The organism is Mesorhizobium sp. B2-8-1 (assembly GCF_006440955.1).
GTDB lineage: Bacteria > Pseudomonadota > Alphaproteobacteria > Rhizobiales > Rhizobiaceae > Mesorhizobium.
In genome coordinates this window covers 1-56000 of record NZ_VFTX01000017.1, presented here as the reverse complement: position 1 = coordinate 56000, position 56000 = coordinate 1, and the positions used below count along the sequence as shown (strand labels likewise).

Genomic DNA, 56000 nt, shown 5'->3' with positions numbered 1-56000 from the left:
CTATGGCGGGGTCCAGACGGCGCTATCCTACGGTGTGCCCCTCGCGGCCGACGCCGGCTGGTTCGGCAGGATGGAGACGATGAGACGGGGGCATCAGGCTCTGCTCGAAGCCGTACCGCAACACCATATCGACTTCCTGCGCTCGCTACCCTTCTCAATCAGCTTCGGCGACTTCTTCTTCTGCCATGCCGGCATCAGGCCAGGCGTTGCCCTGGAGAACCAGAATCCGCAGGATCTGATCTGGATCCGCGACGTTTTCCACGATCACGCCGGCCTTTTCCCGAAGATCGTGGTGCACGGCCACACGCCCGTTCCCGAGGCGGAAGTCATGGCCAACCGCGTCAATGTCGATACGCTCGCCTGGCAATCAGGCATGCTGAGCGCGCTCGTTGTCGAGGACGCCGACAAACGCATTCTGACAATGACAATAAGGGAAGCTTGAGTGGCGCGCGCCGCGGAAACGACGCGAACGGTCCGGCTATTCAGCGCAGCGAAGCGGTGACGCCGTAGCCGTCGACGGCGTTGTGGTTGTTGGCGGCATCGGCCGCATAGATGCCGAGACCGCAAATCACGATGGCGGACATCATGGCAAAGGACAGAAGCGCTGCTTTCACGGACGTCATCTCTTGTTGAGCTTCCTGCATCTGTGCACGAGGCGGTTACCAATGCGTTGAAACCGAAAATACGTCTCAAAGTTTCGACGATTTCGCGCTTCTAGGCACGTTCTGTATCGGCGGTGTGTCGCACGGGCCACACAAAGGTCCGTCGCGGTTGCACCGGTGATGCAGAGCGCGCGCCTTCTAGGATGGCGGGCGTACACAAGCCAAGGACGAAACCGGTTTTCCCCAGGCGGATTCACCGCCGCGTGCCAATTATGCCACGCCCTGGTCCGCAGAGATGATGCTCAGATCGTCGCCACCCATGCGCGGGCGATGGCAAGGCCGGCAGCATCGGCATCCGGTCCGTTACGGGCCATTTCGCCCTCGAGCTTGCCGGCCCAGTCGGGGTGGCGCGCTGCAATGATCGGCGCGAAAGAGGTGCTCCAGTCCTTCACCAGCGGCCGATCGGCCTCGAAATGGAACTGGAAGCCGTAGACGGCGCGGCCGACGCGGAACGCCTGGTTCTCGGCGACATCATTGCCGGCGAGCCGCACGGCGTCTTCAGGCAGCACGAAGGTGTCGTCGTGCCACTGGAAGATCGGGAACTTTTCTGGAAGCTCGGCCAGCACCGGATCGGCCTTGGCGTCCGGCGTCAGCGACACGCCGCGCCAGCCGAATTCGTTGGCGCCGCCGATGCGGTTCTCGCCGCCGAAGGCGCGGGCAACCAGCTGGCTGCCGAGGCAGATGCCGAGCACCGCGCGGTCCTGGCCGGCGAAATCGCTGATAAGTTCGAGCAGCGCCGGAAAATAGGGATATTCATCGTCGGCCAGCGCGTTCTGGCCGCCGCCGAGCACCACCATGGCGTCGTGGCCGTTCGCATCATCCGGCAGCGGATCGCCCTTGTAAGGAAGGCGGATGTCGAGATCGGCACCGGCTTCCGCAAGTGCCGCGCCGACCTGGCCGAGGCCGGTGTTGTCGTAGTTCTGGACCACCAGCACCCGCATCGCAAAACCCTGCTGACGTGAAAACGATGCGACGAGCGATATCATGGCGCCGGCATTTCAGCCAAGATGCGGGCGCGCGGAGAAAACTATGCCACTGCAAAACCGGGTCGATCCGTTCGGCGCTATCCACGCCGTGCCCGAGCGCGGCCTGTTCATGGGCAATCGCGGCATCATCCACGATCCCGAGACCAGGACGCTGTTGAAAAAACGCTGGGCGCTTCACGCCTGGATCATCTGCGTCTGCGACTTCGGCGACGTGCGGCGCGAGCCGATGGGCCGCAACCGGCGACGTGATGATCTATCGGGACCCAAGGCGGGCTGGACGGAACTGTTCTTCCTCGACGAGGTGACGGCGCTGGCGGCGGGCCATCGGCCCTGCTTCTTCTGCCGGCGCGAACGGGCCAGGGATTTTGTGGGTCGCTTCGGCGAAGCCTTCGGCATAACGGAGCCGCGCGCGCCGCAGGTCGACAAGCGGCTGCACAAGGAGCGGCTGGCCGCGGGCGGCAAGCCGCCGGTGGTGGCGGCTGACGAGCTTGCAGGCCTGCCCGACGGCACGATGGTCGAGGGTGGAGGCAATGCCTACGCCTTGCGTCGCGGCAAGGCGCTGCGCTGGTCGTTCGCAGGATATTGCGGAGCGCAGGATTTCAACGACCTCGCTCATCGGCCGCTACGGCTGCTGACGCCGCCGACCACGATCGGGGTGCTGAGGCGAGGCTACGAACCCGTCTGGCATCCTTCCGCCAAGGCTTGACGCCAACCGCCGGCTCGCCCATTCCTCGGCCATGCGCGCCAATTACAAGATGCAACGCCTGTTCGTGCCCGACGATCTCGGGCCGGAGATCGAGTTCGACGCCGGCCACCAGCAGAGCCATTATCTTCTGCATGTGCTGCGGCTTGGCGAGGGCGCCGAGGTCCTGTTGTTCAACGGCCGCGACGGCGAATGGTCGGCGGCCATCGCGGCCAGGTCCAAGAAGGCGGTGAAGCTGAGGGTGCTGGCGCGGCAACGGCCGCAGCCGCCGCTGCCCGATCTCGTCTACTGCTTCGCACCGCTGAAGCAAGGCCGGCTCGACTATCTGGTGCAAAAGGCGGTCGAAATGGGTGCCGGCGTGCTGCAGCCGGTCATCACCCAGCACACGCAAGTGGCCAAACCCTCCATCGACCGGTTGCGCGCCAATGTCGTCGAGGCGGCCGAGCAGTGCGGCATACTTGCGGTGCCGCAGGTGCGGGAAGCGGAAAAGTTCGAACGCCTGCTGACCGGCTGGGACAAGGAGCGGCGGCTGATCTTCTGCGACGAGGACGCTTCGACCAACAATCCCCTGCCCACGCTGCAAGCGTTGAGCGAAAGGAAGCTCGGCCTGCTGGTCGGGCCGGAAGGCGGATTTTCCGACGAAGAGCGCAAGCTGTTGCGCGCTCTGCCTTTCGTTACCGCCATTCCGCTCGGCCCGCGCATCCTGCGCGCCGACACGGCCGCCGTGGCCGCACTGGCGGTGATGCAGGCCACAATCGGCGATTGGTGAGGGTTTCTTCCTCCCCTCTTGTGGAGATGGGAAGAGCCGCATCGTTCAATTCCTGTTGACCTCTGGCTCAGGATTTTTCGCTTGATCGGCTACTGACATTTCGTCCATCTAGCGCCGGCGGTCTTCCGGCCGCCCTGCAGTGCCGCGCGTCGACGCGCAAAGGCCGCTGTAGTACTTTGATTTTGGCGCATATCCCGAAAATCGAGGTCGATTTCGGGATCATAGCGCCGCAGGGGCTTGATGATGGCGCGCGACACAACCGATTTCCGGCCGATCGAAGGCATGGACGAACTCGTCGCGCATCTGGCCGAGGGCAACAAGCCGCGGGAGAAGTGGCGCATCGGCACCGAGCACGAGAAATTCCCGTTCTACGTCGACGGCAACGGGCCCGTGCCCTATGGCGGCGAGCGCGGCATACGCGCCATCCTCGAAGGCATGCAGTCAAAGCTCGGCTGGGACCCCATCATCGATGACGGCCGCATCATCGGCCTGGTCGAGCCGACCGGCCAGGGCGCGATTTCGCTGGAGCCCGGCGGCCAATTCGAACTCTCCGGCGCGCCGCTGGAGACGATCCACCAGACCTGCCGCGAGGGCAATGCCCACCTGGCGCAGGTGCGCGAGATCGCCGAGCCGATGGGCATCCGCTTCCTTGGCCTTGGCGGCAGCCCGAAATGGTCGCTGGCCGAGACGCCGAAAATGCCGAAGTCGCGCTACGAGATCATGACGCGCTACATGCCCAAGGTCGGCACCAAGGGCCTCGACATGATGTACCGCACCTGCACGATCCAGGTTAATCTCGACTTCGAGAGCGAGGTGGACATGCGGCGCAAGATGCAGGTGTCGCTGAAGCTGCAGCCGCTGTCGACGGCGCTGTTCGCCAATTCGCCCTTCACGGAAAGCCGGCCGAACGGCTTGCAGAGCTGGCGCGGCGACATCTGGCGCGACACCGACAACCAACGCTCGGGCCTGCTCGAATTCTGCTTCTCGCCCGATTTCGGTTTTGCCGACTATGTCGAATGGGCACTCGACGTGCCGATGTATTTCGTCATCCGCGACGGCCAGTACCACGACATGACGCACGTCACCTTCCGTCAGTTCATGGCCGGGGCCGTCCGCAATGAAATCCCGGACGGATTGCCGACGATGGGCGACTGGGCTAACCATCTGTCGACGCTCTTCCCCGACGTGCGGCTGAAGCGCTTTCTCGAGATGCGCGGCGCCGATGGCGGGCCGTGGCGGCGCATCTGCGCCCTTCCGGCCTTCTGGGTCGGGCTGCTTTATGACGAGGCAGCGCTCGATGCGGCGGAGGCGCTGACCTCGAGCTGGACCTACGGGGAAGTGCTGGCGATGCGCAACGCCGTGCCCGAACAAGGCATTTCGGCGCCGTTCCGCAACGCCACGTTGCGCGACATCGCTCGCGACGTGCTCACCATCTCGCGCATGGGGCTGAAGAACCGCGGCAAGAAGAACCGCGACGGCTATGACGAGACCTCGTTCCTCAACACGCTCGACGAGGTCGTGGCGCGCGGCACCACCAGCGCCGAGGAGATGCTGTCGGCCTACCACACGCGCTGGGGCGGCTCGATCGAGCCGGTGTTCATGGAATACGCCTATTAACCCTCGGCTTCGAGGCGGCCAGGCTCCTGCAAAAGCCGCTTCAATCGGCGGTGGAAACGAATTAGGCTTCTCCGGCGAGGATTTCCGGAGGAGAGACCAATGCCTTCCTTGTTCGACATGCTGGCACAAGCCCAGAACGGCAGCGGCATGCAGGCGCTTGCCCAACAATACGGGCTCTCGATGCAGCAGACGCAATCTGCGGTGGAGGCGTTGCTGCCTGCCTTTTCGCAAGGACTGAGGCGCAACACCGCCGATCCCTATGGGCTCGGCGCCTTCATGACGGCGATGGCGAGCGGCCAGCACGCCAAGTATTTCGAGGACGCGACCCGGGCCTTCTCGCCGCAAGGCATCAATGAGGGCAACGGCATTCTGGGGCATCTGTTCGGCTCGAAGGATCTGTCGCGCGCGGTTGCCGGCCAGGCGGCGCAAGCGACCGGTATCAGCCAGCAGGTGCTGCAACAGATGCTGCCGGCCCTGGCCTCGATGATGATGGGCGGGCTGTTCAAGCAGACCACCAATCAGTTGGCCGGGGGGCAGATGCAGGCGGCCAGCGGCTTCGGCGCCGCCGGCAGCAATCCGCTGGGCGAGATCATCGAGCAGATGATGCGCCAGGGAGGCGGCCTGGGCGGCGCCCAGGCGCCGGCGCCGCAGCCGAGCCCGCCATCGCAAGACCCGATGGACAACCCGCTTGGCAAGGTGCTGCAGGACATGTTCGGCGGCGGCGCGCCACAGCCGCAAAGCCGATCCCAGCCACAACCGCAGCAGACACAGAACCCCTTTGGCGACAATCCGCTCGGCAAGGTGCTGCAGGACATGTTCGGCGGTGGCGCGCAGCCGCCGCAGGACCAGCCTCAGCCGCAGCAGACCCAGAGCCCCTATGGCGACAGTCCGCTAGGCAAGATCTTCGAGGAGATGCTGCGGCAGGGTGGCGGTGCATCAGGCGGCGAGCAGCCGGCGCCGCAGCCCCAAGCTCGGCGGCAGCCCCAGGCGCCGCAGCCGCAGGCCAATCCGAGCGGCAGGCCGACGAACCCGTTCGACGATCTGTTTGGCAAGATGTTCGAGACCGGAGCGCAGCAGCGCGACGACTACCAGAAAGGCATGGAGTCGATTTTCGACCAGTTCAAGCGCGGCATGGATCGGCGGTAGCCGTCGCCCAGGTTTTGGCTTTTGCCTCGCGCAAAAAGAAAGCCCGGTCCTTGGGAGGACCGGGCAGCGTGCAGGCAGGCCGGCGGGGGACCGGCAGGGAGTGGGAAGCCTGCATGAACCTTGGTCGCGCTGACTGATGAAAAGGTTCAGCGGGACCGAAATTCAACCGATCAGGCCACCCTGCGGGCGATGTCCTCGATGGTTTCGACGCGATCGCTGGCGATTTCGCGCAGCATCGCCGTCGGATCGCGGCCAAACGGCACGTCGATGGCGACGTGCAGGTCGGCGCGCGTCAGGCCGATATCGGCAAGCTCGGCGTCCGACATCTCGCCGAGGCGATAGAAGGCACGGCGGTTTTTCCAGGCCTGGTAGACATTGGAGACCGCATTGATCGCGCGCGTCGCAACGGCCGGACGCGTGGTGATGCGCGAGGTCTCGGTGGCGAAATCAAACGTAACCATGTCGGTCTCCTTCAGACTCGAACGGGCAAAACCAGGCGATCGGCGCTGGCGACAGCGGCCGTTCCGGCTTCGATTCACATGCCTTCATGTGGACATCAGTAATTTGCCATTGCTCGATTGATTAATCCAACGAATGTTTCTAATCTTAAGCATCAACACTAGTGATGGATCATGCCGATGAAAGCGCCGCTCGATCTAGATCAGTTGCAGACCTTCATCTCGATCGCCGACACTGGCAGTTTCACCCGGGCGGCCGAAGAGGTGCACCGCACCCAGTCGGCGGTGTCGATGCAGATGCGCCGGCTAGAGGAGCGGATCGGCAAGCCGCTGTTCGAAAAGGAAGGGCGCAGCAACAGACTGACGGAGGAAGGCGACAAGCTGCTTTCCTACGCAAGACGGCTGCTCTATCTCAACCGCGAAACGCTGGCCGCCTTCGACGACCGGCGGCTCGAAGGCACGATCCGGATCGGTACGCCGGACGACTACGCCGACCGTTTCCTGCCCGAGATCATGGCGCGCTTCACGCGTTCCAATCCACGCGTCGAACTGACCGTCGTCTGCGAACCGACGCCGGGGCTGGTCGAACACATCAAGCGCGGCAATCTCGACCTGGCGTTGGTGACGCATAACGACGTGCGGGGCCAGTCCGAGGTGGTGCGGCGCGAACCGCTGCTGTGGGTCACCTCGGCCAACCACGCCACGCACGAGCAGGAGACGCTGCCTATGGCCTTTGGCCGGCCAAACTGTATCTGGCGACGCGCCGCCGTCGACGTGCTTGACCAGCAGAACCGCGACTATCGTATCCTGTTCACCAGCTTTTCCGCAACGGTCATCACCGCCGCGGTGTTGTCGGGCCTGGCGATCTCGGTGCTGCCGGAATGCGCGCTCAGGCCCGGCATGCGGGTGCTGGGCGAGGCCGACGGCTTCGGCGCCCTGCCCGACTGCCGTATCGGCATCATGCGCGGCCAAACCTCGCGGCCGGAGATCGTCGATGCACTGGCCCGGCACATTTCCGAAAGCCTGGACAACATCTCGGTGCCGCTTGGCGAAGAGGCGGGAACGTTCGATTTCGCGGCACTCGCCTTCAGCAAGATGCGGCGAACCAAGCCGAACCAGATCCTGCCGGGCTGGTAAGCGATCAGACGCACCTGAACGCCGACCTGAAAACAGCCAGCTTGACGCCGGCGCGCAACCACCCCCCAATCGGCCGATGAGCGAAGCAGCATCCGAATCACGCAGCAACGCCACCGAATATACGGTGAGCGAAATATCAGGCGCCCTGAAGCGCACGGTCGAGGATGCCTTCGGCAATGTGCGGGTGCGCGGTGAAATCTCGGGTTATCGCGGGCCGCACTCCTCCGGCCATGCCTATTTCACGCTGAAGGACGACCGCGCGCGGCTCGACGCCGTGGTGTGGAAGGGCACGATGGGCCGGCTGAAATTCCGCCCCGAAGAAGGAATGGAGGTGATCGCCACCGGCAGGCTCACCACCTATCCCGGCAAATCCAACTACCAGATCGTCATCGACAATCTGGAACCGGCGGGCGCCGGAGCCTTGATGGCGCTGCTGGAGGAGCGCAAGCGCCGGCTGCAGGCCGAAGGACTGTTCGAGGGGGGCCGCAAGCGGTTGCTGCCCTTCATGCCGCGCGTCATCGGCGTCGTCACCTCGCCGACGGGTGCCGTCATCCGCGACATCATCCACCGGATCAAGGATCGTTTTCCGCTGCATGTGCTCGTCTGGCCGGTGCGGGTGCAAGGCGAAACCGCGGGCGCCGAGGTGACCGCCGCCGTCGCCGGTTTCAACGCGCTGGCAAGGGATGGCACCATCGAGCGCCCGGACCTGCTGATCGTGGCGCGCGGCGGCGGCAGCCTCGAGGACTTGTGGGGCTTCAACGACGAGGCGCTGGCCCGCGCCGTCGCCGCCTCCGCCATTCCGGTGATTTCGGCCGTCGGCCACGAAACCGACTGGACGCTGATCGACCTCGTCGCGGATGTGAGAGCGCCGACGCCAACAGGGGCGGCCGAAATCGCCGTCCCGGTGAAGGCCGACCTCGAAGCGACGCTCGCCAGTCTCGGCGCACGGCTCAAGGCTGCGGTTTCGCGCAATTTCGAGCGCAAGCGCCAGTCCGTGCGCGCGGCGGCGCGTGCGCTGCCCTCGCCCGATCAGTTGCTGGCGCTGCCACGTCGTCGCCTCGACGAGGCGGCGAGCCGGCTCGGGCGCGGCCTCATGGTTTCGACCGAACGAAAGCGCGGACGCTTCCTCGCCCTGAAACTGACGCCGGCAATGCTGTCGCAGCGAATTGCCGAGGCGCGGCGGACCAACGAGCGCAATCTCCTGCGGGCACAGGGCGCGTTGCGCACGCTGACGAGGGCCCGGCGCGCGGAGCTCAATCGCGCCGCCGATCAGTTGCCGAAATGCGCCCGGGCGTCGCTGCAGCGGCACCGGCAGCAACTGGCGGCGCTGCAGGGCCGCATCACCATAGAGCCCACGGCGCGGCGGCAGCGGATCCAAAGGGATTTCCTGACCGCGCTGACGCGGCGCAGCACGCATGCGGCATCGCTGAGGCTGGAGCGGCTGCGCAGTCGCGTCGCCCAGGCCGACCGCTTGCTGGCGACGCTGTCGCACAAGGCCGTGCTGGCACGCGGCTTCGCCCTGGTGAAGGATGCCGACGGCGCCGTCGTCAAGCGTGCGGCGGAATTGTCGGCGGGGATGGCGCTGTCCCTGGAGTTCGCCGACGGGACGGCAGATGCGGTCGCGACCAGCGGCTCGGCGCGGCCACGACCGGCCGCCAAAACCGCGATCAAGGCCAAGGAGCCCGGCAGCCAGGGCTCCCTATTCTGAACCGTGACATGACAGACAATCCGCATCATCACAAAACGCCCTCCGGCAAGCCGCGCGCGCGAAGCTTCGGCATCGGCTTCGACGGCACGCCCGGCCCGTTCAACGCGATCACCGACGTGGCTGGAGTGTCGGTCGGCTATTCCACGCTGATTTCAGGCGACGGCCCGCTCGTCGTAGGCCAGGGACCGGTGCGCACCGGCGTGACCGCGATCCTGCCCAGGCCGCGGGCCGACCTTGCCACACCGGTCTTCGCCGGCATCTTCAGCCAGAACGGCAATGGCGAACTGACCGGCTCGCATATCGTCGAGGAGACCGGCGCCTTCAACTTCCCCATCACCGTCACCAACACGCATTCCTGCGGCGTTTCGCGCGACGGTACGCTGCGCTGGATGAGCAAGGTGCTGCCAGCCGCACTCGACAGCGGCTGGGGACTGCCGGTGGCAGCGGAAACCTATGACGGCTTCCTCAACGACATCAACGGCCACCACGTGACATCAGGGCATGTTGCCGAGGCGCTCGACGGTGCCGCCAGCGGACCGATCGAGGAAGGCAGCGTCGGCGGCGGCACCGGCATGATCGCCTTCGGCTTCAAGGCCGGTTCGGGCACCGCGTCGCGCATCACCGAATGGCAAGGGCGTGCCTATACTGTCGGCGCCTTCGTGCAGGCGAATTTCGGCAAGCGGCGCAATTTCACGCTTCGAGGCCTGCGCGCCGGGCCGGAGCTCGTCGAACCCGCGATCCGCGAAGGCACGCCACGTGCCGAAAAAGGCTCGATCATCGCCGTTATTGCCACCGACGCACCGTTCCTGCCGCATCAGATGAAGCGGCTGGCCCGCCGTGTGCCGCTCGGCGTCGCCATGACCGGCGGCTTCGGCTATCACAGTTCCGGCGACATCTTCCTCGCCTTCTCTACCGCCAATCCCGACGCGGCCCTGGCGCCGCCGGGCCGGATCGCTCGCGCCGGAGTTCATTCCTGACAGCGACATCGATCCGTTCTTCGATGCCGTGGTCCAGGGCGTCGAGGAAGCCGTCCTCAATGCGATGGTCGCCAACGAGGACATGACCGGCCGCGACGGCAATTTCGTGCCGGCGCTGCCGAAGGCGTGGCTGAAGGAGAAATTCGGCTGAGACAAATACGCGGACCGAATGGTCCGCGTATTCATACAGGATTGCTCCTGAATTATTCCGCGGCCTTGCTCGCGGCCTGCTGGTGCTCGTCGGCCTCGGCCGCTTCCTCGAGCCGGGAGGCGATGAGTTCCTGGATATCGCCGACTTCTTCCTGGATATCCTCCAGCGGTATGCCGACCTCGGCCGCCTTGGCAGCGCATTCCCTGGCCAGCGTCTCGGCCTGCTTCTCGATCCTGGCGTGGGACTGGCAATGGACTTTTTCGCCAATCCATCCCTGCAAGAATTCGATGGCGTGCTCACTCATATTGCTTTTCCCTGGCGGCGAAGCCGGTTGGTAATCATAAACGTCGGCATCCGGTGAAGGATGCATGTCCCCATTCCAGCCGAGTCGCCACCGGACGGCAAGCCGATGTCGTCCAAGGTCCACAGAGCCAAAGGAAATAGAGGATTGAAGAACATTTTCTGTTTCTGGGGGGGCGGGTATCGTTTGGCGGGAATCCTGTCCCGCCTCGAGAGGCTGCTTCTACTTGCTTCTTACGGTTTTCAGGTCCGTTTGCATCTCAATGGCTGTCACAACAGCTGCCCGATGACGTTGCCGTTTCCAGGCACAAGCCATCGAAGCCGCCGCTATATAGTGACATCCCCATGCAATGTCGACTCTCTCCGCCGCCTTGCATGGAAGCCCCGCGAAAGCTGCATAGGTCACCGTGCCGATCAGAAGGTCTCGACCCAGGGCCTGAGCTCGAGTTCCCAGGTCCAGGCGCTGCGGTTCTGGCGATGGATGCCGAGATAGGCCTCGGCGATCGCGTCCGGCGATAGCCGTCGATCTTGCGGGTCGGGAGCCTCTCCCGGCACGGTCGAGGCAATGGCACCATCGATGACGAAATGCGCGACATGGATGTTCTTGGGGGCCAGTTCGCGAGCCATGGATTGCGCCAGTCCACGCAAGCCGAATTTGGGCATCGCGAAACCGGCCGAGCCGGCGAACCCCTTGACGCTTGCCGTCGCGCCGGTGAAGAAGATCGAGCCCGAGCCTTGCGAAAGCAGCCGGTTGGCCGCTTGCTGGCCAACCAGGAAGCCGCCATAGGCCCCCACCAGCAAGGCCTGCCTGACAGCCTCTGGATCGAGTTCGGCGATCGGGCCACGGGCGCGTCCGCTGGCATTGAAGACCACGAGCGACAGCGGGCCGGCCTTGTCAGCGACCTCGAACAGGCGCTGCACCGACGCGGCATCGGAGACATCGGTTGCCACGGCTTGGGCGCCGGTCTGCGCCAGCAATGGGTCGAGCTTCTCGATGTTGCGAGCGGCCAGCACGACACGAAAACCTTCCGTTGCGAGAAGGCGCGCAAGCGAGGCGCTCAATCCGGATCCCGCTCCGGCAATGACGGCGACATTGGATGTCATGAGCATCTCTCTTTCGCGGTGGTGACTGGATTGGACAAGGTTGCGCCTTCCCAAGTAGAACGCAAAAGAAAGCATTTCCAACAAAATCGCGTATCGTCGCGGCGCGGTTCCGTTGGCATCGCGCTTCCCGGGCTGCAAAAAGACTGCTTTCGGCAAAGAAAAATGGCCGGGCGCGAAGACGGCCCGGCCAGAAAGAAGGTCATAACCTTCAGAGGGGAACACCGTTCGGAGGAATGGGAGGAAACCTCGAACGATATTTTTATGTTGAGCCCATTTTCGTGCGCTGGCGACGAATAGTATTCTAAAATCGTGCTGTCCTACAAAAATTTCTACCTGCCGAATGGCTCAGCCTGCCCGGGTCTCGGGCTCAAGCAGATCGGCATAGTGACGCCGCGCAACGTCGGGATGGGAGCGCAGCCTGCTCTTCAGCACATTGGCCCGACATCGCGAAACAGCGGATTGTCGGGATCGCTGGCCGGCCCGCGCGCCTGCTCCGCCAGTTCCTCGGGAAGCTCGAGCAGCGGTATCGTGGCATCGAGCTTGGCGCTGAAGAAGAACGGCACCGAGATGCGTTCGACGCCGGCGGGCGGCGTCACGACGCGATGCACGGTGGCTCTCAAATAGCCGTTCGAGGCGAGCTCCAGCAGCTCGCCGATGTTGACGACGAGCGTTCCGGGAATCGGATCCACGTCCACCCAGCTTCCGTCATAGTCGACCTGGAGGCCCTTGTTGTCGTCCTGAAGCAGCAGCGTCAGGAAACCGCCGTCCTTATGCGCGCCGACGCCCTGGTCGCCGCCGGTCGCTTCGCGGCCGGGATAGCGCACGATCTTCATGCGATGATTGGGTTCGCCGCCATAGATCGGATCGAAAGCGTCCTCGGCCTGGTCGAGCGACAGCGCGAAGGCCTTGAGCAGACGAATGGCCACGGCCGTCGCCTTGGCCTGCCAGGCCAGCAGCGCCGGCTTCAGCGCCGGCAACGCCGACGGCCACTGGTTCGGCCCCTGCAGCCGCGTCCAGACAGGAATTCCCGGGCCTTGCGCGATGGGCGGGCGCTCGACGCCGATGTCGAGCTGCTCGCGCCAGTCGGCCTTGCCCTTGGTCAGTTCGCCGCCAGCGCGGGTATAACCGCGGAACTGCGAGGAATTGACCATCTCTATCGACAGCTTGTCGGCTTCCGGCAAGGCAAAGAAACCCCGCGAAGCGGCGAGCGTCTCGCTGATGTCGGCCCATGGGATGCCGTGGCCAGCCAAATAGAAAAAACCGATGTCGCGCGAGGCGGAGCGCAGATCCGCCAGAAACGTCCGGCGCTCCGACGCGCCTTGTTCGAGACGGCTCAGATCGAGCACGGGCACTATTCTGGGCATGTCAGCTCCTTTCCGGGTTCTTTCCGGGTGCTGCTTGAAAACTTCGCCCGGAAACCCGGGCCCGTGGATGTGCTGCTCCTTTTCCAGCGGCCGAAGCCGCCATCGATGCCCCAAATCTCACGGAGTTCGGTGCGCCGGGAAAGGAACGATCGGCTTTTCGGGGCCGCCGGGACGAACAATTTTTCTATTTGGGCGGGCAGCCTGACGATGAGCGCGATCATTGCGCGAAATACGGGCGTGTCATTTCAGGCACAGCGCGAAGCTGTCATTGGCCCTTGAACGGCCGCGCGGGAGGCGCGTAACATCACGGCACTTGAATTTGAATCTGTTTCATTCGTCCGGGCTAAAGTCCGGATCGGTTTGGATAGGTCCTTGAACACGCAAGCAATCGGCAGCGCGGCGGGGCGCGGCAAATCGTTTGCCGATGTGGCGCAAGCCTCCTGGGGCAAGGGCCCTGGCACCTTGCTGCGTATCATGCGCATGACGCTGCGCCACCCTTGGCAGGTCGCCATCACCATCGTCTCGACCTTCATCGCCGCGACGCTGCAGCTTTTCATTCCGCGCCTGCTGGGACACGCCATCGACCAGGCGCAGGGCGTGGTGGCTGCCGGTGCAAATACCGGGCCGAGCAGGCGCTGTGGAATACGGCGCTGACGCTGCTCGTCGTCAGCATCCTGCGCGGCCAAGGCTGAGCGCTCCTACGGTCAGTTCCGTTCGATGGGGCGGGAAGGGTTCCGGCTGTTCCGGATCACCCTGGCATGAAACAGTCGGTTCCTGACGCATCAGCATCCCGATCCGCAAGGCAGTGAAACTGGGCGAGGACAAACCCACGCTTGTTGCGGCGGAGCAATCCTCTTTGTCTCGGTCCTCAAACGATCAGATCGTCAATTCTGATCGGCAAGTCGCGGATCCGCTTGCCGGTCGCGTGGTAGACAGCGCTGGCGACGGCAGCGGCGGTGCCGACATTGCCGAGTTCGCCCAGGCCCTTCACACCAGCCGGATTGACCTCATGGTCGATCTCCGGAACCAGTATGACGTCAAGGTCCCTGACATCGGCATTCACCGGGACCAGATAATCCTGCAGGTCGCGGTTCACATAGCGGGCATAGCGGGTATCGATCTCGGTCGCCTCATGCAGGGCCTGGCCAATGCCCCAGATCATGCCTCCCATCAGCTGGCTGCGCGCGGTGCGCGTGTTCATGATGCGGCCGGCCGCGAACGCCCCGACGATGCGCGGCACACGGATTTCGCGCGTGTAGCTGTTGATGTGCACCTCCACGAATTCGGCCCCGAACGCATATTTCACCGAATCCGCGTCGGACTCGCCGCCGTGGAATTCCGACTGGCCGGCATAGAGCTTCTTGAGCGCTTCGGGGGTCGAGCCCTTCGGCGCGAATTCGGCATATTCCTCGATGGCGCCTACCTGCATGGCCTTGAATATATCGGCGGTGCTTGCCGACGCCCCGCCCTTGGTGAGGATCCGTCCCCCGTGGAGGTCCAGTTCCTCATTGTGCGAGCCTGCAAGAGGGCCACCCTCCGCGACCGCTGCGGCGAACAATTTCGTGCGCACAGCATCACACGCCTTGAGCACGGCCGAACAGACGCTGGCAGTGGAAATCGAACCTCCCGATACCGGCGCCGGCGGCAAGGCACTGTCGCCCATCTCGACGGCGACCTTGCCGATGTCGACACCGAGACGTTCCGCCGCCATCTGGCCGGCAACGGTTCGCACACCTGTGCCGATTTCATGCGAGCCGCACTGCACGCGCACGTCTCCTTCGGCGGTCAGGCGCACGCGGGCCGCGCATGGCGCGGCAGCGGTCGGGTAGACTGCCGTCGCACAGCCCATGCCGACGAGCCAGTCGCCGTCGCGCATCGAGCCGACTTTCGCATCCCGTCTCGTCCAGCCGAAGGCATCAGCGGCCTGATCGTAGCATTTCATTAGCGACCGGCTGGAGAACGGCTTGCCGCCGATCGGCTCCTTCTGGGGCTCGTTGATCCGGCGAAATTCGATCGGGTCCATGCCGAGTGCGACGGCCATTTCGTCCATGGCGCTCTCGAGGGCATAGACGTAGGGCGTCTCGGGCGGCGAGCGCATATAACCGGGCGTGTTGCGATCCGCCTGCACCAGCGAGACATGCGTCAGCACGGAGCCATAAGCATACATGCGACCGGTGGCCGAAGTCCCGCCGACGACATAGGAATCGGGTCTCGAGGTCACCTCCCAGCCTTCATGGCCGAAAGCAGTGATGCGGCCGTCCTTGCCGGCGCCGATGCGGATGCGGTGCCGGGTTTCGGCCCGATAGGTCTGGGTGCCGAACGCCTGCATGCGGCTGACCACACAGCGCACCGGCCGGCCAAGCCGCCTGGCGGCCACAGCCACGATGGCCGTTCGCGCCGTCATCGGCCCCTTCGAGCCGAATGCGCCGCCTACGTTAGGGCAGACGATGCGCACATTCGCTGGGTCGAGCCTCAATTGCCGCGCCAACTCGACCTTCCAGCCGGTCACGTTCTGGGAGGGCTCGTAAACGGTGAGTTGGTCGCCATGCCAAACAGCGGTGGTCGAGAACAGCTCTATCGGGTTGTGATGCTGGGTCGGCGTCGAATACCGCGCATCGATCTTCATCGGGGCCGATTCATACGCGGCATCGAAATCGCCGGCCTTGACGTCCTCCTTGAACAACGGGCTTTTGCCGGCGGCGTCGATGGTCTTTGTCCCCGGCATGTCGAAACTGGCGGTCGGCTTTTCCTCGGCATAGTCCGCGCGGATCCTTTGCGCCGCCTCCTCGGCTGCTTCGAAGGTCTCGGCGACCACCAGCGCAATGATCTGACCGTCATGGAAGATCGCCTTGTCATGCAGCGGCCCGATAGAACTCGCGCCGGTATTTCCGAATTTCGGCGTCTCGACCTTGTCGAGGTCGCCATAGGTGACGATGTCGAGGACGCCGGGCACCGAGCGCGCGTCATCCAGGTAAAGCCTGGCGACCTTGCCCTTGGCGATGCTGCTCGTCGCGAGCACGGCGTGCGCAATGTTGGCGGCCGGGAGATCCGCCGCGTATTCGGCCTGGCCGGTCACTTTCAGCCGCGCATCGATACGCGGCAGCGGCTGTCCCATGTTTTCCTTCGGCTGTGGAGCGGCGACGTTCATGATCACACCTTCATGTCACGGGTTTCGAGCAGCCCCCTGATCAAGGTTCGCTTGCCGAGTTCTATCTTGAATGCGTTGTGCCGACGCGGCTGGGCCTCGGCGAACGCGGCTTCGGCGGCCTCGGCCGCCGCTGCCTCGTCGAGCACCTTGCCGCGCAGGATCTCCTCCGCCGCTCTTGCCCGCCAGGGTACGGTCGCCACGCCGCCAAGCGCGATGCGCGCCTCGTTCACGGTCTCGCCGTCGAGGTCGAGGGCGACCGCGGCCGATGCAAGGGCAAACGCATAGGATTGCCGATCGCGGATCTTGAGATAGCGCGAACGCCTGGTCCATGCGCCGGCGGGCACCTCTATGGCGGTGACGATCTCGTCGGGTGCCAGGTCGGTCTCGATGTGAGGGCTGTCCTCGGGCAGGCGATGCAGGCTGGCAAACGGAATCTTTCGCCGCCCGTTGTGGCCTTGGACATGAACCGTGGCGTCAAGCGCGATCAGGGCCTGGGCAAAGTCACCGTGATAGGTCGCGATGCAGTTCTCACTGGTCCCCAGCACGGCATGCTGGCGGTTGAACCCGTCCATCGCGGCGCAGCCCGAGCCTGGCTCGCGCTTGTTGCATGGCCATGAGGTTTCGCGGAAATATTCGCAGCGGGTGCGCTGCAGGATGTTGCCGGCAAGACTTGCCATGTTGCGCAGCTGGCCGCTTGCCGCCAGTTGCAGGCTCTCCGCGATCACCGGATACCGACGCTTGATCTCGGCATTCTCGGCCGCGTCGCCCATCCGCACAAGAGCGCCAAGGCGCAGACCCTCACCATCGGTCTCGATCCGCCGCAATGCCGGTTCGGAGAGACCGTTCAGATCGAGCAAGCGTTCCGGCCGGGCGACGCCGAGTTTCATATAGTCGGCGAGATTGGTGCCACCGGCAATGAACTGCGCGGGGGCTTGCGTCGGCGGATGCCTGGTGGCCGAGCGCGAGGCGACGGCGACCGCCGCGGAGAGGCTGGCGGGCCTCTCATAGACGAAAGGATGCATCTCAGGCCCTCCTGATCTGGTCGCGGGCCTGGACGATTGCCGCGACGATGTTCGGGTATGCCGCGCATCGGCAAAGGTTGCCGCTCATATATTCGCGAATGTCGTCCTCTGAACCGGCATGTCCTTCGTGGACGCAGCCGATCGCGGACATGATCTGGCCGGGCGTGCAATAGCCGCACTGGAACGCATCGTGATCGATGAAGGCCTGCTGCATCGGATGCAGGCCGCCATCCGTCGACGCCAACCCTTCGACGGTGGTTACCGCCTTGCCCTCGTTCATCACCGCGAAGCTGAGGCAGGAGAGCACGCGATGGCCATCGACCAGCACCGTACAGGCACCGCATTGGCCATGATCGCAACCTTTCTTCGTGCCCGTCAGGCCGACATGGTCGCGCAAGGCGTCGAGCAGGCTGGTTCGGCTGTCGAGCGCCAGATTGTATGGCTGCTTGTTGATGGTCAGTGTTGTCATGACAGGCTCGTTTGGCTTGGCGGCAGCAGCCGGAGGCTCCTCGGACCTGGCTGTCGAGGCCAGAAGCGGAGTCACCGCAGCCGCGGAGACGGTCGCGGTCATAAAGCTTCGTCTGCTGAGACTGGAGGAGTTTGAGGGAACATGCTCGGACATCGCTGGCTCCGTCGCTCGCTATGTCGCGACCAAACCCCTCATCGGGGCCATTGTTCCGGGCCATCCGCGATAAAACGCACAAGGAAGACGGCTCGCAAGGCAAGCCGCCCGATTTGGATGCAAGGATATGACGGTCCGTTCGAGACCGTGCCCGTCCTCCCCTGGCGAATTTGCAGGCGCGCGGCCGATCCCCTAACAAGGCGCGCGGGCCCTCATTGCTGGCGGGCAATTCCGAGAATATCAAGCGCCTGCGCGGCAGAAGCAATCGGGCGCCCCGTGCGGCCAGCGGCTTCGACGATTGCCGCGACCCGTTCGGCATTGTCGCGGGCGAGGCTGCCATCGGCGTGCCAGAGAGAGTTCTCGAAGCCGACCCGCACGTGCCCTCCCGCCGCGATCGCCGCCGTCAGCGCCAAGGTCTCGCCCCGTCCGAAGGCGCAGACCGACCATACGGCGCCTTCAAGATCATGCGCATCGAGCCCTTCAAGGAAGACATCGAGGTCTTCGGGCCGGCTTTCCTGATCGGCGGCATAGCGTCCAAGGACGAACAGCAGCCGGGGGCTTGTGGGCTCCGCCAGAATGCCTCGCCGCCGCAGATCGATGAAACGGTCGAGATCGGCCCGATCATAGAGAATGTGCTGGACCGCGATGCCTTCCCGACCGGCCCACGCGAAGAAGCGGGCCGGCTCCGCCTCGCCATCGCTGATTATCTCACGCAAGCCGATCGAGACGGAAACCGGATGAAGCGCCCGAACAAGGTCCATCTGTTCGCGTGGCGAATAGAGCCCGATCGCTTCAGTCGTGATCTGGATCGCCATGACGCCCTGCGTCCGCTCCCGGATCGCCGCGATGGCATCCCGGTAAAGCGCGGCGTCAAGCGTGTGCCGGCCTGAAGCATCGCGGACATGCACATGGATGGCGGCGGCGCCGGCAGCGAGACACTGCCTCGCCGTTTCGGCAAGTTCGTCGGCGGTCATCGGCAGAGCCGGATGATCGGCCTTCGTTCTGCGCGCCCCGTTCGGCGCAACCATGATCAGCAACGGCTTCAATTTCATCTCCGGGCCCAATTGGCTCTCCCGCAACGTGGTTTTCCATGCTTCATTTCACCGACTCGCACAGGTAGGACAGCATGAACGCCACCGCCCAAGGGATTTCCGCCTTCGCCACCGCCGCCGAACTCAGCCGCGCGCTCGCCGATGGCAACACATCCTCGACCGAGATCGTCCGGCGCGCGCTGGATCGTGTCGACGTTCATGACAATTCGCTGCATGCGTTCGTCCGGCTGTTTCCTGGGGCTGCGCTCCAGGCCGCCGGCGAAGCCGACGAGCGTCGCAGTCGCGGCGTCTCGAAAGGGCCGCTGGACGGTATCCCTTTCGCGGCCAAGGACCTGCTTGACGTCGAAGGCTATCCGACCCTGGCAGGCTCGAAAGCGCTTGCGGGCGAACTCGCAACCGCCACGGCAACGGCAATCGAACGCCTTGTCGCGGCCGGGATGATCCTGCTGGGCAAGGTGCACACCGTGGAATTTGCTTTTGGCAGTTGGGGGACCAACCCGGTCGCCGGCACGCCCCTGAACCCGCGTGACAGCGCCATCCCGCGCGCGCCGGGCGGATCGTCGAGCGGTTCGGGCGTGGCCGTCGCCGCCGGACTGGTGCCGGTCGCGCTCGGCACCGACACTACGGGCTCCATCCGCAATCCGTCCGCCATGTGCGGAATCGTGGGCCTGAAGACGTCCTTCGGCCTTATCGGGCGCGGCGGCTTGCTGCCGCTTGCCATGTCCTTCGACAGCATCGGTCCCATGACCCGGTCGGTGGAGGATGCAGCCCTTCTGCTGGCCGCGCTCGAGGGTCCCGATCCCGGCGATCCGGCCACCTTTGGCGTGGCGCCGACCTCGCCGCTCGACGGGCTCGAGCGGAGCATATCGGGCCTTCGCCTGCGCATCCCCTCGGCCGTGGACCTTGCCGGCGTAGACCCCGGCATCCTGGACCGCTTCGACTCCACCGTCGCTGAACTGGAGGCGCTCGGTGCCAATGTCGATCGGATGCCGATGCCGCAATCTTACGACACCTACAAGGCCCTGGCCGGCGACATCATGGCCGTCGAAGCCTGGCATCATCTCGGCCGTTACGTGGAACCCGCGGACAGCGGCGTCGGCACGGCGATCCGCATGCGGGTTCTCAAGGGCAGGGAAATCGGCCTCGCCGCTTATCACGAGTTGATTGCAAGGCGCCGAGCCGCGCAGATCGAGTTTCATCGCGATCTCGAAGGCGCCGATGCGTTCCTGACGCCAACGGCGCCGATTACCGCGCCGCCATTGGCCGACATCGATGAGACAACGACGCCGCTTGGGACGTTTACCCGCATGGTGAACCTCCTCGACATGGCAGCGCTCAGCGTCCCCATCGGTCTCGTCAATGGTCTGCCCGCAGGATTGCAGATCGCGGTTCGCCGCTTCCAGGATCCGCTGGCGCTGAGGATCGGGCGGGCGCTAGAGATTCGGCGCGACGGCCTGTTCGAACAGCCGCCGGGCTACGCCACGCCGTAAGCTGCCCGTTCATTCACCGCTCGCATACAGCCAACGTGCGACAAGAGCGTCGGTGTCGGCACCGAAATCCGCGCGCGCGCCTTCGGAAAAAACCGTGCCGTTCTTGACCACATAGACGTAGTCGGTGATGGCAAGCGCGGCGCGAATATCCTGGTCGACCAGCAGCACGGCCTTGCCGAGTTCGCGGGCAAGATCGCGGACGATGTCGTAGATCGTCTCGCTGGTCTGCGGATCGACGCCGGCGGTCGGTTCGTCGATCAGGTAGACCGACGGATCGGCCATCAGGCTGCGTGCGATCTCGACCTGCCGCTGCTGGCCTCCCGAGAGCTGGCCGGCAGGCTGCGCGCGTTTCTCGCGAACGACGGGAAACCGCTCATAGACATGTTCCAGTTTCTCGGTCAGCACCGTCTTCTTCGGCCTGGCATGCCAGAGACCGAGTTTCAGGTTCGATTCGACCGAGAGATGAGGAAAGAGGCTCGGCCGCTGCGGCAGGTAGGCCAGGCCAAGGCCCAGCATCCGGAAGGGCGGGTTTCCGGTGATGTCCACGTCTCGCAGAAGCACCCGGCCGGCACTCGGTTTCAGAAAGCCGAACAACGCCTTGAGAAGCGTCGACTTGCCGGTGCCGTTCGGCCCGACCACACAGGAAATGCTGCCAGGCCAGGCCCTGACCGAAACGTCGCGCAATATGTCGATGTCGCGCGTATAGCCGGCGACAAGGTTCTCGCAGGCGATCAGCGGCGGGGTCGATGGCAGGGAAGCGGTTTCCATTATCGTGCTTCCCGATGCGTTGCGCGGGATCCCGTATAGGCGTGCACGACCTCGGGATTGCGCAGCACCTCGGCGACCGCGCCGTCGGCGATCTTGCGCCCTCGCGCCATCACCATGACGCGCGTTACGACCGACTGGATAGCCTCGAGGTTGTGATCGACAACGACGATGGTGTGACCGTCGCGATTGAGGCTCCTTATGTGCTCGATGATCTCCTCCAGCAGGCGCGGGTGGACGCCGGCGAAGGGCTCGTCCAGAAGCAGCAATCTCGGTTTGAGCATCAGCGCCCGGCCGAGTTCCAGCAGCTTCTGCTGGCCGCCGGAAAGCGCTCTTGCATAACTGTCGGCGAGATGGTCGAGCCTCAGGAAAGCAAGGACCCCACGGGCGCGCTCCTCTGCCGCGGCGCGCCGCTCAGCCGGGTCGGAAAGTGCCGGCACGATCAGGTTTTCCAGCACGGTCATGCGGCGGAACAGGCGGGGAACCTGAAAAGTACGGGCAACACCGCGGCGCGCGAAAAGATTAGCCGGCGAGCGCGCCATGTCGGTGCCCTCGACGAGGATGGCACCGCCGTCGGGTTTGAGCGCGCCCGTCACCATGTTGATGGTGGTCGTCTTTCCCGAGCCGTTGGGACCGATCAACCCGACAATTTCGCCGCGGGCCAGGGCAAAGGATAAGCCTTCGACGGCATGGATGCCGCCGAAATGCTTGGCAAGACCACTGACCGAGAAAAAAGCGGTGTCCTTCTCAACCGGCATGGGGTTCCTCGGTGGTAGCAGTTGGAACAGGCGCTTGTTCCCGTGGCCGCGCGCGGAAGCGCGCCCAGTTTTCGACCATCGGATACAGGCCGTTCTGCGCGAAGCGTTGCACCAGGATAAGCGCCAGACCCATCAGCACGAAACGCCATTCGCCGTAGGACCGCAGCGTCTCGGAAAGCAGGAAGACGACGACTGCACCGACCACGGCGCCGGGCAGGCTTTCGATGCCGCCGATCACCGCCATCGCGATAACCAGACCCATCTCCGGCAGGATAGCCATGTTGGGCGTCAGGATGCCGATGAAATGGCCGTAATAAATGCCGGCTATCGCCGCGATCACGCTGGTTACCACGAAGACGAGAATCTTGTAGCGCGTGGTATCCACCCCGCTGGCGCGCGCGGCGCCCTCGTCTTCCCGGATGGCACGTAGAAAAAGACCGACGCGGGTCGCCAACAAGGCATTCATTCCCAATACCGCCAGGACGACGAGCGCAAGGCCGAAATAGTAATAAGGCAGGTCCGATCGACCGGAAAAGAGGCCGGGCACCGGCAAGCCCAGCATGCCGCGTGTGATGTCCTCCTCCGCGACCAGCACGAGGCGGAAGATTTCCGAAATGGCAAGCGTGAAGAGGGCCAGATAAGGCCCGGAAAGCCTCAGGACGAGCGCGCCGATCAGGGCGCCGGCCACGACGGCAAGAGCGATGGCGGCAAGAATGGCAAGCGGCAGCGGCATGCCGATCTGGCCAACGAACAAGGCCGAGGCATATCCGCCCAGCGCGGCAAAAGCCACATGGGCGAAGGAGAACTGACCGGCGAAACCGGCAAGCAGCGCCCAGCTCGCGGCAAGCAGCGCATAGTACCAGGCGATGGCGCCGACGTGGGTCCAGTATGGTCCGACGCCGAGCGGCACCAGCAACGCCACCACGAGCAGAATCGCCTGAGCCGATTGCGAGAATGTTGGACGGATCATTGCCGTGCCCCTATTCCAGCCGCAGATGCGAGCGGCCGAACAGGCCGGTCGGCCGGAAGAGCAACGCAATGACGAGCAGCAGCGCTCCGAACGCCTGCGTATAGGCAAGCGCGCGATTGGGATCCGGCAGATAGCCGACACCCAGCCCTTGCACCAGGCCGAGCAGGATGCCGCCGGTAATGCTTCCGCCGACGGAACCCATGCCGCCGAGCACGATGATGATGAAGGCCTGCACGGCCGGCAACTCACCCATCGACGGCGACAGGGCGAAGATCGGCGCGATCAACGCCCCTGCCCCGCCGGCAAGCGCCGAGCCGATGCCGAAAGCGATGGTGTACATGCGGCGTGGATCGATACCGATGACCGCGGCGGACTCGCGGCTCTGGCTCACCGCATCGAGTGCCTGGCCAAGCGAGGTGCGCTTCAGGAAAAGCGTCAGACCGACAAGCAGGACGACGGCAGCGACCGCAGCGATCAGCCGGTCGTAAGGCAGGATCAACGGACCGAGGATCAGCGCTCCTGTCATGAAGGACGGCGGCGCCTTGGCGAAGGGACCGAAGACGACAAGGCCGAGATTGGTGATCAGAATGGTGAGGCCGAAGGTGACGATAATGGCGTATTCGTCCTTGCGCTCGACCTTGTCGGTATACATCGGCGCTATGACGAGCCTCTCGAAGAGCACGCCGAAGATGAACAGGGCCACCATCGCGCCGGCGACACCGACAAGCGGCGGCGCATGGAACCAGGCGATGATGTAGTAGGACGCATAGCCGCCCAGCATATAGAGCGATCCATGGCCGAAATTGACGACCTTCAACACCGAGAAGACCAAAGTGAGCCCCGCCGCCGTCAGCGCGAAAATGAGGCCGATGACCAGGCCGTTGACGGCCAGGAGGAGGAAATAGCTCATGGGTTCACATCACCTCGTTGTCGGCCGCCTGTCCAGTGAAGCGGCCGCCGGCGGCCATGGAGCCGCCGGCGTGCCGTTCATTTGCCGGGCATGACCTTGTCGGTGGTGGCCCACTTCTTCGGGTAGACGATCGCAGCATCCTCCGGCGCCTGGCTCACGGCCGTGTATTGGATGATCGTGAACGGCACGTCGACGAACTGATGGAAAGCCCAGTCGGGAGATTTGGTGGTCGGGAAGGTGTAGGTGGCGTTCACCCCTTCATATTTGATCTCTTCCAGTGCCTTCACGATCGCCGCGCGGTCAGCCGAGCCTGCCTTCTTGATCGCTTCGACGACGACACCGAACGTGTCATAGGCCTCCATGGCCACGCCGGTAGGTGCCCTATTGTAGCGTTCGGTGAACGCCTTCACGAATGCTTTGGCCTTGTCGTTCCATTGCGACTTGGGCTGCGCGACGTTGACGATGAGAAGATTGTTGGCGCATTCGCCGTCGACTTCCCACACTTCCTTCTGCAGCAGACCCGAGGAGCCGATGAGGGCCGTTTCGGCAGTCGGTGCGAGGCCGAGCTGGCAGGCCTGCTTGACCAGCTGATACTGTGCCTGTCCGGCGATCACCATCTGGATCGCATCAGGCTTCGGGCTCTGGTTCATCAGGCGCAGCAGCGCGGGCGTGAAATCCTGCTGGTTCAGGTCGATCGTTGCCAGCGTATAGGGGACGTTCTTGGCCTTCAGCTCATCGGCGATGACCTTGGCCCCGCCCTGGCCGAAGTCCGTGTTTTCGGCGATGATGGCGATGTTCTTGAAACCTTGCTCGACCGTCCAGTCGGCTGCCTTAACGTAAACGAGCGAGTTGGCCGGAGCGAGACGATAGACTTCCGGATACTGCTTGGCCGTGATGGCATCCGCCCATACGTCTGTACCGACCCAGGCGACGCCGTATTTGTGCGCCTCCTCGATTTCGGCGAGGGCGACCGAGGAATGGAATTCGCCGAAGATTGCGGCGACGTTGTCCTTGGTGATGAGCCGAACCGCCGCCGCGCTGCCGTCGGCGGGCTGTCCTTTGGTGTCCTCGTAGCTCACCTTCAGCTGACGGCCGAGCACGCCGCCGGCCTTGTTGACCTCGTCAACTCCGAGCTGCACCGCCCATTGCATCTCCTGGCCGCCGGAATAGTTGCCGGGCGGCGACAGCGGCCCCACCCAGCCTAGCGCGATTGGATCCTCGGCCAGAGCCGGTGCGGCTGCGAACGGCAAGGAAGCCAGCGCGAGTGCCGCCAGCGCTGCCAAATGACTGGATATGGTCTGTTTCATGCGAATTTCCCCTGTTCTTGTTTTCTGATTGAATGAAACACTACGCTCATTTCTGGCAGATTGAAATATTCATTGCAGCTCGTCAACGGCCGGCGTAAATTCGCGCCATGTTGGAACCCGCCTTCCGCTCGCGCCTGCTCGAGAGTTTCGAGACGATGCCGCGCCAGCTTCGCGCGGCGGCGCAATGGGTGCTCGACAATCCGCGTGACGTTGCCCTCCTGTCGATGCGCGTCCAGGCGCAGCGCGCCGGGGTGACCCCGGCATCGATGACGCGGCTTGCCCAGCGCATGGGCTTCGACGGCTACGATAGCCTGCGCGACCTCTACGCCGAGCAACTTCGCCGCGGCGAGAAGGAGTTCTTGGGCAAGGCCGAAGCATTGATGGCGCGGCGCAAGCGCGGAGGAGACGGCGCGCTGGCCTTCGAGCTGGCCGAAACGCTCGAGCGCCATATGGCGAAGCTTTGCGATCCGGCGACGCTGGAGGCGGTGACCCGGGCAGCCTCGGTGCTGGCAGGCGCCAAGCGCATCTATGCGCTGGGCTATCGGTCGAGCTACCCCGTCGCCTGCCATTTCGCCTACGTCTATGGCCTCGCCGGCGGCGCGGTGCGTCTGCTTGACGGCGTCGGCGGAACCGGACCTGATCCTTTGTGGGAATCGGGAGCGGGCGACGTGCTTTTGGCGATCAGCGTCAAGCCCTATACGCGCGCCGCCGTCGAACTCGTCGATTATGCACGCAGCCGCGCGCTCGAAATCGTGGCGATTACCGACAGTGTGGTCTCTCCGCTCGTCAACCGGGCGGGCGCCGTCATCATCGTGCCGACCGAGAGCCCGTCCTTTTTCCACACCATGGCACCGGCCTTTGCCATCGCCGAAACGCTGGCCGCGATCCTGGCGGCCGCCGCCGGCGATCGCGCGCTGGCCGCCATGCGCGACGTGGAACGTCAGTTCGACACCCTTTCCACCCATATCTACGAAACCAGGCAACGGTCATGACGCATATCCTCCATCGCCAGATCCACCACGACTATCCCGTTGCCGTCGGCGGCGATGGCGTCACCGTCATCGACAGCAAGGGACGCCGCTATATCGACGCCTCCGGCGGTGCGGCCGTCTCATGCCTTGGCCATCAGCATCCGGCTGTTCTTGCCGCGATGCATGCCGAACTCGACCGGCTCGCCTATGCGCATAGCAGCTTCTTCACCACCCGGCCGGCGGAGGAACTGGCGGACGAACTTGCCGCTCACGCGCCGGGCGATCTTCATCACGTCTATTTCGTCTCCGGCGGATCGGAAGGCATCGAGACCGCCCTGAAGATGGCGCGGCAATATTTCGTCGAGCGCGGCGAGCCGCAGCGCCGCCGCTTCGTGGCCCGTCAGCAGAGCTATCATGGCAATACGCTGGGCGCGCTTTCGGTGGGAGGCAACGCCTGGCGCAAGGCGCCGTTCGAGCCCATGCTGATCGAAAACCATCATATCGAACCATGCTATGCCTATCGGCATCAGCGGCCGGATGAAGGCAGCGAGGCCTACGGGCTGCGCGCCGCCGATGCGCTTGAGACGAAGCTGCAGGAACTCGGGCCGGAAACGGTCATTGCTTTTGTCGCCGAGACAGTGGTTGGAGCGACTCTCGGCGCCGTGCCACCCGCACCCGGTTATTTCAGGCGCATCCGCGAGATTTGCGATCGCCACGGCGTGCTGCTCATCCTCGACGAAGTCATGTGCGGCATGGGTCGTACCGGAACACTGCATGCCTGCGAGCAGGAAGGCGTCGCACCCGACATCATGGTGATCGCCAAAGGGCTCGGCGGCGGCTATGCCCCGCTTGGGGCGGTGCTGGCATCCGACCGGATATTCGATGCCTTTTCGCAAGGCAGCGACTTCCAGCACGGTCACACCTATATCGGTCATCCGCTCGCCTGTGCGGCCGGCCTCGCCGTGCAGCGGGTCATCGAGCGTGATGGTCTGCTTGCCAATGTCGCGGCGCGAGGCACCACGCTCGAACGACGGCTGCGTGAGCGCTTCGGCAACCATCACCATGTCGGGGACATTCGCGGGCGCGGCCTTTTCCAGGGCATCGAACTTGTCGCGGATCGCTCGGCCAAGGCCCCGTTCGATTCGCGCCTGAAAGTCCATGCCCGGATAAAATCGGAAGCGATGCAGCGGGGGTTGATGGTTTATCCGATGGGCGGCACCGTCGATGGGCGGGCTGGCGATCACGTCCTGCTTGCACCGCCATTCATCGTCGACGACGGCACGGTCGATATCATCGTCGACCGTTTGGGCGACGCCGTCGATGCCGCGATCGGCAGCATTGCGATCTAGCACACGAGACGCTCACCGACCGGGACTATAGTCCGATCGGCATCAGCCCCGACCTGGCCTCACAGTGCCGCGCCAGACCATCGGCGCGTGGCAGGTCAGGCGACTGCCGGCGCCTGCTTCCTCGCGCGAACCGGCGGCCAGTCGCACGGCGTGCGTGGCGATCTCCTCAATCGGCGGCGCAAAGGTCGTCAGCCGGTAGGAAGCCCAGTCAGCCTGCTCGATGTCGTCGAAGCCGGCGACGCAGAGATCGCGCGGGACGTCGACGCCGAACTCGTGGCGCGCCGCGTCCAGAAAACCGCAGGCGATCAGGTCGGTCACGCAGAATGCCGCATCCGGTCGCTGCCGGCCCGAAAGCAGGCGCCTTGCGCCTTCTGCCCCGGTCGCATAACCCGTGCGGCCCTCGCGCCACTGGATCACCTCCAGTCCTTCCTTGCGCGCTGCGGCAAGAAACGCCGTCTCGCGCGCCACCAGACTGGGCGTGCCGGCTGCCGACGTCACCAGGGCAGGCCTGGTGCAACCGGCTCGAAGAAAGGCGTGAAGTGCCGCCTCGGCGGCGGCGGCGTTGTCCACGCCGATGTTATGCGGCCCGTCGAACCGGTCGTCGCGATTGATCAGGATCAGGCGCTGCCCGTTCTCGAGGCAGGTTCGGATCAGCTCCTGCGGCGGCGTGCCGGACAGCACGATCGTCGCATCGGCACGGTAGTTCAGCGTGTTGCGCAGCGCCTGGTCGACATGGTGGCTGGGGCCAGACGTGTTGAATACCATGGCCACTTTGCCGGCATCCCTCAAATGCTGTGTCAGCGCCCGCAGGATACGAGCCTGATAGGGCGTGTCGCCATCGGCGACGACAAGGCAGACGATGCCCGTCGATGCCCGCATCAGGCCGCGCGCCAGATGGTTGACGTGATAGCCGAGCTGCTCGGCCGCCAGCAGCACCCGCTCCCGGGTTTCTTCCGAAACGCTGGCGCCGGGCGTAAAGGTGCGCGACACGGCCGAGCGCGAAACGCCGGCAAGGTCCGCGACCTGCTGGGCACTGGAAAAGCCATTACGGCCTCTTGGCGTCGTCATGCACACTCTCACTGCCGTTTACCGATTCCTTGCACGCACGTGCAGCATAGCGCAAGCCAGTCACAGGTGTAACCGCTGCCCTTGACACACATGCGTAAATGAAACAGCTTTGCACAGCCGTGCATGAAGCCGGCGCCGGAGGCTACCTTGCCCATTTCTTCGCGGACCGCATCGGAACTGCCATTGCCTGGACGGACAGCATGAACAGCGTGGCGGTGCGGCCTAACGCGAGCCGGATGTCCGAAGCCGAACTCGACAGGCGTGCCGATGTTTGCCGGCAACTGCTCTTGTCGTCGGGAAACATGGCGATGCAGGGCTACAGCCAAATCGACGGCGCGCAGCCTGTGGAGATGAAGGGGCCGCAGGATTTCCTGACCGCGACCGACGGCAAGGTCGAGCATCACATCCGCACGACGTTGGCCGCGGCCTTTCCCGAGGACGGGTTTTTGGGCGAGGAAACCGGCGGCAGCGGCGGCTCCGATCGCATGTGGGTCGTCGACCCGATCGACGGTACGGCGAATTTCATGCGCGGCATTCCGCATTTCTGCGTTTCGATCGCCTTCGTTCAGAACGGCCGCAGCGAGATCGGCGGGATCGCCAATCCGGCGATCGGGGAGGTCTATTTTGCCCGCCGCGGGCACGGTGCGACGCGCAACGGCGCGGCGATCCATGTTTCGCGCACCCAGGCCTTCGACCGCGCCTCCGTGGAGTTCGGCTGGTCGCCGCGGATTCCCAACCGCGACTATCTGGACAAGGTGGCCCTGGTCTGGTCGCTGGGCGCCAATGTGCGCCGCTCCGGTTCGGGGGCGCTGGGCCTTGCCTATGTGGCCGACGGCCGCTCGGATGCCTATGCCGAGCTTCATATCAATGCATGGGACTGCCTGGCCGGATTGCTGCTGGTCGAGGAGGCCGGCGGGCGCGTCAACCGCTTTCTCGACGGCGATGGCATGGCGAAGGGCAATCCGGTGCTTGCTGCGGCGCCGGGCGTGGCGGCGAGATTGTCCCAGGTGATCGGAGTGCCGCTCGACGACGAATAATCAATTCCAAAGAGCATGAAAGGGAGGAATTATCGATGAAAGGTCCATTTGATCGCAGGCAAGGCAGGACATGGCTTGGCCTAGCGGCGCTGGCCATTTTCGGGCTGGCCGGGAGCGCCCATGCGGCGGATCGCAACCTGGTGATGTATTGCGGCGTCGACGAGGCCTGGTGCCGGGCCACGGCCACGACCTACCAGAAGGAAACCGGCGTCAGTGTCGACATGACCCGCATGAGCGCCGGCGAGATCTACGCGCGCCTGCGAGCCGAGAAGGACAATCCGCAAGCCGACATCTGGTGGGGCGGCACCGGCGACCCGCATCTTCAGGCGGCGGAAGAAGGCCTCACCCAGGAATACAAGTCGCCGCAGCTGGCGAACCTGCGCGACTGGGCTTTGAGACAGGCCGAACGCGCCAAGAACCGCACCGTCGGCATCTATCTTGGCGCGCTTGGCTACGGCTACAACGAGGAAGACCTGAAACAGCGCGGCCTGACGGCGCCGGCCTGCTGGGCGGATCTGGTCAAGCCCGATTTCCAGGGCGAGATCGAGATGGCCGACCCCAATTCCTCGGGTACTGCCTGGACGATGCTGGCGACAATCGTGCAACTGATGGGCGAGGACAAGGCTTTCGACTATCTCAAGCAGCTCAACAAGAACATCGCCGAATACACCAAGGCGGGCGCCGCACCCGCGCTCGCCGTGGGCAAAGGCGAGACGCTGGTCGGCATTTCCTTCCAGCACGACGTCATCAACGCCGCCAAGCAGAATCCGGCCGTCAAGGTGGTCTCGCCCTGTGAAGGCACCGGCTTCGAGATCGGGTCGATGAGCATTGTTGCCGGGGCCAAGCATATCGACGAGGCGCGGAAATTCTACGACTGGGCGCTGACGCCAGACGCGCAGAAACTTGCGGCTCCAAACGGCAGCTACCAGATCCCGTCGAACACCGGCACCCCGGTGCCGCCGGAGGCGCCGGACCTCAGCAAGATCAAGCTGATCGACTATGACTTCGCCAAATATGGATCGTCAGCGGAGCGCAAGCGGCTGTTGAAGAAATTCACCGATGAGGTCCGCAACGGCGGCTGATCTGGTCCGTACGGCCGATCCGCCGGCTGCCTGCGGGGCAGCCGGCGCAACCCCGACCATACCAAAGGAAGATGTCGAATGGCACGGGCTTCGCCCTATCCCATGGCCAATGACCTCCCGGGGCGCAGTGCCGCCGGATGGCTGGCGCTGGCATGGGCGAGCTTCATTGTGCTGCCATGGTACCAAGTCGAAGGCGGCTTGCTTTCCTTTGACTGGCTGGCGCGTCCGGCAGAGGCGGCACCAGCCATCCTGCTGTCGCTGAACGGTCGGCTGTGGCTGCTTCCCTTGATCCTGCCACTTCTCCTGGCAAGCTGGCTCGTCGCGCGCCGGAACCTCCCCGGCCTGGCGACGGCGGGCGCTGCCGGTCTCGCCTGGCTGGCGATCGAGGGTTTTTCCATCATCCATTCGGGTTGGGGATTTGCCTGGCTTGGGCATCTCGCCAGTACGCCGGGGCCGGTGCAGCCGGGTCTCGGCTGGGGTGCCGTGCTGTACGCGGTGACGATGCTGATGTTCATCGCCGAGGCGCTGGCCGCGCGTGGCTGGTGCAAGGGCGACCGTTTTGTCGTCGGCTCGCTGCTGATCGTGATCGCTTCGCTGATCCTGTTCGTGGCTTATCCGCTGTTGTCGATCCTCGCTTCCGCCATCGAGGACAATGACGGCAATGTCGTGCCGGCTCTGTTTGCCGAAAAGCTGTTCAGTGCCAACATCTGGAGCCTGCGCTGCCTCTACGGCGACGGTTCCTGCGGCGTGGCGTGGAATACGGTGGCAATCGCGGTGCTGGTCGGATTCTTCTGCACAGCGCTTGGCCTGGCGCTGGCTCTGATTGCGTTGCGCACCAGGCTGCCGGCAAAATGGCTGCTGCGCGGCCTTTCCATCCTACCGATCATCACGCCGCCTTTCGTCATCGGCCTGGCGCTGATCCTGTTGTTCGGTCGGGCCGGCATCGTCACCAATCTTTTGTCCGAACATCTCGGTATTCCGCGCAGCCGCTGGATCTACGGCATGGCCGGCATCACCATCGCGCAAGTGCTGGCCTTCACGCCGATCGCCTTCCTGGTCCTGGCCGGCGTGCTGCAGGGCGTCAGCCCGAGCATGGAGGAGGCCTCGCAGACCTTGCGCGCCAGCCGTTGGCGCACTTTCAGCACAATCACCTGGCCGCTGATCCGCCCGGGGCTGGCCAGCGCCTTCCTGATCTCGTTCATCGAGAGCATGGCCGACTTTGCCAACCCGCTGGTGCTGGGCGGCAACTTCAACGTGCTGTCGACGGACATCTTCTTTGCGGTGGTGGGTGCTGCGCATGATCAAGGTCGTGCGGCGGTGCTGGCGATCGTGCTTCTGGGATTCACGCTCGCCGCTTTCGTCATCCAGCGCCGCTGGATCGGCAGCCGCAGCTACGTCACCGTCGCGGGCAAGGGCGATGGCGGTGTGCCGGCCACGTTGCCCAAGGGCTTGCGCATCGGCTGCTACGCCGCCGTCATTCCCTGGCTGCTTCTGACCATCGTGGTCTATGGCATCATCCTGGGCGGCGGCTTCGTGCAATCGATCGGCCGCGACAACACGCCGACGCTCGAATATTTCCTCACCGCTTTCTCCGTCGAGAAAGGCGTCAATGGCTGGTTCCTGAGCGGGTCGGCCTGGCCGTCGCTGCTGATGACCATCGGCCTTGCGCTGGTGGCAATGCCGTTCACCGCCGCGCTCGGCATCCTGACCGCCTACCTGCTCGACCGGCAGCATTTCGCCGGGCGCACGATGTTCGAATTCCTCGCCATGATGAGCTTTGCCATTCCCGGCACCGTCGTCGGCGTCAGCTATATCCTCGCCTTCAACGTGCCGCCGGTGCAACTGACCGGCACCGGACTGATCATCGTCATCTCGTTCATCTTCCGCAACATGCCGGTGGCGATCCGCGCCGGCCTCGCCAATCTGGGGCAGATAGACAAGAGCCTGGACGAGGCATCGCTGACACTGGGCGCGCGTTCCTTCGCCACCTTGCGGCGGGTGATCCTGCCGATCCTGAAGCCGGCGATCGTGACCGCGATGATCTACAGTTTCGTGCGTGCGGTGACCGCCGTCAGCGCCGTCATCTTCCTGGCGACCGGCCGCTTCAATCTCGCCACCGTCTATATTGTCGGGCGAGCCGATGTCGGCGAATACGGCATCGCCATCGTCTATTCGGCGGTGCTGATCGTCGTCATGATGATCATTCTGATCGCCATCCAGCTGCTGGTCGGGGAACGCCGGCTTGGCCGGCGCCGGGCCGAGGCGCAAGCCGTGGTGGCACCAATCTGATCGGGAGAAGCGTATGGATCAAACGGCGAAGAACGCTGCCCCCGGCGTGGTGGACAGACCGGCAGTGCGTTTCGAGGGCGTCACCAAGAAATACGGCGCCGTCACTGCCGTCGACAATGTCAGCTTCGACATCGCACCGGCCAGCCTGGTGACGCTGCTGGGACCCTCCGGCTGCGGCAAGACGACGACGCTCAGGCTGATTGCCGGGCTTGAGCACGCAAGCCACGGGCGCATCGTAATCGACGGCAAGGACGTCACCTTGCTGTCAGCCGCAGAGCGCGACGTCAGCATGGTCTTCCAGTCCTATGCGCTGTTCCCGCACATGAACGTCATGGAAAATGTCAGCTACGGCCTGCGGGCGACGGGGCTCGGCAAGGTTGAGGCAGCAGGGCGCGCCGCCGAGAAGCTGGCACAGGTCGGCCTGTCCGGCTACGAGAAGCGCCAGCCGAGCGAACTTTCGGGCGGCCAGCAGCAGCGCGTGGCCGTGGCGCGCGCCATCGTGCTGGAGCCGAAGGTGCTTTTGTTCGACGAGCCGCTGTCCAATCTCGATGCCAAGCTGCGCCGGCGCGTGCGCGATGAGATCCGCGGTCTTCAGCAGGACCTCGCGCTGACCGTGGTCTATGTGACGCATGACCAGGAGGAGGCGCTGGCCGTGTCCGATCGCATCATCGTCATGAACGCTGCCCGCGTCGCCCAGGACGGAACCCCGCGCGACCTCTACAACGAACCCAGGAACTCTTTCATCGCCGATTTCATGGGCGACGCCAACCTGCTCGATGTCGAGGTTCTCGCCAGCAATGGGACGAATGCCGAGGTAAAGGTCGGGCCGCTGCGGCTCGACATGCGGCATCGCGGCATCGCGGCGGGGCCGGCGGTGCTGGCCGTCCGGCCGAATGCCGTGCGCCTCGTCGCCGGCCAGCCGGCAGCCGGCGGGATGAGAGGGCGCGTGGTCAAGAGTTCTTATCTCGGCGACCACATGGAATACCGCGTCGCGATAAACGATCCGGCGGTCGAGCTGTTTGCGACGTCGCCGGTCGTCACACCCGCCCTGCCGGAAGGCAGCGTCGTCGCGGTCGATTTCGATCCGGCAAAGATCGTGCTGATAGCGCGCGACAAGTCCTAGCGCACACCGCTACCGGTGCGCCTGATACGAAAATAGTGGTTCTCGACGTTCCATGTCGATGTTACGAATCTCTGTGCATTCCGAATGTGCGCTTGTGACCATGTGTCCTGGCACTTTGGAACTGTGGCGAGCACAGGACGTATTCTTCACGCGGGACCAGACGGTGCACTCGAAGCCGTCACAGGGCCGCAATGGGCGTTTTCGACAGTGGCCACAAGGGAGGAAATACCAGTGAAAGCATCCTATCTCATCTCAGCCGCGCTGCTTGTGGGTACCGCGATGCCAGCGGCGGCAGCCGAAATTTCCGACGGCAAGGTCAAGATCGGCATCCTCAACGACCAGTCGGGTGTCTATGCCGATTTCGGCGGCAAATGGTCCGTCGAGGCGGCCAAGATGGCTGTCGAGGATTTCGGCGGCAAGGTCCAGAATGCGCCTATCGAGGTCATCAGTGCCGACCACCAGAACAAGCCGGACATCGCCTCCAACATCGCGCGCCAGTGGTACGACACCGAGCAGGTCGATGCCATAATGGAACTGACCACCTCCTCGGTGGCGCTCGCCGTGCAGGGACTTTCCAAGGAAAAGAAGAAGATCGACATCGTCACCGGCGCGGCTGCGACCGACCTGACCGGCAAGCAGTGCTCGCCCTATGGTTTCCATTGGGCCTACGACACCCATTCCCAGGCCGTCGGCACAGGCGGTGCCCTGGTGCAGCAAGGCGGCGACAGCTGGTATTTCATCACCGTCGACTACGCCTTCGGCTATTCGCTCGAGGAGCAGACCGCCAAGCTCGTCAAGGATCGCGGCGGCAAGGTGCTTGGTGAAGTGCGCTATCCGCTCGGCTCGACCGACTACTCATCCTTCCTGCTGCAGGCGCAATCCTCCGGCGCCAAGATCGTCGGCCTTGCCAATGCCGGTCTCGACACTTCCAACTCGATCAAGCAGGCGGCCGAATTCGGCATCGTCGCCGGCGGCCAGCGGCTCGCGGCACTTCTGTTCACGCTGGCCGAAGTGCATGGCCTTGGCTTGCAGGCGGCCCAGGGCGTCGTGCTGACCGAAGGCTATTACTGGGATCGCGACGACAAGAGCCGCGAGTTCGCCAACCGCTTCTTCAAACGCACCGGCAGGATGCCGAACATGATCCAGGCCGGGACGTATTCGGCGGTGTCGCAGTATCTCAAGGCCATCGACAAGGCCGGCACCGACGAAACCGAAGCGGTGGCCAAGGAATTGCATTCGATGCCGGTCAATGACGTCTTTACCGCCAACGGCAAGGTGCAGGCCGACGGCTCCATGGTGCACGACATGTACCTCTATCAGGTCAAGAAGCCCGAGGAGAGCAAGAAGGATTGGGACTACTACACCTATCTTGCAACCATTCCGGGCGACCAGGCCTTCATGAAGGCCACGGATAGCGGCTGCCCGCTCGTCAGCAAGTGACGACGGCAACCGCCGCGGCCGTCAGGCCTGACGGCGATGGAGCCGTGCCGCGGGTGGTGCTTTCCGCCCGCGGCCTCAGGCGCGATTTCGCCGGGTTCGTTGCGGTGAAGGATGTCGATCTCGACGTTCATCACGGCAGGATTCACGCCTTGATCGGACCCAACGGCGCCGGCAAGACCACGATCTTCAATCTTTTGACCAAGTTCCTGCAGCCGACCAGCGGCACGATTGAACTGCTCGGCACCGACATAACCCGGACACCGCCGGCCAAGGTGGCGCGGATGGGCCTCGTGCGCTCGTTCCAGATATCGGCGATCTTTCCGCATCTGAGCGTGCTCGACAATGTGCGCGTCGCGCTGCAGCGGCCAGGCGGGCTGGGTTTCCAGTTCTGGCGCCCGCTTTCGGCGCTCGACCAACTGACGCCGCGGGCGCGCGAGCTTCTCGGCACGGTCGGCCTCGACGACGCGGCGCACCGGCTCGCCGGCGATCTCTCCTATGGCCGCAAGCGCGTGCTCGAGATCGCCACCACGCTGGCGCTCGATCCAAAGGTGCTGCTGCTCGACGAGCCGATGGCCGGCATGGGGCACGAGGATGTCAGCATGATCTCCGGGATCATCCGCGCCTTGGCCCGCGATCGGGCCGTGCTCATGGTGGAGCACAATCTGACCGTCGTTGCCGATCTTTGCGACTGGATCACCGTGATGCAGCGCGGCAAGGTGCTCGCCGCGGGCGACTATCCGACGGTCAGCCAGGATGAACGCGTCCGGATAGCCTATATGGGAACCGAGCATGAGTGAGCCGCTGCTTGCCGTGCGCGATCTCCATGCCTGGTACGGCGAGGGCCACGCGCTGCACGGCGTCGACCTCGATGTGTTCCGCGGCGAAACCGTGACGCTGCTTGGCCGCAACGGCGTCGGCAAGACCACGACGCTGCGCGCCATCATGGGGCTGATCCGCAAGCGCACCGGCAGTGTCGTCTTCAACGGCAACGACTTGATCGGCCTGCCCTTGCACCGTGTCGCCCACCAAGGCATCGGTTTCGTTCCCGAGGAGCGCGGCATTTTCGCCACGCTGACAGTCGACGAGAACCTGATCCTGCCGCCGGTGGTGGCCAAGGGCGGCATGAGCGTCGAGGAGATCTTCGAGCTCTTTCCCAACCTGAAGGAGCGCCGCAACAGCCCGGGCACCAGGCTATCCGGCGGCGAGCAGCAGATGCTGGCGATCGCCCGCATCCTGAGGACGGGTGTCCGGATGCTGCTCCTCGACGAGCCGACCGAAGGCCTGGCGCCGGTCATCGTCCAGCGCATCGGCGAATTGCTTGCGACGTTGAAAAAGCGCGGCATGACGATCCTGCTCGTGGAGCAGAATTTCCGTTTCGCCGCCCGCATTGCCGACCGCTTCTACCTGATGGAGCACGGCAAGGTGCTGAGCGGGTTTCCGGTCGGCGAACTGGCCGCCCACGACGCTCAACTTCACGAGGTGCTCGGAGTATGATCGCGCCATGACGATGATCTTCGGCATCCCCATCCAGGCCTTTCTCGGGCAGCTGCTGGTCGGGCTGATCAACGGTTCCTTCTATGCGATGCTGAGCCTTGGCCTCGCCGTCATCTTCGGCCTGCTGCGCATCATCAATTTCGCCCACGGCGCGCTCTACATGCTGGGCGCCTTCATCGGTTATCTGCTGCTTGTCCATCTCGGCATCGGCTATTGGCCGGCGCTGATCCTGGTGCCGCTCGCCGTCGGGCTGTTCGGCATTGCGGTCGAGCGTGCAGCGCTCTCGCGGCTCTACCAGCTCGACCCTCTCTACGGCCTGCTCTTCACTTTCGGCCTGGCCTTGGTCATCGAGGGCGTCTTCCGTTATTATTACGGCGTCTCGGGAAATCCCTATGCGGTGCCGGCGCTACTTGCGGGCGGCACCAATCTCGGCTTCATGTTCCTGCCCAACTATCGCGGCTGGGTGGTGCTGGCATCGCTTCTCGTCTGCCTGGGCACATGGCTTTTGATCGAGAAGACCAGGCTTGGCTCCTATCTGCGCGCCGCGACCGAAAATCCAGAACTGGTCCAGGCTTTCGGCGTCAACGTGCCACTGCTTTTGACACTCACCTATGGACTGGGTGCGGCACTTGCCGGTCTTGCCGGGATCCTGGCGGCTCCCGTCTACCAGGTCAGTCCGCTGATGGGGTCGGATCTGATCATCGTCGTCTTCGCCGTCGTCGTGGTCGGCGGCATGGGCTCGATCCTGGGTGCCATCGTCACCGGCTACATGCTCGGCCTCGCCGAGGGCCTAACCAAGGTGTTCTATCCCGAGGCGTCGAACCTTGTCGTCTTCGTCATCATGGCGATCGTGCTTCTACTGCGGCCGGCCGGCCTGTTCGGAAGGGACGCCTGAGATGAGCGAGTTGACGCTTCACGAAAAGCGCGCCGCGGCCTCCGTGCGGCTGGAACGCGCGCTGGTGGCGCTGGCGGTATTGGCGCTCATCGCCGCGCCGTTCTTCGTCTACCCGTTCTTCCTTATGAAGATGCTGTGCTTTGCGCTGTTTGCCTGCGCCTTCAACCTGTTGCTCGGCTACACCGGCCTGTTGTCCTTCGGCCACGCGACCTTCTTCGGTGGCGCCGCCTATTTCTGCGCGCATGCCGTCAAGGTATGGGGCTGGCCGCCAGAGGCAGGCATTCTGCTGGGTACCGCCGGCGCGGCCCTGCTCGGGCTGGTCATGGGCTTCTTCGCTATCCGCCGGCAAGGCATCTATTTCGCCATGATCACGCTGGCGCTGGCGCAGATGTTCTTCTTCTTCTGCGTGCAGGCACCGTTCACGCAAGGCGAGGACGGCATCCAGGGCGTTCCGCGCGGCAACCTCTTCGGCATCATCGATTTGAACGCCACGGTCAACATGTACTATGTCGTGCTGGCCATCTTCCTGATCGGCGTCTTCGCCATTTGGCGGATCATCAACTCGCCGTTCGGCATGATCCTGCGCTCGATCCGCGAGAACGAGAACCGCGCCATCTCGCTCGGCTATTCTGTCGCCAGGTATAAGCTCGCCGCTTTCGTCATGTCGGCCGCACTTGCGGGGCTTGCCGGTGCGGTCAAGGCAATCGTGTTCCAATTCGCGACGCTCACCGACGTGACATGGCAGATGTCGGGCGAGGTGATCCTGATGTCGCTGCTTGGCGGCATCGGCACCATGGTCGGGCCGGTCGTCGGCGCCGGCTTCGTCGTCGGCCTTGAAAACACGCTCGCCACCTCAGGCTTTCCGGTGACCATCGCCACCGGCCTGATATTCATGGTCTGCGTGCTCGTCTTCCGGCGCGGCATCGTCGGCGAATTCCATGCGCGGTTGCCCAGGCCGGCGGACGGTGCAAGTGGTTGATATTCATCCCGTGGCCGATCTCCCTGCTGTCTCCAGCCATGTGGTGGGCAGTCCAGTGAGCAACCGGGAATGCAGCCTGGATGTTTATCGCAGCGCCTGCTTTACAGGCAGGTTTGGTAGCGCTACCGTCTCCGTATCGCGTGACCACATGAAGGTTGGAGGGCCGTCGCCGGGAGAGGTCAGCGGTTCCTTCGAAGAGACGTCGCGGGAATCGTTCGGGAGGAGGATCGATGGCGTCTGTCGCGATTAGCGAGGTTCACAAATCATTCGGGACCGTCGAGGTTCTGCACGGCGTCAGCGTGAACATCGACGATGGCGAATTCGTCACGCTGGTCGGGCCGTCGGGTTGCGGGAAATCAACCCTGCTCAGGATGATCGCGGGCCTGGAAAAGATTTCGCGGGGCGAGATTGCGATTGGCGAACGTGTCGTCAACAACGTTGCGCCGAAGGAACGCGACGTCGCTATGGTCTTCCAGAACTATGCGCTCTACCCGCATATGACCGTCGCCGAGAACATGGCATTCTCGCTCATGCTCAAGGGCGTTTCGAAGGCTGAGAGCGGCGCCGGCGTTCAGCGCGCTGCGGAAATTCTGGGGCTGGTGCCGCTGTTGGCGCGCTATCCCCGCCAGCTTTCCGGCGGACAGCGCCAGCGGGTTGCCATGGGGCGGGCGATCGTGCGCGATCCGGCGGTTTTCCTGTTCGACGAACCGCTGTCCAATCTTGACGCCAAGCTCAGGGTGCAGATGCGCGCCGAGATCAAGGAACTGCACCAGCGCCTGAAAACCACGACGGTCTATGTTACCCACGACCAGATCGAAGCCATGACCATGGCGGACAAGATCGTGGTCATGCATGACGGCATCGTCGAGCAGATCGGGCCGCCGCTGGAACTCTACGACAGGCCGGACAATCTCTTCGTCGCCAGTTTCATCGGCTCGCCCGCCATGAATTTGCTGCGGGGCGAAATCGCGACGAACGGGTCGCCGTCCTTTCGGGGCGCGGGCGGAATTTCCGTGCCGTTGGACGCAGCATCGTCCGTCAAAGGCGGCGAGCCGGTGGTGCTGGGCATACGGCCCGAGCATTTGCGGCTGTCCGATCAGGGCATTGCGGTCACCATCGCGGTGATCGAGCCGACCGGGTCGGAGGTACAGCTCATCGGCCGGACAGCCGGCGGTGAAGAGATCGTGGCCAACTTTCGGGAACGTCATTCCTTCACGCCGGGCGAAACCATCCGGCTCACCGCCGAACCCGGGCTCATTCATCTCTTCCACGGCGAAACCGGGCAGCGGCTTCAAACGCGCAGCAAGCTGTAGAGACCAAAGGGCAAGAGAAACAAACAGGAGGAACGAGCATGAAATTCACCAGACGTGACGTGATCCGCACGACGGCCGGCGCTGCTGCCGGCGTTTTGGGAAGCCGCTTCGCCGGCTCCCCGGCATTCGCCCAGGAGGGGCTGAAGTACAAGCCGGAGGACGGTGCGAAGCTCAGGCTGCTGCGCTGGTCGCCTTTCGTGCAGGGCGACGAGGACCAGTGGCTGAAAAACACCAAGCGGTTCACCGAAGCGACGGGCGTGGAGGTACGTGTCGACAAGGAAAGCTGGGAAGACATTCGCCCCAAGGCAGCGGTCGCCGCCAATGTCGGTTCAGGTCCGGATCTGATGTTCGTCTGGTTCGACGACCCGCATCAGTATCCCGACAAGCTGCACGACGTGACGGAACTGGGCGAGTATCTGGGCTCGAAATATGGCGGCTGGCACGACGGACCAAAGCAATATGCGACCCGGGAAGGCAAATTCATCGGCCTGCCGCTCGCCACCATCGGAAATGCCATCGTCTATCGGGAAAGCTGGGTGAAAGAGGCCGGCTTTTCGGAGTTCCCCAAGGACACGAAAGGCTTCCTCGAACTTTGCAAGGCCCTGCAGGCGAAGGGGCATCCGGCCGGCTTCACGCACGGCCATGGTGTCGGCGACGGCAACAACTACGCGCACTGGCTGCTGTGGAGCCATGGCGGCCAGATGGTCGACGAGAGCGGCAAGGTGACGATCAACAGCCCCGAGACCCTCAAGGCGATCGAATACGCGCAGGAACTCTACAAGACTTTTATTCCAGGCACCGAAAGCTGGCTCGACGTCAACAACAATCGCGCCTTCCTGGCCGGCGAACTCAGTGTGATCGCCAATGGCATTTCCGCCTACAACACGGCCAAGATCAACAAGGACAATGATCCGAAGCTGGCGGAAATGGCCAAAGACATACGCACCACCAACCTGCCGATCGGTCCTGTCGGCAAATCCGTCGAACTATTCCAGGTGACCACAGCCGTCATCTTCGACTACACGCCCTACCCCAACGCGGCCAAAGCCTATCTGCAATTCATGTTCGAGGACCCGCAAATGCCGGACTGGATCACCTCCTCGGCGGGCTACTGCTGCCAGACGCTCAAGGCGTTCGACAACAATCCGGTGTGGACAGCCGATCCGAACAATGCCGCTTACGCCAAGGCTTCGGCGACGCTGCGGCCCAACGGCTATGCCGGGCCGCTCGGCTATGCCTCGGCGGCGACCATGGCCGACTATGTCCTGGTCGACATGTTCGCCAAGGCCGTCACGGGGCAGGCCACGCCCCAGGAGGCAATGGAAGAGGCGGAAAAGCGCGCAAACCGGTATTATCGCGTTTGATCCATGCCAGCTGAGCCTGGCGGCTCTGCCCCGCGCTATCCGACCCTCCGGAAGCGCAGGGCGGCCGCCAGGCCGATCAACGAGAACCTTGCAGGGAGCCCGCCCCATGGCCGTGCCGTTCGTCGCCGCTCAGCCGCGTTCCTCGATGCTGTCGCGCCTGGCCGAGAGCAGGAACGCGCTTGGCTTCGGCTTCATGCTGCCGGCGGCGGCATTGCTGCTTGTCTTCCTGACCTATCCGCTTGGGCTCGGCGTCTGGCTCGGCTTCACCGATGCCCGCATCGGCCGTCCCGGCATCTTCATCGGCATCGAGAACTATGAATATCTGTGGAGCGACGCCGTTTTCTGGCTCTCCGTCTTCAATACCCTGCTCTACACCGTCAGCGCCTCGATCCTGAAATTCGCGCTTGGCCTCTGGCTGGCGCTCATCCTCAATCAGAATCTTCCCTTCAAATCGTTCTTCCGCGCGATTGTCCTGTTGCCGTGGGTGGTGCCGACGGTGCTGTCGGCCATCGCCTTCTGGTGGATTTACGATTCGCAGTTCTCGATCCTGTCCTGGGCACTCCAGCAGATGGGCCTGATCGACCATCGCATCAATTTCCTCGGCGATCCGGAGAACGCACGTGCTTCGGTGATCGCGGCCAATGTCTGGCGCGGCATCCCTTTCGTGGCCATCACGCTGCTTGCCGGCTTGCAGACAATCCCCCAATCGCTTTACGAGGCCGCCACGCTCGACGGCGCCAGCCGCTGGCAATTGTTTCGCCATGTGACGCTGCCGCTGCTCACCCCCATCATCGCGATCACGATGACGTTCTCGGTGCTGTTCACCTTCACGGATTTCCAGCTGATCTATGTGCTGACCCGCGGCGGACCGGTAAATGCCACCCATCTGATGGCGACGCTGTCGTTCCAGCGCGGCATTTCGGGCGGCCAGCTCGGCGAGGGCGCCGCGATCGCGGTCGCCATGATCCCATTCCTCCTTGCCGCGATCCTGTTCAGTTATTTCGGCTTGCAGCGCCGCAAATGGCAGCAGGGGGGCGGAGACTGACATGGCTGCGACCAGGAAGACAAAACAGCCGCAGCTTGACGAAGGCGGCATGGGCTATTTGCAGAGCGTGCCGCGCCGTGTGGTGACGGTCTATCTCCCCCTGCTCGTGTTCGTCATCGTGCTCTTATTCCCGTTCTACTGGATGACCATCACAGCGGTTAAGCCCAATGTCGAAATGACCGACTATGCCAATTTCAACCCGCTCTGGGTCGTGCATCCGACATTGGAGCACATCCGCTATCTTCTCTTCGAGACGTCCTATCCGGGCTGGCTGCTCAACACGATCATCATTTCGACCGCCGCCACTTTCCTGTCGCTGGTGGCGTCGGTTTTCGCGGCCTATGCGATCGAGCGGCTGCGGTTCTCCGGGGCACGGCAGGTCGGCCTCGCGGTGTTCCTCGCCTATCTCGTGCCGCCCTCGATACTGTTCATCCCCTTGTCGGTGATGGTGTTCAACCTCGGGCTTTACGACACACCCTTCGCGCTCATCCTCACCTACCCGACCTTCCTGATCCCCTTCTGCACCTGGCTGCTGATGGGTTACTTCCGCTCCATCCCGTTCGAACTGGAAGAATGTGCGCTCATAGACGGGGCAAGCCGCTGGCAGATCCTGAGCAAGATCGTGCTGCCCCTGTCGGTGCCAGGCCTGATCTCGGCGGGCATATTCGCATTCACCCTGTCATGGAACGAGTTCATCTATGCCTTGACGTTCATCCAGTCGTCCGAAAACAAGACCGTGCCGGTCGGGGTGCTCACCGAACTCGTCCGCTCCGACGTCTATGAGTGGGGTGCCCTGATGGCGGGCGCGCTGATCGGATCCCTGCCGGTCGTCGTGCTTTATTCGTTCTTCGTCGAGCACTATGTCTCCTCGATGACCGGCGCGGTGAAGGAATAGCGCCGCCCCGATGCCGCGGGCGCTTTTCCTGGAATGCCCTAGCCCAGGCTTTTGCCGTAGCGGGCAAAGCTTTCGGCCAGGACGGTCGTGCTCGCACCGGCCCGTTCGGGCCGTTTGTAGATGCCGCCTTCGACGCGGATCGGCTCCTCGAAGTGATCCTTGATCCACGGGATGTATTCGAGGATCGTCGATGCAGGATGGCAGTAGCTCAGATGCACATGCACCTGGCTCATCTCCCCTGCATGCGGAACGACGGGAAGCCGATGCGCCAGTGCCAGGTCCGCGACCTGGATGTATTCGGTTATTCCTCCGAGCCGCGTGACGTCCGGCTGGACGTAGGCGACGGCTCCTGCATCGACGAAGGAGCGGAACGCGTCGATGGTGTAGAGCTGCTCGCCGAGCGCGATCGGGATCGATGTATTGCGCGCGAGCGTCGCGTGGCTGGCGACATCGTCATACCAGAGCGGCTCCTCGAACCAGTAGATATCGAGGTCGCGCGCCAGCGCGCAGAACCGCTGGCAGGTCGGAAGATCCCACTTGCCGTTGCCGTCGATTGCGATCCGGATCCTTGATCCGACACGTTTGCGCACAGCCGCCAGGCGCTCGACGTCGACATTTGGGTCGTCATGGCCGACCTTGATCTTGATGCGTGTGAATCCATCCTCCTCGACGGCTTTCGCGGAGCCGCGCAGCAACGTGTCCAGGTCGAACGAAATCCAGCCGATATCGGTATTGTAAGCCTCCAGGGCATCGGTGCGCGCGCCGCCGAGATAACTCCACAGCGGCAGGCCCGCCCGTTTCGCCTTCAGATCCCACAGCGCGATATCGATTGCAGCCAGCGCCAGATGCGTGATGCCGGCCCGACCGACCCATTGAAGCGAAGGATGGCGCGCAAGCCTGGTCCATAGACGCTGATGATCCGAGGCGTCTTCGCCTACCAGAAGCGGCGCGTAACACTCACCGATGCAGGACGTTATCAGCCGGTCGGCGGCCAGATGGGCATGCGTGCCGGTGAAGCCATAACCTTCCAGCCCATCCGTGGTGACGATCTTCGTACCCACGACACCCCAATGGGTGATGCTGTGGGTCGAGTCCGAAATGGAGTCCGAGGTGAGTGGAAGATGGAGAATGAACGGGCGGACGGAGGCGATTTTCATCTATGACCCTTGGCGGATATGAATTTGTCAATGAAGGAGCTGCGAGAGGAATTCGCGTGCACGCTGATGCTTCGGGGCTGCGAAGAACTCCTTCGGCGTGGCCTCCTCGAGTATCCGGCCCTTGTCCATGAAGACGACCCGGTCGGCCACCTGGCTGGCGAAGCCCATTTCGTGCGTCACACAGATCATCGTCATGCCTTCGGAGGCCAGCGAGACCATGGTGTCGAGCACTTCCTTGACCATTTCCGGATCGAGAGCCGAGGTCGGTTCATCGAAGAGCATGATCTTGGGCTGCATGCAGAGCGCGCGGGCGATCGCGACGCGCTGCTGCTGGCCGCCGGAAAGCTGGGACGGATACTTGTCCGCCTGATCTGCGATCCGAACCTTTTGCAACATCTCCAGCGCTCTCTCTGAAGCGTCCTTGCGGGATTTTCCGAGCACGCGGACCGGCGCCAGCGTACAATTCTCGATTACCTTGAGATGCGGGAAGAGGTTGAACTGCTGGAACACCATGCCGATGTCCCGGCGCGGAACCATACGTCCGTGGGACTTCTCGACCAGCGGTTTGCCGTCGATTTCCACCGAGCCTTGCTGCAGGTCTTCCAAGCCGTTGATGCAGCGGATCAAGGTCGACTTGCCTGAGCCCGACGGCCCGCAGACGACAATCTTTTCGCCCTTCGCCACATCAAGGCTGACGTGATCGAGCGCCTGAAACCCGCCGAACATCTTCACTGCATCGCGCAGTTTCACAAAGGCGCTGCCGTTGGCGTCCATGAACTCCTCCTTGTTGCGAAGTTGGCTTGTAACCCGAAAGATCGAAATCGGAAAATAAAAAATTTTCCATTTTTAATTTTTCTGTTGCGCCGAACCGGAACCTGATCGATGCTTGGGCCATGAGCATGATCAAGACAACATTGGCCGAGCAGGCCTATCAGGAGCTGCGGTCGCGGATCGTCGGCGGCAGACTGGCAGGCGGGCAGCGCCTGTTGCCAAACGAATTGGCGGCGGAACTGGGCATCAGTCCCACGCCTATCAAGGAAGCCTGCCTGCGGCTGGAGGCGGACGGGCTTCTCGTCAATTCCTCCCGGCGCGGCATGGTGGTCCGCAGCTTCAACGAGGAAGCGGTCGAGGAATTATACGCGGCCAGGACACTGCTCGAGAAAGGGGCCGTGGAAGCAGCCTTCGACGCAGAACGGCTCGATGAGGCGCTGCGGGCGAAGCTCCAAGACAGCCTGGAAAACCACAGGCGCTTCGCCAAGGGATCGTCGCTCGACGATCTGGCGAAGGCGCTCTTCCATGACCGGGCCTTCCACAGTTCGCTCGTCGGCGCCGCGGGGATCCCGATGATCTCCGAGGCCCATTCCCGCATTGTCGGCCAGACGCATACGGTCTTCGTCTCGATTCCAGGCGATTACAGCCGCTCGGTCGAGGAGCACCAAAATATTCTCGATGCCATCATCGCCGGCAAGAAGAGCCAGATCCTCGCGGCGCTGCAGCGACACCTCGAGAGAAGCCGGCAGAACACCTTGCGCCAGGTGAAAGTCCTTGCGCGAGCGATCGAACCGAACCTTGTTTAAAGACCGGGGACGAGTGTGGAGTACCTAGATTTTTCCGGGACATTCGCGCGCGGCGACCTGTTCGTGCACGCCGCCATGCTGACCGTCGGCCTGTCGGCCGCCGCGCTGGTTCTGGGCATGTGCGTCGGCATCGTCGGCGCCCTGATGAGACTTTCGAGCTCGAAAGTCCTCTCCTCAATCGCGGCCGCCTATGTGGAGATCATCCGCAACACGCCGTTTCTGGTGCAGATCTATATCGTCTATTTCGGCCTGCCCTCGGTCGGCATCCGCATTTCCGAAGTGACGGCGGCCATCCTCTCCCTGACGCTCTACGCGGGCGCCTATATCACCGAGATCGTCCGTGCCGGTATCCAGACGATCGGCAAGGGACAGCGGGAGGCGGCGCACACGCTTGGCATGTCACCGTATCTCACCTTCCGCTATGTCGTTCTGCTGCCGGCGATTTCAGCGATCTTCCCGGCACTGACCAGCCAGTTCATCCTGATCATGCTGGCCTCCAGCGTCGTTTCCGTCATCTCCGTCCCGGAACTGACCGGCGTCGCCAATGACGTGCAGGGCCTGACCTTCAGAAGCCTGGAAGCCTATCTCGTGGTCGCGGCCATCTACCTTGTCCTGACGGCTGCATTCAAAGGCGTCTTCGCGCTGATTGACCGCGCCCTCTTCTCCTTCCGCTTTGCAGGGCGATGACGATGTTCCAGACATTCAACCTCCATCATGTCGGGTTTCTGCTGCAATGTGGGACGTGGACGGTCGCCCTCTCGGGAATTGCGCTTGCAGGCGGCGCCATCGGCGGATCGATTATCGCCCTCATGCGCCTCTCCCGTTTCGCCTGGCTGCGCTGGATCGCACAGGCCTACATCTATGTCATCCAGGGAACGCCCCTGCTCGTCATTCTCTTCATCGCCTATTTCGGCGTCGCCAATCTCGGCTATGACCTTCCGGCGATCTACGCGGCCGGCCTTGGATTTACGCTCTACAGCAGCGCGTTCCTCGGCGAGATCTGGCGCGGGTCGATCCAGTCGATCAACAAGGGGCAATGGGAAGCGTCGTTCGTGCTGGCGCTTGGCTGGCGGCACACGATGACCGACGTCATCATCCCGCAGGCGCTTCGCGTCGCCATTCCTCCGACGGTCGGCTTCTCCGTTCAGGTCGTCAAGAACACCGCGCTTGCTTCGGTCGTCGGCTTCATCGAACTGACGAGAGCAGGACAGATCGTCTCCAGCGCCACGTTCCAGCCGCTGCCCGTCTATCTGACGGTCGCGGCCATCTACTTCGGCATCTGCTCCATACTGTCCCATGCCAGCCGCCGCCTGGAGTGCCGCCTGCACCAGGCAGCCAACTGAAGATCCGGTTCATCACACCAGGGAGGAAAGTATCATGCTATTGAAGAGACTTGCTGTCGGGCTCGCCGCCATGCTGGCGATGATATTGCCCGCGAAGGCCGAGAGCACGCTGGACGCCATCGTACAGCGCGGCACCATCAATGTCGGCGTGGGCCTTGGAACGCCGCCTTATGGCCTGATGGACAGCAGCATGCAGCCCGCCGGCTATGACGTGTCCGTAGCAAAGGCAATCGCCCGCGATCTCGGCGTCAAGGTCAACATCGTCGACACGACGGCAGCCAACCGCATCCCGAACCTGACTTCGGGCAAGCTCGACATCGTGATCTATTCGTTCTCGATCACCGCCGAGCGCGCCAAGGCCATCGCGTTCACCAACACGTACTATGTCGACCAGCAGGTCTATGTCGGTCCCGCCGACCAGCCGATCACCAAGATCGAGGATCTGGCCGGCAGGAAGATCGGCGTGACGCGGGCCAGCACGAACGACATCGTCATGACCAAAAAGGCCGTCGAAGGCGCACAGATCCAGCGCTATGACGATGACGCGTCGACATCCCAGGCGCTGTTCGCAGGCCAAGTCGAAGGCATCGTGACCAGCGGCGCGCTGCCCGCGCCGTCGAGGAGCACGATCCCAACCTCAAGAAGCAGTTCGTCGTGGCGCAGGCGCCGATGGGCATAGGCCTGCGCCGCAACGACCCGGACTTCCTGCACTGGCTGAACACGGAGCTCTTCATGCTCCAGTCTACAGGTGAGCTGCAGGCCCTGCAGAAAAAATGGATGGGTGTCCAAGTCGACCTGCCCCGCTTCTGAGAATGACTGGATCCGGGACTCCCCCGGATCCACACATGCCGCTGCGATCGGTTTATCGAAGGTTTTTCCATGAAAATCACGGATGTGAAGGTGCGCTGCTGCCAGCGCAAACCAGGCGATTTTGCCGCCAGCGCGTTTCGAACCGGGGATTTCGCGAAGTTCGAATTTCTCACCGTCACCATGGCGACGGATACCGGGCTCGAGGCAACCGCCTTCGGGTTCGCCGGTCGTTCGGCGGCGGGCGCCGGCAGGCTGATTGCCGACACGCTGCGTCCGTTCTTCATCGGCCGTGACCCGCTCGACCGGGAAAAGGCATGGCACGATTTCCGGGTGGCCGACCGCTGGTGGGGCCACTTGCCGATCTATGCCTACGGACCATTCGACACCTGCCTCTGGCTGCTGTCGGCCACCGCCGCCGGGCAGCCTCTCTACAAATATCTCGGCGCCTTCCGCGAACGCGTGCCGGTCTATGGCAGCTCGATGATCCTGTCGGGGCCGCAGGACTATGTGAAAGAGGCGCTGCGCGCCAAAGCCGAAGGGTTGCGGGCCTACAAGCTCCATACACCGGGACTCGACCTCGACTACGACATCGACGTCCATCGCCAGGTCCGCGCCGCCGTCGGGCCGGATTTCACGCTGATGTCGGACCCGGTCTCGATGTTCAATCTCGAGCAGTCGATCCGCTTCGGCCGCGAGCTGGAAAGGCTCGACTTCTACTGGCTGGAAGAGCCTTTATACGACGAGGACGTGCATTCGCTGCGGGAGCTCGCCCGCACCCTCGAAATCCCGCTCGTCGGGACAGAAGTCCTTGCGAAGCACCCTTACAGCATCGCCGAATGCATCTCGACGCGTGTCGTCGATCGCGTCCGGGCAGACGTTTCCTGGACGGGCGGCGTCACGGGCGTCATGAAGACGGCCCGCCTCGCCGAAGCCTTCGGCGTCAATTGCGAGATCCATACCGCCATCTTCCACCCGATGGAGATCGTCAACCTGCATTGCGCCGCGGCGATCAAGAACTGCGACTTCTTCGAAGTGCTCTATCCAATGGAGAACTTCGCCTTCGGCCTCAAGCAGCCGCTGCCGATCAAGGACGGCTACGCCGCGCCGCCGTCAGCCCCCGGCCTCGGGGTCGAGATCGACTGGGATGCCATCGACAACAGCACGATCTGTGAGGCCTGAGCGCCATGATGAAAGCTGTCTGCCTCGAGGAACCCGGCAAGATCTCGCTGGTCGAATTGCCCGAACCAAAACCGGGCCCGGGCGAAGTCGCGGTGCGGATGGAGTATGTGGGGTATTGCGGTTCCGACCTGACGTCGTTTCGCGGCCTCAATCCGCTGATCTCCTACCCGCGCGTCCTGGGCCATGAAATCTCCGGCACCATCTCGGCGCTCGGCGACGGCGTCAGCGCGCTTGCGGTCGGCCAGTCCGTGACTATTCTTCCCTATTTCAATTGCGGCAGGTGCCATGCCTGCCGCCTTGGCAGGCCGAACGCCTGCAAGGACAACCGGACGATGGGCGTCCAGCGCGAGGGCGCGATGGCCTCGATCATCGTCGTTCCCGCGGGCAAGATCATTCCGGTCGAGGGCATGCGCCAGCGGGACCTCGCGCTGATCGAGCCGCTTGCCGTCGGCTTCCATGCGGTCCGCCGCTCCGAGCTTTCGGCTGGAGAAACCGTCGTCATCCTTGGCTGCGGCGTCATCGGGCTCGGCGCCTTGCTCGGCGCTGTCAGGCGGGGCTCACGCGTGATCGCAGTGGACCTTAGCGCCGACAAACTCGCCGTTGCCAGGGCGCTCGGCGCCACTGACATCATCGATGCGTCGCGCGAAGATGTCCTGGCACATGTCCTGGAACTGACCGACGGGGACGGTCCGCAGGTCGTCATCGAGGCGGTCGGCGCGGATGCGACCTTTCGGCAGGCGATCGATCTCGTGGCGTCCTGCGGCCGGGTCGTCTATGTCGGCTACGCCAAGAACAAGATCGCTTACGACACCAAGTTCTTCCTGCTCAAGGAGATGGATATCCGCGGGTCGCGCGGCTCCGAGATCGCCGATTTCCACGATGTTATCGGCTATCTGAAGCAACATCGGGACGCCGGCGACCGCATCGTCTCACGCGTCGTGCCAATCGAGGAAGCCGGTGCGGCCATGCAAGCCTGGGACAAGAGCCCCGGAGGCTTCACCAAGATCGTCGTCCGGATCGAAGCGAAGGAAGACGCATGAGCATCAAGGATATCTTCGGGCTGGAGGGGCAGCATGCGCTGGTGACCGGCGGCGGAAGCGGTCTCGGCCTTGCGATCGCCACCTGTTTCGTCGAAGCCGGCGCCAAGGTGACGATCGTCGGCACCAACGCCGCGAAGCTCGCTGCCGCCTGCGAGACGCTGGGGCCTTCCGCCACGAGCCATGTCTTCGACGTGACCGACACTGCCGGTGCCACGGGTTTCGCCAGCGAGGTGGCAAAAAAATCCGGACGCGTCTCGATCCTCGTCAACAATGCCGGCAACACGGTCAAGAAGCCGCTCGGCGAGATGAGCGTCGAGGCTTTCAATTCGGTGCTGAACGTCCATGTCGGCGGCGCCTTCGCCCTCTCGCGCGCCTTCCTGCCGCAGGTGACGGAAGCAAGGGGCAGCATTCTTTTCACCGCCTCGATGAGCTCTTTCCTCGGCATTCCCAACGTGATCGGCTATTCGGCGGCGAAAGCCGCCTATGTCGGCATGGTGAGGGCGCTCGCGACCGAACTTGCGCCCAGCGGGATACGCGTCAACGGTGTGGCACCAGGCTGGATCGACACCGCGCTTCTACGCCAGGCCACCGCAGCCGATCCGGAAAGGGCGCGCAAGATCAACAGCCGCATTCCCATGGGTCGTTTCGGCGAGGGCGCCGATATCGGCTGGGCCATGACCTATCTCGCCTCACGCGCCTCAGCCTATGTGACCGGCCATATACTGGTGGTCGACGGCGGCGCGCTGCACGGCTTCTGACACCATAGTTTTTCGAGGGAGAAAACAGATGACGACCGATACTGACAAGGCGATCTTCGAAGTCATCCGCAAGGAACTCTTCACGGCCGTCGTCGGCGACGTGCTCGATGTAATGGGCCACCGCCGGCAGTTCCTGCCGGCCGGGATCGTGCCGTTGCAGCCGGAGATGAAAGTCATCGGCCGCGCGATGCCGGTGCTGGAGGCGGACGTGTTTTCCGGCGGTTCGCCGGATGCGCACGGTCCGCTCGCGAACAAACCGTTCGGCCTCATGATGGAAGCGCTGGACAGCCTGACGGAGAACGATGTCTACATCGCCAGCGGCTCCTCCTTCCGCTACGCGCTGTGGGGCGGGCTGATGTCCACCAGGGCCCAGAAGCTGAAGGCTGCCGGCGCCGTCCTCAACGGCTATATCCGCGACTCCTGGGAAATCGAAAAGCTCGGCTTTTCGGTCTTCTCGCGCGGCATCTATGCCCAAGACCAGGGCCCGCGAGGCAAGGTGATCGACTATGGCTGCCCAATCGAGATCGAAGGCATCCTGGTAACGCCCGGCGACCTGATCTTCGGCGACCGCGAGGGCGTGCTTGTGATCCCGCGCGAGGCGGAAAAGGAAGCGATCGAGCGCGCGATCGAGAAGGTCAGCACAGAGAACAAGGTCGCAACCGCGATCCGCGACGGCATGAGCGCCTGCGAAGCCTTCCGTACCTTCGGCGTCATGTGAGCCGACGATGGACGATCCTCGTCTGCTCCTGCTCTGCGATCACGACAATGTGCTGGTCGCCTGCCGGCGCATCGAAGCCGGTGAGACCATCATCGTCGGCGGCGAGTCGCGCATTCTGATCAAGGCCGTGGAGCTCGGCCACAAGCTGGCGCGGCTGCCGATCGCCCCGGGGATGAAGGTCATCAAATACGGCGTCCCGATCGGCTCGGCGACGCGGTCGATCGGACCCGGCGAGCACGTCCATATTCACAATCTGAAGAGCGACTACACCAAAACGCACGTAATAACGGAGACCGGATCATGAACGGCGAACAGTCCACCATCCTCGGCTATCTCAGGCCGGACGGTCGCAAGGGCATCCGCAACATTGTGATCGTGGCCTATCTGGTAGAGTGCGCGCATCATGTCGGTCGCGAAATTGTCTCCCATTTCCGCGGCAGGGACGTGCATCTGATCGGCTTTCCAGGCTGCTTTCCCAATCCCTATGCGCAGCGGATGATGGAGCGTCTGTGTACGCATCCCAATGTCGCCGCGGTACTGCTGCTGTCACTGGGATGCGAAAGCTTCAACAAATTCTCGCTCGCCCGCACCGTCGAGGCAAGCGGACGGCCGGTGGCCACGCTGACGATCCAGGAAAACGGCGGTACTTTGTCGACGATTTCCGACGGCATCGAATGGGTCGGGCAACGCCTGCAAGAGCTGGGCGCGGTCGCGAGAGTGCCAATGGATGCGAGTGAACTTATCGTCGGCACGATCTGCGGCGGGTCGGACGGCACCAGCGGCATGACCGGCAATCCCGCCGCCGGCCTTGCCTTCGATCGACTGGTCCGTGCGGGAGCAGCCTGTATTTTCGAGGAGACCGGCGAGCTGATCGGCTGCGAAGAGATCATGGCGAGCCGTGCCGTGACGCCTGAACTCGGCGTCGAGCTGCGCGCCTCCGTGGCAAAGGCAGCGCAATACTACGCGACGCTAGGCTATGGCAGTTTCGCTCCGGGCAATGCCGATGGCGGCCTATCCACCATCGAGGAGAAATCGATGGGTGCCTATGCCAAATCGGGCTCGTCGCCGATTTCGGGCCTCATCAAGCCGGGCGACATTCCCCCTGGCGGCGGACTCTACCTGATGGATGTCGTGCCGGACGGGGACGTGCGTTTTGGCTTCCCCAACATCTCGGACAATGCCGAGATCGTGGAGCTCATCGCTTCCGGTTGTCACCTCACGCTCTTCGTCACCGGCCGCGGTTCGGTCTCGGGGTCGGCGGTCGCACCGGTCATAAAGATCTGCGCCAATCCCGAAACATACCGTCGCCTGTCGGGCGACATGGACGTCGATGCCGGACGTATCCTCGAAGGGGCCGCCACCTTGTCGGATGTCGGCGACGAAATCTTCAATCTGGTTCTTGCTGTCGCCAATGGCCATGCGACGAAATCCGAACAACTCGGGCACCGCGAATTCATCCTGACCTACAAGACTTTCGAACCGATCGGTCCCGCATGTCTGCCGGGCGCACAGCCAAAGGCTGGTCACCGAAGCTGAAGCCGCCGACGTTTGCCGTGTGCCTGCGAGCGCTGTTTGCGTCTGTGCTGAAGCGGCGCGATCCTTGACCAGCGCAGGAGCAAATGCATGGCGGGCCGAACAATCTGGCGACAAGCTCACTCGTTTTGTTTGAAGCGCGGCACGCCGAAACGGATTCATGCGAGCCGCTTAGGTCTTGTTTTGCATGTCGCTACATCGAACCGAGGTTGCTTGGGCAACGTGCATTGGAAACGAGGTGCGCAAAAAAGGGTCGCGGCAAACCAGCATTGGGCTGGCGGCTCGCAACCGCCTCACCCCCATGCGGACAATTCAAATCAGCGGGCCTGCGTCAGCCATACGCCGCTTCCTGATATCTGGGGGAAGCGTCTTCTCGTTTTGGCGAGGGTTCTGTTCCGCCGGCGCGAATGAGCTGCCTGCCTGATCCGAAAAAAACAGCTTCCAGCGGCCCGGGCGGAACGCTACCCGGCTCTTCTGCGCCGCGGGATGGTCGACGGGCAGCTCGATCTCGACGCGCTGGCGTTCGCCGCCGATCTCGAGTTCCACCCGGCGGGTGCCGGCGACGCGGCGGCTGGCGACCACCGTGCCGGCGATGCAGCCAGAGCAGCCGCTCAGCAATTCGACGTCGTGCGGGCGGAAGTACAGCCTGGCGTTGCCGCTGGCGGCCTCCGGCGCCGACAGCCCGATCGGGCGATCGGCGAGCCAGACCTCGCCATTCTCGACCTTGACGGGAAGCGAGCTCGATTCGCCGATGAAGCCATAGACGAAGGGCGAATTCGGCCTGTCATAGATGTCGTCGGCGGTGCCGACCTGCTCGATGCGGCCCTGGCTCATCACCACGACGCGGTCGGCAAGCTCCAGCGCCTCTTCCTGGTCGTGGGTGACGAAGACGGTGGTGTGGCCGGTGGCGTCATGGATGTCGCGCAGCCAGCGGCGCAGTTCCCGGCGCACCTGCGCATCGAGCGCGCCGAACGGCTCGTCGAGCAGAAGCACTTTGGGTTCGATCGCCATGGCGCGGGCCAGCGCGACGCGCTGGCGCTGGCCGCCGGAAAGCTGCGCCGGATAGCGCTTTTCCAGGCCCGAGAGCTGGACCAGGTCGAGCAGCTCGGAGGCGCGGCGGCGGATTTCCTGCGCCGGCGGCCGCGTCGAGCCCTGCCGGACCTTGAGGCCGAAGCCGATATTGTCCGAGACCGTCATGTGCCGGAACAGCGCGTAGTGCTGGAAGACGAAGCCGACATTGCGCTCCTGGATCGATTTGTGCGAGGCGTCCTCGTCGCCGAAGAAGATCTTGCCGCGCGTCGGCCGCTCCAGCCCGGCAATCAGCCGCAGCAGCGTCGTCTTGCCCGAGCCCGACGGCCCCAGCAACGCGATCAGCTCGCCCGACTTGATGTCGAGCGACACGTCATGGAGCGCGGGAAACCGCTCGAACTCCTTGCGCACATTGGCAACGCGAACTTCCATCTAAAAAACCTTCTAGTGGCCACGCGCGGCGGCGATCTCGGCGCCGTAACGCATCTCGAGCAGTGTCTTCAGGACCAGCGTCACCAGCGCCAGGCCGGCCAGCAGCGAGGCGACGGCAAAGGCGCCGACGGCGTTGTATTCATTGTAGAGGATCTCGACATGCAGCGGCATGGTGTTGGTCAGGCCGCGTATGTGGCCCGACACCACCGAGACCGCGCCGAACTCGCCCATGGCGCGCGCATTGCACAAGAGCACGCCGTAAAGCAGCCCCCATTTGACGTTGGGCAGCGTCACATACCAGAAGGCCTGCCAGCCATTGGCGCCAAGCGACAGCGCGGCCTCCTCGTCGCCATTGCCCTGCTCCTGCATCAGCGGGATCAGCTCGCGGGCCACGAAGGGGAAGGTGACGAAGATGGTGGCCAGCACAATGCCGGGCACGGCGAACAGGATGACGATGCCGTGCGCCTTCAGCCAGGCGCCGAGCAGCCCCTGGGCGCCGAACAGAAGCACATAGACCAGGCCCGAGATGACCGGCGAGACCGAGAACGGCAGGTCGATCAGCGTGGTCAGGAAGGCCTTGCCCTTGAACTCGAACTTGGCGATCGCCCAGGCGGCCGAGATGCCGAAGACGACATTGAGCGGCACCGAGATCGCCGCCACCAGCAGCGTCAGCCGGATCGCCGAGCGCGTATCGGTATTGCCGAGCGCCTCGGTGTAGGCGCCGACGCCCTTGGCGAAGGCTTCGTTGAAGACGATGATCAGCGGCAACAGCAGGAAGATGCCGAGGAAGGCGAAGGCGATCGCCATCAGCACGGCCTGCGCCGGGCGGCTTTCGGTCACCGCCGCCGAGCGGCTGTCGTGATGCGGCTCGTAGGATTTGATCTCCGGATCAGCCATAGCGCTTGCGGCTCCATGTCTGCGCCAGGTTGACGATGAGCAGCATCAGGAACGACA

The 56000-nt window shown here is 63.7% G+C and carries 54 protein-coding genes and 3 pseudogenes (1 of these 57 running past the window's edge); 37 read left to right on the top strand and 20 right to left on the bottom strand.

Annotated elements, in window-relative coordinates:
* Window positions 1-442, top strand: the 3' portion of a protein-coding gene (locus FJ428_RS29625) for a metallophosphoesterase family protein (RefSeq protein ID WP_140498373.1). It extends 326 nt beyond the left edge of the window; 442 of the gene's 768 nt are visible here — the last part of the coding sequence; the start codon falls outside the window, past its left edge; it ends in the stop codon at window positions 440-442.
* A 40-nt stretch (window positions 443-482) separates the two neighbouring features.
* On the opposite strand, the gene FJ428_RS29620 is transcribed toward FJ428_RS29625, so the two are convergent.
* The gene (locus FJ428_RS29620; protein ID WP_181165325.1) at window positions 483-623 is read right to left on the bottom strand and encodes a hypothetical protein; all 141 of its coding nucleotides are present in this window, start codon (window positions 621-623) and stop codon (window positions 483-485) included.
* Window positions 624-904: 281 nt separating this feature from the next.
* Complete coding sequence (locus tag FJ428_RS29615; protein WP_140624050.1) at window positions 905-1603, bottom strand: type 1 glutamine amidotransferase; 699 nt, start codon at window positions 1601-1603, stop codon at window positions 905-907.
* A gap of 88 nt (window positions 1604-1691) precedes the next feature.
* Here FJ428_RS29615 and FJ428_RS29610 point away from each other — a divergent pair, with 88 nt between their 5' ends.
* The 4 genes from FJ428_RS29610 to FJ428_RS29595 all read left to right on the top strand — a co-directional run bounded on the left by FJ428_RS29610 (window position 1692) and on the right by FJ428_RS29595 (window position 5883).
* Window positions 1692-2354: a hypothetical protein gene (locus FJ428_RS29610; RefSeq protein WP_140515026.1), complete on the top strand. Its 663-nt coding sequence runs from the start codon at window positions 1692-1694 to the stop codon at window positions 2352-2354.
* A 31-nt stretch (window positions 2355-2385) separates the two neighbouring features.
* Window positions 2386-3120: a 16S rRNA (uracil(1498)-N(3))-methyltransferase gene (locus FJ428_RS29605; RefSeq protein ID WP_140623981.1), complete on the top strand. Its 735-nt coding sequence runs from the start codon at window positions 2386-2388 to the stop codon at window positions 3118-3120.
* Between the two features lie 243 nt (window positions 3121-3363).
* Complete coding sequence (locus FJ428_RS29600) at window positions 3364-4737, top strand: glutamate--cysteine ligase (RefSeq protein ID WP_140558666.1); 1374 nt, start codon at window positions 3364-3366, stop codon at window positions 4735-4737.
* 99 nt (window positions 4738-4836) lie between these two features.
* Window positions 4837-5883 carry a DUF937 domain-containing protein gene (locus FJ428_RS29595; RefSeq protein ID WP_140581224.1) on the top strand — a complete coding sequence of 349 codons (1047 nt, stop codon included), beginning with the start codon at window positions 4837-4839 and terminating at the stop codon, window positions 5881-5883.
* 170 nt (window positions 5884-6053) lie between these two features.
* Here the strand turns inward: FJ428_RS29595 and FJ428_RS29590 are convergent, their stop codons facing one another.
* Entirely contained in the window at window positions 6054-6344 is a 291-nt protein-coding gene (locus tag FJ428_RS29590; protein WP_140498379.1) for a DUF1127 domain-containing protein, read from the bottom strand.
* Between the two features lie 177 nt (window positions 6345-6521).
* Here FJ428_RS29590 and FJ428_RS29585 point away from each other — a divergent pair, with 177 nt between their 5' ends.
* The 3 genes and pseudogenes from FJ428_RS29585 (at window position 6522) to FJ428_RS29575 (ending at window position 10314) form a co-directional block, all read left to right on the top strand.
* Window positions 6522-7478: a LysR substrate-binding domain-containing protein gene (locus FJ428_RS29585; RefSeq protein ID WP_140498380.1), complete on the top strand. Its 957-nt coding sequence runs from the start codon at window positions 6522-6524 to the stop codon at window positions 7476-7478.
* Window positions 7479-7554: 76 nt separating this feature from the next.
* On the top strand, window positions 7555-9186 hold the full coding sequence (gene xseA / locus FJ428_RS29580; protein WP_140880740.1) for an exodeoxyribonuclease VII large subunit: 1632 nt from the start codon (window positions 7555-7557) through the stop codon (window positions 9184-9186).
* 8 nt (window positions 9187-9194) lie between these two features.
* Window positions 9195-10314: pseudogene (locus FJ428_RS29575) on the top strand (P1 family peptidase).
* Window positions 10315-10366: 52 nt separating this feature from the next.
* On the opposite strand, the gene FJ428_RS29570 reads toward FJ428_RS29575, so the two are convergent.
* Window positions 10367-10618 (bottom strand): DUF768 domain-containing protein, encoded by a 252-nt coding sequence (locus tag FJ428_RS29570; protein WP_140498383.1) that lies wholly within the window; start codon window positions 10616-10618, stop codon window positions 10367-10369.
* A gap of 410 nt (window positions 10619-11028) precedes the next feature.
* Window positions 11029-11718, bottom strand: a complete 690-nt coding sequence (locus FJ428_RS29565) for an SDR family NAD(P)-dependent oxidoreductase (RefSeq protein WP_140729358.1) — start codon at window positions 11716-11718, stop codon at window positions 11029-11031.
* A 30-nt stretch (window positions 11719-11748) separates the two neighbouring features.
* Here FJ428_RS29565 and FJ428_RS29560 point away from each other — a divergent pair, with 30 nt between their 5' ends.
* Entirely contained in the window at window positions 11749-12015 is a 267-nt protein-coding gene (locus FJ428_RS29560; RefSeq protein WP_140729359.1) for a hypothetical protein, read from the top strand.
* Window positions 12016-12063: 48 nt separating this feature from the next.
* Here FJ428_RS29560 and FJ428_RS29555 read toward each other — a convergent pair.
* Window positions 12064-13082: pseudogene (locus FJ428_RS29555) on the bottom strand (isopenicillin N synthase family oxygenase).
* Window positions 13083-13454: 372 nt separating this feature from the next.
* Here FJ428_RS29555 and FJ428_RS29550 point away from each other — a divergent pair.
* Window positions 13455-13765, top strand: a pseudogene (locus tag FJ428_RS29550) (ABC transporter ATP-binding protein); the annotation flags it as partial.
* A gap of 185 nt (window positions 13766-13950) precedes the next feature.
* Here the strand turns inward: FJ428_RS29550 and FJ428_RS29545 are convergent.
* The 4 genes from FJ428_RS29545 to FJ428_RS29530 form a co-directional block, all read right to left on the bottom strand.
* Window positions 13951-16230, bottom strand: coding sequence for a xanthine dehydrogenase family protein molybdopterin-binding subunit (locus FJ428_RS29545; RefSeq protein WP_140729361.1), 2280 nt, complete (start codon window positions 16228-16230; stop codon window positions 13951-13953).
* Between the two features lie 2 nt (window positions 16231-16232).
* On the bottom strand, window positions 16233-17252 hold the full coding sequence (locus FJ428_RS29540; RefSeq protein WP_140498388.1) for a xanthine dehydrogenase family protein subunit M: 1020 nt from the start codon (window positions 17250-17252) through the stop codon (window positions 16233-16235).
* A gap of 1 nt (window position 17253) precedes the next feature.
* On the bottom strand, window positions 17254-17874 hold the full coding sequence (locus FJ428_RS29535; protein ID WP_140558654.1) for a (2Fe-2S)-binding protein: 621 nt from the start codon (window positions 17872-17874) through the stop codon (window positions 17254-17256).
* Window positions 17875-18086: 212 nt separating this feature from the next.
* A complete protein-coding gene (locus FJ428_RS29530) occupies window positions 18087-18920 on the bottom strand; it encodes a 3-keto-5-aminohexanoate cleavage protein (protein WP_224519174.1) in 834 nt (277 codons plus the stop codon).
* 80 nt (window positions 18921-19000) lie between these two features.
* On the opposite strand from FJ428_RS29530, the gene FJ428_RS29525 reads away from it, so the two are divergent.
* On the top strand, window positions 19001-20416 hold the full coding sequence (locus FJ428_RS29525; RefSeq protein WP_140581235.1) for an amidase: 1416 nt from the start codon (window positions 19001-19003) through the stop codon (window positions 20414-20416).
* A 9-nt stretch (window positions 20417-20425) separates the two neighbouring features.
* On the opposite strand, the gene FJ428_RS29520 is transcribed toward FJ428_RS29525, so the two are convergent.
* From FJ428_RS29520 to FJ428_RS29500, 5 genes are all read right to left on the bottom strand, one after another.
* Window positions 20426-21184 (bottom strand): ABC transporter ATP-binding protein, encoded by a 759-nt coding sequence (locus tag FJ428_RS29520; protein WP_140498392.1) that lies wholly within the window; start codon window positions 21182-21184, stop codon window positions 20426-20428.
* Entirely contained in the window at window positions 21184-21939 is a 756-nt protein-coding gene (locus FJ428_RS29515) for an ATP-binding cassette domain-containing protein (RefSeq protein ID WP_140515007.1), read from the bottom strand. The genes FJ428_RS29520 and FJ428_RS29515 overlap by 1 nt, the downstream gene beginning before the upstream one ends.
* Complete coding sequence (locus FJ428_RS29510) at window positions 21929-22909, bottom strand: branched-chain amino acid ABC transporter permease (RefSeq protein WP_140566420.1); 981 nt, start codon at window positions 22907-22909, stop codon at window positions 21929-21931. The genes FJ428_RS29515 and FJ428_RS29510 overlap by 11 nt, the downstream gene beginning before the upstream one ends.
* A gap of 10 nt (window positions 22910-22919) precedes the next feature.
* Window positions 22920-23819, bottom strand: a complete 900-nt coding sequence (locus FJ428_RS29505) for a branched-chain amino acid ABC transporter permease (protein WP_140524813.1) — start codon at window positions 23817-23819, stop codon at window positions 22920-22922.
* Window positions 23820-23896: 77 nt separating this feature from the next.
* Entirely contained in the window at window positions 23897-25126 is a 1230-nt protein-coding gene (locus tag FJ428_RS29500) for an ABC transporter substrate-binding protein (RefSeq protein WP_140880738.1), read from the bottom strand.
* A gap of 107 nt (window positions 25127-25233) precedes the next feature.
* Here FJ428_RS29500 and FJ428_RS29495 point away from each other — a divergent pair, with 107 nt between their 5' ends.
* Entirely contained in the window at window positions 25234-26118 is an 885-nt protein-coding gene (locus FJ428_RS29495) for a MurR/RpiR family transcriptional regulator (protein ID WP_140566417.1), read from the top strand.
* Window positions 26115-27446 (top strand): aspartate aminotransferase family protein, encoded by a 1332-nt coding sequence (locus tag FJ428_RS29490; protein WP_140566414.1) that lies wholly within the window; start codon window positions 26115-26117, stop codon window positions 27444-27446. Before FJ428_RS29495 ends, FJ428_RS29490 begins: the two co-directional genes overlap by 4 nt.
* A 42-nt stretch (window positions 27447-27488) precedes the next feature.
* Here the strand turns inward: FJ428_RS29490 and FJ428_RS29485 are convergent, their stop codons facing one another.
* Window positions 27489-28514 carry a substrate-binding domain-containing protein gene (locus FJ428_RS29485; protein ID WP_140514999.1) on the bottom strand — a complete coding sequence of 342 codons (1026 nt, stop codon included), beginning with the start codon at window positions 28512-28514 and terminating at the stop codon, window positions 27489-27491.
* Window positions 28515-28750: 236 nt separating this feature from the next.
* Here FJ428_RS29485 and FJ428_RS29480 point away from each other — a divergent pair, with 236 nt between their 5' ends.
* From FJ428_RS29480 to FJ428_RS29420, 13 genes are all read left to right on the top strand, one after another.
* Window positions 28751-29551 carry an inositol monophosphatase family protein gene (locus FJ428_RS29480; RefSeq protein ID WP_181167437.1) on the top strand — a complete coding sequence of 267 codons (801 nt, stop codon included), beginning with the start codon at window positions 28751-28753 and terminating at the stop codon, window positions 29549-29551.
* A 35-nt stretch (window positions 29552-29586) separates the two neighbouring features.
* Window positions 29587-30633, top strand: coding sequence for an ABC transporter substrate-binding protein (locus FJ428_RS29475; protein ID WP_140880736.1), 1047 nt, complete (start codon window positions 29587-29589; stop codon window positions 30631-30633).
* 78 nt (window positions 30634-30711) lie between these two features.
* Window positions 30712-32922: an iron ABC transporter permease gene (locus FJ428_RS29470; RefSeq protein WP_224519173.1), complete on the top strand. Its 2211-nt coding sequence runs from the start codon at window positions 30712-30714 to the stop codon at window positions 32920-32922.
* A gap of 13 nt (window positions 32923-32935) precedes the next feature.
* Window positions 32936-34045: an ABC transporter ATP-binding protein gene (locus FJ428_RS29465; protein ID WP_140560386.1), complete on the top strand. Its 1110-nt coding sequence runs from the start codon at window positions 32936-32938 to the stop codon at window positions 34043-34045.
* 231 nt (window positions 34046-34276) lie between these two features.
* Window positions 34277-35485, top strand: a complete 1209-nt coding sequence (locus FJ428_RS29460) for an ABC transporter substrate-binding protein (protein ID WP_140498402.1) — start codon at window positions 34277-34279, stop codon at window positions 35483-35485.
* Complete coding sequence (locus tag FJ428_RS29455; RefSeq protein ID WP_181167435.1) at window positions 35482-36282, top strand: ABC transporter ATP-binding protein; 801 nt, start codon at window positions 35482-35484, stop codon at window positions 36280-36282. The genes FJ428_RS29460 and FJ428_RS29455 overlap by 4 nt, the downstream gene beginning before the upstream one ends.
* Window positions 36275-36979 carry an ABC transporter ATP-binding protein gene (locus FJ428_RS29450; protein WP_140552372.1) on the top strand — a complete coding sequence of 235 codons (705 nt, stop codon included), beginning with the start codon at window positions 36275-36277 and terminating at the stop codon, window positions 36977-36979. Before FJ428_RS29455 ends, FJ428_RS29450 begins: the two co-directional genes overlap by 8 nt.
* Window positions 36980-36986: 7 nt before the next feature.
* Entirely contained in the window at window positions 36987-37874 is an 888-nt protein-coding gene (locus FJ428_RS29445; protein WP_140514993.1) for a branched-chain amino acid ABC transporter permease, read from the top strand.
* 1 nt (window position 37875) lies between these two features.
* Complete coding sequence (locus FJ428_RS29440) at window positions 37876-38853, top strand: branched-chain amino acid ABC transporter permease (protein ID WP_140524816.1); 978 nt, start codon at window positions 37876-37878, stop codon at window positions 38851-38853.
* Window positions 38854-39083: 230 nt separating this feature from the next.
* Complete coding sequence (gene ugpC, locus FJ428_RS29435; protein ID WP_140524817.1) at window positions 39084-40166, top strand: sn-glycerol-3-phosphate ABC transporter ATP-binding protein UgpC; 1083 nt, start codon at window positions 39084-39086, stop codon at window positions 40164-40166.
* A 38-nt stretch (window positions 40167-40204) separates the two neighbouring features.
* Window positions 40205-41530, top strand: a complete 1326-nt coding sequence (locus FJ428_RS29430) for an ABC transporter substrate-binding protein (RefSeq protein ID WP_140498408.1) — start codon at window positions 40205-40207, stop codon at window positions 41528-41530.
* A 106-nt stretch (window positions 41531-41636) separates the two neighbouring features.
* Window positions 41637-42575 (top strand): sugar ABC transporter permease, encoded by a 939-nt coding sequence (locus tag FJ428_RS29425; protein ID WP_140649899.1) that lies wholly within the window; start codon window positions 41637-41639, stop codon window positions 42573-42575.
* Between the two features lies 1 nt (window position 42576).
* Window positions 42577-43470, top strand: coding sequence for a carbohydrate ABC transporter permease (locus tag FJ428_RS29420; RefSeq protein ID WP_140498410.1), 894 nt, complete (start codon window positions 42577-42579; stop codon window positions 43468-43470).
* 38 nt (window positions 43471-43508) lie between these two features.
* On the opposite strand, the gene FJ428_RS29415 is transcribed toward FJ428_RS29420, so the two are convergent.
* Both FJ428_RS29415 and FJ428_RS29410 read right to left on the bottom strand, forming a co-directional pair.
* On the bottom strand, window positions 43509-44627 hold the full coding sequence (locus tag FJ428_RS29415; RefSeq protein ID WP_140880735.1) for a mandelate racemase/muconate lactonizing enzyme family protein: 1119 nt from the start codon (window positions 44625-44627) through the stop codon (window positions 43509-43511).
* A 27-nt stretch (window positions 44628-44654) separates the two neighbouring features.
* Window positions 44655-45401 carry an amino acid ABC transporter ATP-binding protein gene (locus FJ428_RS29410; RefSeq protein ID WP_140880733.1) on the bottom strand — a complete coding sequence of 249 codons (747 nt, stop codon included), beginning with the start codon at window positions 45399-45401 and terminating at the stop codon, window positions 44655-44657.
* Between the two features lie 119 nt (window positions 45402-45520).
* Between FJ428_RS29410 and FJ428_RS29405 the strand changes: the two genes are divergently transcribed.
* The 11 genes from FJ428_RS29405 (at window position 45521) to FJ428_RS29355 (ending at window position 53588) form a co-directional block, all read left to right on the top strand.
* Window positions 45521-46204, top strand: a complete 684-nt coding sequence (locus FJ428_RS29405) for a GntR family transcriptional regulator (RefSeq protein WP_140566402.1) — start codon at window positions 45521-45523, stop codon at window positions 46202-46204.
* A gap of 15 nt (window positions 46205-46219) precedes the next feature.
* Window positions 46220-46891 (top strand): amino acid ABC transporter permease, encoded by a 672-nt coding sequence (locus tag FJ428_RS29400; RefSeq protein WP_140649900.1) that lies wholly within the window; start codon window positions 46220-46222, stop codon window positions 46889-46891.
* A gap of 2 nt (window positions 46892-46893) precedes the next feature.
* Window positions 46894-47547: an amino acid ABC transporter permease gene (locus FJ428_RS29395; RefSeq protein WP_140880731.1), complete on the top strand. Its 654-nt coding sequence runs from the start codon at window positions 46894-46896 to the stop codon at window positions 47545-47547.
* A gap of 34 nt (window positions 47548-47581) precedes the next feature.
* On the top strand, window positions 47582-48226 hold the full coding sequence (locus FJ428_RS29390; protein WP_181167434.1) for a transporter substrate-binding domain-containing protein: 645 nt from the start codon (window positions 47582-47584) through the stop codon (window positions 48224-48226).
* On the top strand, window positions 48202-48357 hold the full coding sequence (locus FJ428_RS30920) for a transporter substrate-binding domain-containing protein (RefSeq protein ID WP_181167433.1): 156 nt from the start codon (window positions 48202-48204) through the stop codon (window positions 48355-48357). Before FJ428_RS29390 ends, FJ428_RS30920 begins: the two co-directional genes overlap by 25 nt.
* A gap of 69 nt (window positions 48358-48426) precedes the next feature.
* Window positions 48427-49536: an enolase C-terminal domain-like protein gene (locus tag FJ428_RS29380; protein ID WP_140498417.1), complete on the top strand. Its 1110-nt coding sequence runs from the start codon at window positions 48427-48429 to the stop codon at window positions 49534-49536.
* Between the two features lie 5 nt (window positions 49537-49541).
* Complete coding sequence (locus tag FJ428_RS29375) at window positions 49542-50576, top strand: zinc-binding alcohol dehydrogenase family protein (protein ID WP_140880725.1); 1035 nt, start codon at window positions 49542-49544, stop codon at window positions 50574-50576.
* Entirely contained in the window at window positions 50573-51334 is a 762-nt protein-coding gene (locus FJ428_RS29370) for an SDR family oxidoreductase (RefSeq protein WP_140514976.1), read from the top strand. The genes FJ428_RS29375 and FJ428_RS29370 overlap by 4 nt, the downstream gene beginning before the upstream one ends.
* 28 nt (window positions 51335-51362) lie before the next feature.
* The gene (locus FJ428_RS29365) at window positions 51363-52052 is read left to right on the top strand and encodes an RraA family protein (RefSeq protein WP_140498420.1); all 690 of its coding nucleotides are present in this window, start codon (window positions 51363-51365) and stop codon (window positions 52050-52052) included.
* 7 nt (window positions 52053-52059) lie between these two features.
* On the top strand, window positions 52060-52356 hold the full coding sequence (locus FJ428_RS29360) for a UxaA family hydrolase (RefSeq protein WP_140880723.1): 297 nt from the start codon (window positions 52060-52062) through the stop codon (window positions 52354-52356).
* Window positions 52353-53588, top strand: a complete 1236-nt coding sequence (locus FJ428_RS29355; protein WP_140560378.1) for a UxaA family hydrolase — start codon at window positions 52353-52355, stop codon at window positions 53586-53588. The genes FJ428_RS29360 and FJ428_RS29355 overlap by 4 nt, the downstream gene beginning before the upstream one ends.
* A gap of 309 nt (window positions 53589-53897) precedes the next feature.
* Here the strand turns inward: FJ428_RS29355 and FJ428_RS29350 are convergent, their stop codons facing one another.
* Window positions 53898-55046: a sulfate/molybdate ABC transporter ATP-binding protein gene (locus FJ428_RS29350; protein ID WP_140514972.1), complete on the bottom strand. Its 1149-nt coding sequence runs from the start codon at window positions 55044-55046 to the stop codon at window positions 53898-53900.
* A 12-nt stretch (window positions 55047-55058) separates the two neighbouring features.
* A complete protein-coding gene (gene cysW / locus FJ428_RS29345) occupies window positions 55059-55943 on the bottom strand; it encodes a sulfate ABC transporter permease subunit CysW (RefSeq protein WP_140686711.1) in 885 nt (294 codons plus the stop codon).
* Window positions 55944-56000: the final 57 nt, after the last annotated feature.

Excerpts from the sequence above, each read along its gene's own strand:
- FJ428_RS29585 (WP_140498380.1), top strand. The coding sequence starts at position 6,522 with ATGAAAGCGCCGCTCGATCTAGATCAGTTGCAGACCTTCATCTCGATC.
- FJ428_RS29375 (WP_140880725.1), top strand. The coding sequence starts at position 49,542 with ATGATGAAAGCTGTCTGCCTCGAGGAACCCGGCAAGATCTCGCTGGTC.
- FJ428_RS29615 (WP_140624050.1), bottom strand. The coding sequence starts at position 1,603 with ATGCGGGTGCTGGTGGTCCAGAACTACGACAACACCGGCCTCGGCCAG.
- FJ428_RS29390 (WP_181167434.1), top strand. The coding sequence starts at position 47,582 with ATGCTATTGAAGAGACTTGCTGTCGGGCTCGCCGCCATGCTGGCGATG.
- xseA (WP_140880740.1), top strand. The coding sequence starts at position 7,555 with ATGAGCGAAGCAGCATCCGAATCACGCAGCAACGCCACCGAATATACG.
- FJ428_RS29540 (WP_140498388.1), bottom strand. The coding sequence starts at position 17,252 with ATGCATCCTTTCGTCTATGAGAGGCCCGCCAGCCTCTCCGCGGCGGTC.
- ugpC (WP_140524817.1), top strand. The coding sequence starts at position 39,084 with ATGGCGTCTGTCGCGATTAGCGAGGTTCACAAATCATTCGGGACCGTC.
- FJ428_RS29380 (WP_140498417.1), top strand. The coding sequence starts at position 48,427 with ATGAAAATCACGGATGTGAAGGTGCGCTGCTGCCAGCGCAAACCAGGC.
- FJ428_RS29605 (WP_140623981.1), top strand. The coding sequence starts at position 2,386 with ATGCGCGCCAATTACAAGATGCAACGCCTGTTCGTGCCCGACGATCTC.
- FJ428_RS29350 (WP_140514972.1), bottom strand. The coding sequence starts at position 55,046 with ATGGAAGTTCGCGTTGCCAATGTGCGCAAGGAGTTCGAGCGGTTTCCC.
- FJ428_RS29495 (WP_140566417.1), top strand. The coding sequence starts at position 25,234 with ATGTTGGAACCCGCCTTCCGCTCGCGCCTGCTCGAGAGTTTCGAGACG.
- FJ428_RS29545 (WP_140729361.1), bottom strand. The coding sequence starts at position 16,230 with ATGAACGTCGCCGCTCCACAGCCGAAGGAAAACATGGGACAGCCGCTG.
- FJ428_RS29485 (WP_140514999.1), bottom strand. The coding sequence starts at position 28,514 with ATGACGACGCCAAGAGGCCGTAATGGCTTTTCCAGTGCCCAGCAGGTC.
- cysW (WP_140686711.1), bottom strand. The coding sequence starts at position 55,943 with ATGGCTGATCCGGAGATCAAATCCTACGAGCCGCATCACGACAGCCGC.
- FJ428_RS29450 (WP_140552372.1), top strand. The coding sequence starts at position 36,275 with ATGAGTGAGCCGCTGCTTGCCGTGCGCGATCTCCATGCCTGGTACGGC.
- FJ428_RS29525 (WP_140581235.1), top strand. The coding sequence starts at position 19,001 with ATGAACGCCACCGCCCAAGGGATTTCCGCCTTCGCCACCGCCGCCGAA.
- FJ428_RS29570 (WP_140498383.1), bottom strand. The coding sequence starts at position 10,618 with ATGAGTGAGCACGCCATCGAATTCTTGCAGGGATGGATTGGCGAAAAA.
- FJ428_RS29470 (WP_224519173.1), top strand. The coding sequence starts at position 30,712 with ATGGCACGGGCTTCGCCCTATCCCATGGCCAATGACCTCCCGGGGCGC.
- FJ428_RS29420 (WP_140498410.1), top strand. The coding sequence starts at position 42,577 with ATGGCTGCGACCAGGAAGACAAAACAGCCGCAGCTTGACGAAGGCGGC.
- FJ428_RS29515 (WP_140515007.1), bottom strand. The coding sequence starts at position 21,939 with ATGCCGGTTGAGAAGGACACCGCTTTTTTCTCGGTCAGTGGTCTTGCC.
- FJ428_RS29445 (WP_140514993.1), top strand. The coding sequence starts at position 36,987 with ATGACGATGATCTTCGGCATCCCCATCCAGGCCTTTCTCGGGCAGCTG.
- FJ428_RS29490 (WP_140566414.1), top strand. The coding sequence starts at position 26,115 with ATGACGCATATCCTCCATCGCCAGATCCACCACGACTATCCCGTTGCC.
- FJ428_RS29520 (WP_140498392.1), bottom strand. The coding sequence starts at position 21,184 with ATGGAAACCGCTTCCCTGCCATCGACCCCGCCGCTGATCGCCTGCGAG.
- FJ428_RS29500 (WP_140880738.1), bottom strand. The coding sequence starts at position 25,126 with ATGAAACAGACCATATCCAGTCATTTGGCAGCGCTGGCGGCACTCGCG.
- FJ428_RS29430 (WP_140498408.1), top strand. The coding sequence starts at position 40,205 with ATGAAATTCACCAGACGTGACGTGATCCGCACGACGGCCGGCGCTGCT.
- FJ428_RS29510 (WP_140566420.1), bottom strand. The coding sequence starts at position 22,909 with ATGATCCGTCCAACATTCTCGCAATCGGCTCAGGCGATTCTGCTCGTG.
- FJ428_RS29355 (WP_140560378.1), top strand. The coding sequence starts at position 52,353 with ATGAACGGCGAACAGTCCACCATCCTCGGCTATCTCAGGCCGGACGGT.
- FJ428_RS29415 (WP_140880735.1), bottom strand. The coding sequence starts at position 44,627 with ATGAAAATCGCCTCCGTCCGCCCGTTCATTCTCCATCTTCCACTCACC.
- FJ428_RS29405 (WP_140566402.1), top strand. The coding sequence starts at position 45,521 with ATGAGCATGATCAAGACAACATTGGCCGAGCAGGCCTATCAGGAGCTG.
- FJ428_RS29440 (WP_140524816.1), top strand. The coding sequence starts at position 37,876 with ATGAGCGAGTTGACGCTTCACGAAAAGCGCGCCGCGGCCTCCGTGCGG.
- FJ428_RS29590 (WP_140498379.1), bottom strand. The coding sequence starts at position 6,344 with ATGGTTACGTTTGATTTCGCCACCGAGACCTCGCGCATCACCACGCGT.
- FJ428_RS29365 (WP_140498420.1), top strand. The coding sequence starts at position 51,363 with ATGACGACCGATACTGACAAGGCGATCTTCGAAGTCATCCGCAAGGAA.
- FJ428_RS29410 (WP_140880733.1), bottom strand. The coding sequence starts at position 45,401 with ATGGACGCCAACGGCAGCGCCTTTGTGAAACTGCGCGATGCAGTGAAG.
- FJ428_RS29360 (WP_140880723.1), top strand. The coding sequence starts at position 52,060 with ATGGACGATCCTCGTCTGCTCCTGCTCTGCGATCACGACAATGTGCTG.
- FJ428_RS29425 (WP_140649899.1), top strand. The coding sequence starts at position 41,637 with ATGGCCGTGCCGTTCGTCGCCGCTCAGCCGCGTTCCTCGATGCTGTCG.
- FJ428_RS29465 (WP_140560386.1), top strand. The coding sequence starts at position 32,936 with ATGGATCAAACGGCGAAGAACGCTGCCCCCGGCGTGGTGGACAGACCG.
- FJ428_RS29370 (WP_140514976.1), top strand. The coding sequence starts at position 50,573 with ATGAGCATCAAGGATATCTTCGGGCTGGAGGGGCAGCATGCGCTGGTG.
- FJ428_RS29600 (WP_140558666.1), top strand. The coding sequence starts at position 3,364 with ATGGCGCGCGACACAACCGATTTCCGGCCGATCGAAGGCATGGACGAA.
- FJ428_RS29610 (WP_140515026.1), top strand. The coding sequence starts at position 1,692 with ATGCCACTGCAAAACCGGGTCGATCCGTTCGGCGCTATCCACGCCGTG.
- FJ428_RS29620 (WP_181165325.1), bottom strand. The coding sequence starts at position 623 with ATGACGTCCGTGAAAGCAGCGCTTCTGTCCTTTGCCATGATGTCCGCC.
- FJ428_RS29505 (WP_140524813.1), bottom strand. The coding sequence starts at position 23,819 with ATGAGCTATTTCCTCCTCCTGGCCGTCAACGGCCTGGTCATCGGCCTC.
- FJ428_RS29535 (WP_140558654.1), bottom strand. The coding sequence starts at position 17,874 with ATGTCCGAGCATGTTCCCTCAAACTCCTCCAGTCTCAGCAGACGAAGC.
- FJ428_RS29395 (WP_140880731.1), top strand. The coding sequence starts at position 46,894 with ATGTTCCAGACATTCAACCTCCATCATGTCGGGTTTCTGCTGCAATGT.
- FJ428_RS29480 (WP_181167437.1), top strand. The coding sequence starts at position 28,751 with ATGTCCGAAGCCGAACTCGACAGGCGTGCCGATGTTTGCCGGCAACTG.
- FJ428_RS29475 (WP_140880736.1), top strand. The coding sequence starts at position 29,587 with ATGAAAGGTCCATTTGATCGCAGGCAAGGCAGGACATGGCTTGGCCTA.
- FJ428_RS29565 (WP_140729358.1), bottom strand. The coding sequence starts at position 11,718 with ATGACATCCAATGTCGCCGTCATTGCCGGAGCGGGATCCGGATTGAGC.
- FJ428_RS29595 (WP_140581224.1), top strand. The coding sequence starts at position 4,837 with ATGCCTTCCTTGTTCGACATGCTGGCACAAGCCCAGAACGGCAGCGGC.